This window comes from Arthrobacter sp. P1_A5 (assembly GCF_056406825.1).
On sequence record NZ_JBFTZL010000002.1, the window covers coordinates 56224 to 112120 of the forward strand.

The window sequence follows — 55897 nt, forward strand, 5'->3', positions numbered from 1 at the left end:
GTCGACGCCTTGACGGTGCCGGATACGGCTTGGACGTCAAGGACCGGCTGGGACGTTTGCGGGATAACGACGTCGGCGGTGAAGCCTCCAGAGGCACTGACCTTGAAGGCGACGAAACTGGCCCCGGCGCTCACAGTTCCGGAGCCCTTCTTGGGAAAACCGGTGCCGGTGACGGTGACCGCGGTTCCGGCCGGGCCCTTGGCCGGGCTGAGGCTAAGGGACGGGGAGGCGGCCTGGGCGGGTACCGCCGCGAGGGACAGGCTGAACGCCATGAGGACAAGAACGCAGGCCAGGCTTAGCAGCGGCTTCATCGTGGCTCCTTGGCCGGGCCCGGCCAAGCGGGGCATCCTGACGGAACGCGGCTTGCCTACGGAAGCCACAATATCCAGTATCCGTCAGGACGGTTCCGCTCCGGGGTCAAACGAAGCAGGAGATCCCGAGGATTGTCCAAGGATTCCGCTCAGTCGCGCAGCGGGGACTTTGACAGGATCCAGGTGTTCGTCCCGTCCTGGCGCTTGAATGTCACGGTGGTAACCAGGGCGCGAATAAGGGCGAGCCCGCGCCCTGATTCAGCCTCGCCGTCGGGCATGGCGGCGTCAGTGTCAATGGGGTCGGGGCAGACGGCATTGAAGGCACTGACCCGGGCCTCCAGCCTGACGGACGTAGCGCTGATGTCGACCCCGAGTTCCACGGGCTTCGTGGATTCGGGAACGGCGTGCTGCACCACATTGCTGGCAGCTTCGATCACGGCCGTGGCGAACGTCATGCGGTCCAGGTCCGGAACGAAGGAAGCGTCATCCCACAGTTTGTCGAGCTCGGTATGCACGGCCTCGATGGCTTCCGGAAGTGCCGTCTGGCGGAGCGTCCGCCGGGCGAGAATGTCAGTCATCCCCGAAAGCTTCAGCCGCGGAGGGGTACGACGTCAGGACTTTGTCCATGCTCGTAAGGCCCAGGACCATTTGAACCTGGGGCTGGACGGCCGCGATCCGAAGGTCGCCGCCGGCTTGCCGGGCGGCCTTGAGGCACCCGATGAGCGCTCCAAGCCCGGACGAGTCCATGAACGCTGTCGCTTCGAGGTTGATCACGATCCGGGCCGAGCCCGAAGCGACAACTTCCGCCACCATTTCCCGCAGTTTCGGCGCCGACACCATGTTGAGCCGGCCGGCGGCTGTTATCTCGGCGTAGCTGTCTTTCACTTCAAAGCTCAGGTCCACGGAGGGCCCTTTCGGTGGAGGTCTCGTTGCTGGTGTCGGGGTCATCGCCGGAACCGCCGGCAGAGTATCCGCGGTACAGGACGGCCCGCACCAGGATGCTCATGACGATCAGGTCAAACACCACCCAGAATACGTTGACGAGTGTGCCGATCGGCTCGGACATTCCGGCAACGAGCCGCCCAATCCCAACAGCCGACGCGATGAACAGTACGACCGACACGGCGATCTGTGGGCGGATCAGGCTCCATCGTGGACCTCCAGACTGGCGGTCCTTCGGCGTGACGGCGAAGCCGAGGGGATGCCCGAACCAGACGTTCCGGGCCGCCGTCGTACATGCTTTGATCCAGGTGGGGAACAGGGCGAGGCTGTACTGCTGACCGCGCCAGGTGGGGATGCCTCTGCCGGCAACGGCAAAGAGGAGCTGGTTGACCACCATGAACGGAATGAATCTCAGGAAGAAGTCGGCGCTCAGGCTGGTGACGGGCAGGATCCCGAAGAGCAGGTAAATGATCGGCGCGGCGAAGTAGACGACGGCGGCGAAGCCGCTGAGGTAGGTCCACATCGTTGCGAAGTACATAAGCCGCTGGCCCAGCTTCAGCCCGCGCTGAAGGAGCGGGTTCTCCCGCAGAAACACCTGGATGGTGCCCTGGGCCCAGCGCAGGCGCTGGGTCAGCATAGTGCCGATGTCTTCCGGTGCCAGCCCGTAGGCCAGGACCTCGTGGTGGTAGACGCTTTGCCATCCCATGGCGTGCATGCGCATGGAAGTCGCCATGTCCTCCGTCACGGAGATCGTGGCCAGCGGCATGACCGGCTGGGCCTCGTCGGTCCGTTCCACCGATAACGCGTCCAGCACCGCCTGCACGGACTCGATTGCCCCAAGGGGAGACCAGTCCCGGGCCGCCATGCGCTGCACTGCATCATCGGTCACCACGGGCACTCCGGCGTCACCGACCTCCACCGGCGCCATCGCGGCAATTTCCTTCAGGTCGGCCTGAAGTGCGGACACATCGGCCAGCACCAGCGCCTGGACGGCCTGGTCCACCCGGCGTCGTGCCCGGTACGTGATTTCGCTGAGTGAGTCGCCGGCGTCGAGCCGGCGGCGGGCCTCTTCGGTTGCCGCTTCGACCTCGTCGAGGGTGTGCTGAATCAGCAAGGATTCGCCGGTTGCCGCTTTGCGTGCCTTGCGGATAGCCGCCCGGGATGCGCTGAGGGCGCGCCGGATACTCTTCTCGGTTTCCTTGACGTACCCCGACAGTCCCAGCTGCATGAGGGCCTCCCTGCGGAGGATGGCGTTGGAGCCGCAAAAAAAGGCAGCGTTCCAGCCGTCCTTGCCCTGCTGGATGGGGCCGTAGAACAAGGGCGCCTGGCTGCCCAGGGGATCGTCGGCCGGGACGTTGCTGAAATATTGGGGCGTCTGGACGAGGGCGACTTTGCGGTTGTTGAAGTAGCCCAGGGTCTTGTCCAGAATGTCCGGTTCGGGGATCTGATCCGCGTCGAGAATGAGCAGGAACTCGCCCTCGGTTTGCATCAGGGCGTTGTTCAGATTCCCCGCTTTCGCGTGCCGGGGCATCCCGCTCCATTCCGCGCTTCGGGTCACGTACCCCAGTCCGCTCGCCGCGGCCAGTTGCCGGAGCGCGGGCCTGTCACCATCGTCAAGTATCCAGGTGCTGTGCGGGTGCCGGATCTTTTGGGCGGCAAGCGCCGTCGTCATCACCAGCTCCAGAGGCTCGTTGTACGTCGTAATGAAAACGTCAACCGTGGCGTCCGCGGGGGCCGGTGCCGGCGGTGTGCGGGACTTTAGCCGCCAGACTGTCATTCCGAAGAGCAGCACGTCGATCAGGCTGTAGGTCTCGGCGGCGACCAGCGGCACGGCGATCCACCACGCGTCCCAGTTCAGTGACGCCAGCCAGCGCCAGGCCACGTAGTTGACGCCGGCCAGCAACGTCAGGAGCACGAGGAGCCGTACCCCGAAGAGCTRCACGGCGCTCCCGGAGCGTTGCTGTGGCGCGTCGGCGCCGTCCGGGTCTGGGCAGCGCGGCGTTTCGGTCACGCGAGCGTCCTTTCGCGAGGGGTGAGTGGGCATCCTGCCGGGCCTCGGTGCGGCACCCAGGGCGGGCGCACTTAGTCGGATTCTGGTTCGCGCTGGAGCAGGACCGCAGTGATGTCGTCCAGGATGCCGTGTTTTCCCCGCCGGTCGCAGAGTTTCTTCACGGCGGTGTCCGGATGATCCTGCGCCTGGCGGCTGTCCAGGGCTGCGGCGAGACGGCCGAGGTCACCGCCGTGCAGGTCCAGGAGGCCGTCCGTCGGAACCAGGAGGGCATCGCCCGGGGCGAGCCGGAAGGTGTGCGTTTCCCAGCTTTGCCCGGGTATCAGGCCCAGAGGCGGCCCCGTCGGGGACAGGCGTTCAATCGTGAAGTCGGAACGGAGGATATAGCTCAGTCCCTGGCCGGCGTCCGCATAGTGGCCTGTGCCGGTTGCAGGGTCGATCAGCGCGTGGAACACCGTGGCATAGGAGCCCACACGGGCCAAGGTATCGTCGAGGCTCCCCGACACGTCCTCGAAGATGCGGGACGGCCCGGCTTCCCAGCCGGTGTGGGCGAAGGCGGACCGGACGGTGCCGGCCACGATTCCCGGACCGATGCCTTTGCCCATGGCGTCGCCGACGGTAATGCGGAACTGGCCGGCCGCGGTCATGCCGAGCTCGTAGAAGTCACCGCTAAGCCCGGAGGCAGGGTAAAAGCAGGTGCCCAGCGAGTAGCCGGCCGGTGCAGGGGGAGTGGGCGCAAGCAGGGCCCGTTGCACCCGGGCTCCGTTGTCGATGTCCCACGAAAGGTTCATTTCGCGCTGGATGATCTCAGTGAGGTCCTCGAGGATCTTCTGCTGCTCTGCGCTGAATACCCGGGGCGCCTGGTCGATGATGCAGAACGTTCCGACATGCGTGCCGCCGGGCCCGGTGAGGGGATGGCCCGCGTAGAACTGGATATGGGGATTGCCGGTCACGAGCGGGCTCTGCCGGAAGCGTTCGTCGGTGAGGGCGTTCTCCACGATCATGGTTCCCGAGGACTTGATCGCCTCGGTGCAGAACGTGTCACGCCGCTCCGACTCGCGGGCGAGCGGACCGACGAAAGATTTCAGGAATTGCCGGTCCTCGGCGATCAAGGAAATGCTGGCCGCACTGACACCGAAAAGCCCCTGAGCGAGCCGCGTGATCCGGTCGAAGCGCTCCTCCGAGGGTGTGTCCAGAAGGCGGGTTCTGGAAAGGTCCTCCAGCCGCGCCCACTCCGGGGCTTCAGCCCCGCTGAGGCGCGATTCGGATTGGTAGCCCGTGCTTGTCATACGTCCTTCACACATCTGAGGCGATTGAGCCCAACGAGGCCTGTACGGCCGTTCGACGTGGGCGTCCGCTGTCCTCGCGGCGGGCTCCCACCCTTCGATCGAGCTTCCCGCCAGCCAGCGGGACCCGGTCACGGCAACCCTACCGTCGATCCGTGTTCAGGGCGTTGTCACGTCTTAAACGAGCCCGTATAAGGCAGTCTCCGGCCGGACAACCTCCACAACGGGAACGGCCGGGCACGCTGGGGAGCGTGCCCGGCCGTGTGTCCGGTGTTTGTGGTTGTTGCCCGGTCAGGTCCGTGACTCTGAGAGGGCCGGAGCGGCCTGGACCTGGTGGGCGGGTGGCTGGGCGCGGCGGTTGAGCCACATTTCGAAGACGTCGCTGGTGTGCCACTCGAAGGAGGCGAGCACCGGGGTGCCGTTGATGTCGTAGTCGACCTCGTCGAAGTAGAGCAGCGGGACGCCTTCGTTGACCTGGAGCTGTGCGGCCTCAGGGGGTCCGGCGAGGACGGGGAGCAGCTTGGCCCGCCCGTTCCGGACGCCGTAGTTGAGGGTCTCGAGCAGGTCGAACAGGGACGGGCCGAGGTTGGACCGGGCCGCTTGGGGCACGAGGGCCAGAGGGACGCGGTCGAGGCTGTAGACGACGGGCCGGGCATCGGCGAACCGGACCCGTTCGACGATGACGACCTCGGCCCCGCGGTCCAGGCGGAGCCGGGCCCGGTCGCCGTCATCGGCGGGTACCACGCGCTGGGAGATGATCCGGATGCTGGGGGTGAACCCGGCGGCCTGAATCATCGCGGTGTAGCTGACGTTCAGGTCCAGCGCATGGCGCTGCGGCACCCTGGTGACGTAGGTGCCTTTGCCATGGAGGCGGGAAAGGTACCCGGCGTCGATCAATGCCCGGTAGCCTTCGCGGACAGTGGCGCGGCTGACCGCGAACTTCACCGACATTTCGTCCTCGTTGGGGAGCCGGTCGCCGACGTTATACGTGCCATTGCTGATGAGCTCGGTGAGTTCATCTCGAACCTGTTCTGCAAGATTTGGCCGGCGACCTGACATGGTGTCCTCCCTGGGGCAATAAATCCAGTGTACTGGCGGTGAGGGTTCTGGTTAGACGCGGGCGCCGGCGGCGGCGTCGGCGTAGGACAGGGCGGTGCGGACCTGGGACACGACGTCCTTTTCACCGGGGAGCTTGCCGTCGAAGATGGCCGCGCCGATGGTGAAGCCCCAGACGCCGGCTTCGGCGAGACCGCGGATCTGGTCCTCGTTGACGACCGAGCCGGCAGCGATGGTGGGCCCATCGACAACGCGGGCGACGGCGGCGGTGAGTTCCAGCGGATCGACGGTGGCGTGGCGGTAGGCGAGCAGGTCCACGCCGTGGACGCCCTCGAGCTTGGAGAGTTCGGCGGCGTGCGCGGTGATCTCCTCGATGGTGCCGAGCAGTGCGCTGGGGTGCCCGGCGACGCGGCCGGGGAAGGGGGCGAACTTGATTCCGGTGCCGGCGAGCTTCTCGACGGCCTCGGCGGCGAACTTGCCGCCCACGATCCAGTCCACGCCGGCGGCGATGGCGGCGTCGATGGAGTCCATCTCATCAGCCTTGTCGACCGAGACCACCTCGAGGTAGACCACCAGGTCCGCGGCGTGCGCGGCGGCGGTCAGCTCACGTGCCTTCTCGGCGGTGGCGCCGACGTCCTTGAAGCCTATGTGGCGCAGCCCGGTGTCCTTGACCTGCTCGAGGACCTCCAGGGCGTTGTCGACGGTGCGGTCGTTGTGGGTGAGCATGAAGATGAATTCAGACATTGTTCTTGTTCTTTCGCTTGTGGTGGGTGGTGCCAGGTGGGTGCTGCTGCTGGTGGGGTGGTGCGTGTGCGGGTCAGGCGGGGAGGAGTCCGCGGACGTCGTCCAGGACGTGGGTGGGCAGGATGCCGGAGGCGGCGAGGTGGTCATCGGTGGTCGCCCCGGACATCACCAGGGCCGAGGCCATGCCGGCATTCAGGCCCATGGCGACGTCGGTCAGGAGCCGGTCCCCGACCATCACGGCCTCGTGGGCCGGGACGCCGAGGCGGTGCAGGAAGGCGTTGGCCATGTGGACGCTGGGTTTGCCGACGATCGCTTCGGCGCGTCCGCCGGTGCAGGCCTCGATGGCCGCAAGCATCGCGGCACAGTCGGGCAGGCCGCCGTCGGGGGTGGGGCAGTACGGGTCGGGATTGGTGGCCACGATCACGGCGCCGGCCTTCACGGCCTGGTAGGCGCGGGTGAGTTTGTCGTAGTCGAAGGTCCGGTCGAAGGAGACCACCACGACGTCGGTCTGGGCCGGGTCCTCGGTCAGGGTGAACCCGGCGCCGCGCAGCGATTCGATCAGGACCGGTTCGCCCACGGCCAGGACACGGGCCCCGGGGTGGCGGCCGGCGAGGTACAGGGTGAGCGCGTCGAGTGCGGAGATTACGTCCTGGGCCTGGGCCGGGATGCCGAGCCGGGTCAGCTTCGCGGCGTAGGCCTCGGCGGTCTCGAGCGGCTTGTTGGTCACGAAGACCACCCGGGCCCCGGAGTCGCGCAGCGCCGCCACGACGGTGTCCGCGCCCTCGATCAGGTCATCGCCCAGATACAGCGTGCCATCCAGGTCGAAGGCGTAGCCCCGGTAGAGCGGGGCCGCTTCGCGGCGGCCGGTTTCTTTGGCCAGTAGTTCAACGGGCATCGTTGCCCTCCTTTCGGCCCCTTGCGGGGCACAATACAAGTCTAACGTTAGACGTCTAACGACTCAAGTCGATGATGGAATCTTTGGAAGAAAGTTTCGCGGTGTGGTGCTGGTGCCGGGCGGGGGCTGCCGGGTCGCGGCGCCCCCGCCGGGCGGTCGGCCAGATCAGCCTGGCGGGCTGGCCGGGCTGTCGGGCTTTTTGGTGGGGCTGGGTTGGTCAGGCGTCCGCGGTGAGGGCCTGGTCGGTGAGGGCGAGTTCTTCTTCGGCGGTGTAGTTGCCGACGCGCTTGCGGCCGACGGCGAAGTAGTAGGCCATGAACAGGGCCACCATGATCACGGCGATGACGAACGCGAGGGGGAAGCTGACCAGGGCTGCGGGGATCAGGATCCCGGCCAGGATCAGTGCGATCCACATCGTGACGCGTCCACCGCGTGCCTTGTAGGGGCGGTGCAGGTCGGGGCGCTTCTTCCGCAGCACCAGGGCTRCAGCCATCATCAGCATGTAGGACACGGCCGCGACGAGCACGGAGAGAGTGACCAGGACCGGGATGGCGTCCGGGAGGATGGTGGCGCCCAGGATGACGAAGACGAAGCCGATGACGCCGGGGACGATCAGCGAGCCGACCGGTGCGTGATGCTTGTTGAGCTTGGACAGTGATGCCGGCAGGTAGCCTGCGCGGGACAGGGCGAAGGTCTGGCGTGAGTAGGCGATCACGATCGCGTGGAACGAGGCGACCAGGGCGGCGAGGCTGAAGATCGCGATCACCGGGACGATCCAGGTCTGGGATCCCACGACGTTGGACAGGGCCACGGTCAGCGGGGCCGCTGCGCCGGGGAAGTCGGACCCGCCGACGCCGGCGGCGACGGTGAGGGTGCCGAGGCCGATCACGGCGAGGGTGATGAAGGCCATGATCAGGGCCTTGGGGATGTCCTTGGCCGGGTTCTTGGTCTCTTCGGCAGCCATGGGGAGGCTTTCGATGGCGAAGAAGAACCATGCGGCGAGCGGCAGGGTGGCCCAGAGGCCGCCGATGCCGTTGGGCAGGATGGCTCCGCCCGAGTAGGCGTTCAGGTTATCCAGTGACATCTTCGGCGCACCGATCACCATGAAGACAATGAGGCCGACGACCGCGACGGCGGTGAACACGAATTCGATCTTCATCGAGTTGCCGGCGCCCAGGAGATGGACCACGGTCGAGCCGATGTAGAGGACTGCGGCGCTGACCAGGACCGGCACGTCGGGGAAGAGGACCTGCACGTAGGCGCCGACGGTCAGCGCCACCGCCACCGGGGCAAACACGAATTCCAGAAGGACGCTGACTCCGGCGAGGTAGCCCCAGACCCGGCCCAGTGCTGTGCGGACGTAGGCGTAGGCTCCGCCGGCGTGGGGTACTGCTGCGGACAGTTCGCCGATCACGGTTGAGAGGCCGGCGTAGAGCAGGCCCATGATCGCGATTGCGATTAGGTAACCCCAGTAGCCAGTGAGGCCCAGGCCCGCGTTCCAGCCGTAGTAATCACCGGAGATCACGGCGCCGACGCCGATGCCCCAGAGCAGGACGGGCCCTGCAACCTTGTGAAGATTCTTCTTCTTGTGCTCCGCCTGCACTGGCGAAATTGTGGCTTGTGACACTGACCTGCTCCTTTGCGGGTTGTATCCATCATCGGCGCCACGGGAGGTGGGCCGTCTGATGTTTGACGAGGAAGCCGCGGGATTGCTCCGGTGGCTGGGTGCCGGGCTGAAATCAGCGCTCCGGGACCGGGTGTTACGAAGGGGTGTTACGAACGGCCGCCGCGGGGGCGGCGGGCCTGGCTTTTCTCTGGCGTCATCGGCAGGGAAAATGTCCGGAAGGGGCTTTCGCGACCTTGTTCATCAAGCATACCAAGTCGTTAGACGTCTGACAAGAGTAAGTTTGTGTTGTTTTCCGGGACGGTTAGGCGTGCAGGCCGGCCGCCGCGCGGGCGGCAGGAACTGCCCTTTTCATGACAGCATCTGCAGAGGCGTCATCGGGTACGGAGATCGCTTCCCGCTGGAGGCGCACGAATTCCTGATAGCGCTCCAGTTCGTCGTCGACGTCTTGCGCAGTCCAGTCCAGGGCCGGGGCCACGGCCCTGGCAACCTCGGACGCGGCTTCTTCCCCGAAGTCCTTGGATTCAATGGAAATACGCAGGCGGCGCTCAAGGACGTCCTCCAAATGCAGGGCCCCCTCGTGCGTCACCGCGTACAGCGCTTCAGCCAGAAGGGCGCCGCCGCCGCCGCAGATCTCCAGCCCGAGCACCCTGTTCTCGGCCACAGGCTTCAAGACTTCAGTGGCCATGTTTCCGTATCGACCGACCAGGCGGGCTGCGTGGCTGGACGGCAGTCCGAGGGTTTCGAGCATGTAGGCGCAGACGCTTTCAATCTCGGCGGCAACGAAGTTTTCGCCACCGAGGAGGGGCAGGTCCAGTGTTTGTGAGGGGCGGGCAGTGCTTCGCCCCCGTGTCGCGGCGTCCACAGCGTCCTTTGCCATGACCCTGTAGGTGGTGAGTTTGCCGCCGGCGATCACCGCGATGCCCTCGTGGGGCACGTCAACGACGTGTTCCCTGCTCAGCTGCGCGGTCGAGCCTGCCTTGCCTTTCACGAGCGGGCGGAGTCCGGCGTAGACACCGAGGATATCGTCGTGGAGGATCGGGACCTCGAGCACCTTGTTGACGTGATCGAGCAGGTACTGGACGTCCGCGGAGGTGGCGGAGGGATTCGTTTTTCCCAGGTCCCATGGCGTGTCGGTGGTGCCGATGATCCAGTAGTTGCCCCAGGGGATGACGAAAAGGACACTTGCCCCTGCCCGCAGGATCAATCCCATGGTGGACGGGAAGCGATCACGGTCGACGAGGATATGAACCCCCTTGGACATGGTGACTTCGACTGCCGAGTCGACGCCGATCATGGTTTGCGATTCTGCGGTCCACACACCCGTTGCGTTGATGATGGAGCGGGCCCGCACCTCGAACCGCTCATCCGTCTCTTCATCCGAGACGAGTACTGTGTGGTCCGCGCTGCCGGTGCCGGGCATGATCTCCACTGCGCCGGCGCGATTCATCGCATGGACGCCCCGTGACACCGCAGTGCGCACGATCGTTGCGACCAGCCTGGCGTCATCGACCTGGGCATCAAAGTAGCTGATGCCCCCACGGCATGCAGCACGGTTCAGGCCGGGCAGTTCAGCCCTGACGCGCTTGCGGCTGAGGTGGCGGTGCAGTCCGACGCCCGGGTGGCGGCCGCCGGCATAGCTGAACAGGTCATACAGGGCCATCCCGGCCCCCACATAAAACCGCTCAGCCAGCGGCGCGGTGACGGGGTAGAGGAACGAGACAGGCCTGACGAGATGGGGTGCGATTGTGCGCAGGAGAAGGCCGCGCTCCACAAGGGCCTCCTTGACCAGCTTGAAGTTGAGCTGCTCAAGGTAGCGGATTCCGCCGTGCACCAGCTTGGAGGACCGGCTGGAAGTGCCGCTGGCCCAGTCGCTCTTCTCGATAATGCCAACCGTAAGTCCCCGCGATGCCGCATCGAGGGCAGYGCCGGCGCCGACAACGCCGCCGCCAATAACAAGCACGTCGAGTACTTGCGACTTCATCGCAGCGCGGGCTGCTTCGCGTTGCGCAGTGTTGAGTCGCCCGGTTCCGGGGGAAGTGGCGGTCTTGCTCATTGTGGCCTCCATGGGTCTGCCTGCCTTTCGTGGCCAGGCTTCATCAGCATCAAAGGTCATTAGACGTCTGACGAATAAAAGTTGGTGTTGTTTGTTTGGGAATTGGTTTCGCGTGCGGTGAGGCCCGGCTTTTACAGTCCGGCGCCGATCCGTTCCGCTTCGGCGAGGGCGGCCAGGACGTCGGTCTTCGTCCACGCTCCGGTGAGGTAGGCGAGGTCGGCGATGTTGAAGCGGTTGCGCATGAGGTGGCAGTTCGTGAGCGCCCAGATGACGTCGTCTTCCTTGCTGGGGTTTTCCAGTTCGGAGAAACGGGTGGGCGCGCCGGCGGCGCGGAGCGCCGCGACGATTGCTTCCGGTTCGCCCAGCAGGCCCGAGAGCACCTCGGCGTGCGCCGGCCAGGTTGCGGCGGCGTCGCGGATTTTGGCGCCGGCGTCGACGGTACGGAGGTGTTCGAGTTTCTTGGAGTAGTCGGACCAGCACTCGTTGCTCGTGGAGCCGGCCTCGTCCATCCAGTCGAAGGCCTCCCGGACGGTGCGTTCGGCGTCGTCCGGCTCGGGGAGCCGGACGGTGCCGAGGCTTCCGGTGCGGAGCTTCTCGTTCATGTTCCGCCAGAGGATCGCGACGACGACGGTCGCGACGCCGACCTGGGCGCCGTGGTGGGCGGTTGCGGTGCCGCGGGCGGTGTTGGCCATGTCCAGCAGGTGGCTGATGACGTGTTCCATGCCGGAGGACGGGGAGGTTTGTCCCGCGACGCCCATCGAAATGCCCGACAAGGTCACGAACTTGGCCAGCGTCGACAAGGACTCCGGGTCGGAGGTCCCCACGCCGGGGGCAAGGCCCAGGAGTTCGGCGCCGTGGCGGCGGGTCATGGTCGCGGCCTCGGCGGAGTAGCCGCGGTCCATCTCGACGAGGGAGGACAGGTACCAGTCCGCGGGGGCGGTGAACATCGAGATCATGTCGCCGAGTCCGGAGCGGTTCAGCAGTGCCGGCGCCCCTTCCAGGACGTTGCTGTCGACCACGAGTGCGCTGGGCCAGCCGGAGTGGGCGGTGCGCTTGACGCCGTTGATCAGCAGCACGGACTGGTCATCGGCGAAGCCGTTGACGGAGGCGGCGCTTTGCACGACGACGTGCGGCCGGGTCCCGGCGGCGACCTTGCCGATGTCGCACAGGGTGCCGGAGCCGATGGTGACGATGACGTCCGCGCCGGCACAGCCGGCGGTCGTAGCGCTCACGGTGGTCTCGTCGGCGTGGACGTGGCCCGGGAGGGCCACGGTGGTGACCGTGCCGAGGGTTTCCAGGAGGGCCGTGACGGCGGGCTTGAGGTAGGTACCCGAGCCGGTGGTGTAGACGTCCTCGTCGGTCAGGACGGCGATGCTGTTATGGGCCGGGAGGGCGGCGACGATGTCGTGGACGGAGTCCAGCACGTCGGCGCCGATGACGACCTGGTCGAGGCCGACCAGGGGGTGGGAGAGGTAGCGGTCGAGGTCAGACGAGAGCGTCATGGCGTGTCACTTTCTGCGGGATGGATTCGACGGCGTCGAAGAGGGAGCGGTAGTCCTGGTAGGCCATTTCAAGGGCCTCGGCATGGGCAGGGTCGGGGTCGATACTGACCGGGTCGAGTTCGACCACGGCATCGACGGCGGATTCGAGGCTGGCGAAGGTGCCGGCGGCGACGGCGGCGAGCAGTGCCCCGCCGGTGGCGCTGGTCTCCTCGGTGAGCACCTTCTGGATCGGGGTATTGCAGAGCGTGGCCTTCGCCGAGAGCCACAGCGCGGAGCGGGCCCCGCCGCCGACGACGCGGACCGACTGGGCCAGGCCCATCGCATCAATCCGGTCGTAGATGTCACGGAACGCGAAGCAGTTCGCCTCGATGATCGCCCGGGCCATGTCGGTGGAGTCGTGGTTCATCGACAGCCCGGCGAACGTCCCGCGCAGGGAGTCGTTCCACCGGGGCGCCATGGAGCCGGTCAGTGCCGGGATGAAGCGGACCCCGCGGGCGCCGGGCTCCGAGCGGGCGGCGCGGTCGAAGAACTCCTGCTGGCTGACGCCGAGGACGTTCTGGGCAAACCACAGCGTGTTGCCGCCCGAGACGAAGCCGGGGTTCTCGATCAGGTAGGTGCCGTCCACGGCGTGCGCGTGGGTCTCGACGAGTTTGGTCTCGTCGAAGACCGGGACGGCGCTGGAGACGCCGACCGGTTCGGCCGTGCCGAGGATATCGACGACCACCCCGGGCCGGACCCCGCCGGCGCCCAGGCATGCGGCGTGGTCATCGCCGGTGCTGACCACAACGGCGCAGCCCGTGGTCAGCCCCAGCGCCGCAGCCGCCTCCGCGGTCAGGGTCCCGGCGACGTCGGTGGCGCGGCCGATCTCCGGAAGCTTGGCCCGGTCCAGCCCGGCGGCGTCGATGAGTTCATCGCTCCAGTCCCGGGTCACTACGTCATAGAGCAGCGAGGACGAGGAATTCGCGTGGTCCTGGATCGAACGGCCGGTCATCCATGCGACAGCGTAGCCCCCGACCGAGGGCAGCGACGCGGCCCGCCGGTACACCTCGGGCTCGTTGTCGGCCAGCCACATCAGCTTTGGTCCGGTGTGGCTGGCGTCCAGGTTCAGCCCCGTCCGGGCGAACAGCCAGTCCGGATCGATCGCGTTCCCGAGCCGGGCAACCTGCTCGGTGGCGCGCCGGTCCAGCCAGATAATGGCCGGCCGCAGCGGACGCATGTCGGCGTCCACCGGCACGACGCCGTCCACCTGGCTCGAGAGCCCGATATGGGTCACCTCGGCCGGCTTCACGCCGGTCCGGGCCAGCACGGCCCGGACGCTGGAGGCAATCCCGTGCCGGTAGTGCGCCGGATCCTGCTCTGCCCAGCCGCTGTGCGGGTGCGCCATCGCATACCCGCTGCTTGCGGTCGCGACGATCACGCCCTMCGGCGACATCAGTACCGCCTTCGCGCTCTGCGAGCCAAGATCACAGCCAATTACATATCCCAATGAAATACTCCTTTGTATCCCAGTGGCCTTCCCCCGAAGCCATCACCATCTGCGTAAGTCGTCAGACGTCTAATAACTAGATTACGGGTGCGGCTCCCGGCCGTCAACCCCCGCCGATGTCCTTCCGGCACGAGCACCCMCGTCGAGGTCCCCGGCCTCACTGGCGTCACGAGCCGCTGGCCCTGGGTGAAGCCGCCACGGACGTTGTCAAGGGCCGGCCGCGGTCTGGTCGCCGATTGGCGCAGAGCCTAGAATCGGGCTAGGCGCACCGGGCCAAGGCACCGGCCGGACACGCCCGCCGGAGATCACGTCCATGTTCCAGCGGTGCCGATAGGGGAGGCCCGCCATGGCGTTCATCAACAGGCCCAACAGTTCGCTGCCGCGGGAGCGCGCGTCCGGTGGGGAGTCCTGACCGCCATGGGCACCACGGGAAAACTTGAAACGGAACAAAAGTACGACGCCGGGACCTCTGCGGCGCTGCCGGATCTGCAGGAAATCGAAGGTGTGGACCACGTCGCGGAGCCTGTGACTGATCAGCTTGAGGCTGTGTACTTCGATACCCCGGCCCTGGTCCTCGCGGCACGGCGCATTACCCTTCGGCGCCGCACGGGCGGGGCGGACGAGGGCTGGCACCTCAAGCTTCCCGCCGGGGCCGACCAACGGGAGGAGATCCATGCGCCGCTGGGGCAGCCGGAGACCGTTCCGGAAGAACTGTCCGACCATCTGCAGGTCCTCATCCGGGGCGACGAACTCGAGCCCGTCGCCCGGCTCAGTACGCGGCGCACCACCTACCGGCTATACGGGCCGGGCGGTGAGCATTTGGCCGACTTCGCCGACGACCACGTTCATGCCGAGGCCCTGCGGCCGCCGGGGCCGGCCGTCGACTGGCGTGAATGGGAGCTCGAACTCGTCCACGGCACAGCGGAGCTCTTTGAGGCTGCCGCCGCAACTCTGACGTCTACCGGAGCCGGCCACTCCGCTTATCCTTCCAAGATCGCCCGTGCCCTGGGCGATGCCTGGCCGGCCGAGTTCAGTCCCCGGACTCCAAAACCCCGGAAGAAGGGACCGGCAGTCGACGTCGTGACCGCCTATTTAGACGCGCGGATTGGTGACTTCATCGCCAATGATCCGGGTGTGCGGATGGGCACACCGGATTCCGTCCACAAGATGCGGTCCGCGACCCGCCGGGCGCGCTCCGCCCTGGCCACGTACCGCAAACTCTTCAACCGCTCAGCGGTGCGGGAACTCCAGGCTGAACTGAAGTGGCTGGGCCAGATCCTGGGCCCGGCCCGCGATGCCGAAGTCATGCTGGAGCGGCTTCGCCAGCACATCCTGGAGCTCCCGGAAGAACAGAGGTCCGGCCTCTTGGCCCAGATGATCGATCAGGAGCTGGTCGCAGCCCACGACGCGGGCTACAGAAACGTCCTGGAGACCCTCCGGACCGGCCGCTACTTCCGTCTCCTGGGCTCCCTGGAGGACTTCCGGGACAACCCGCCTGCCAAGCCACGCGCCTTCCGGCCCGCGCGCAGCGTGACGGCCAAGCTGGTCAACAAAGCCGCGAAGCGGGTGGAGCGTGCCCGGAAGGCCGTCAAAGGCTCGGCCGACAGGGCCGCGCGCGACACAGCGCTGCACGAGGTCCGAAAAGACGCCAAGCGCCTCCGCCACGCGGGTGAGTCGGTCCTGGAGATCCACGGCAAGCGCGCCGCCAAACTCACCAAAGCGGCCGGACGGCTCCAGACAGTACTCGGCGACCATCAGGACAGCGTCATGGCGACCGACCTCCTGCGCAGACTCGCGGCCACCCCGGACCGGCCCGCCGATGCCGACCTCGGCTTCGAGGGTTTGCTGGAGATGGAAGAACGCATTGCCCGGAAGACGGAGAACAAAGCCCGCAAGGCAGGGAAGAAGCTTCGCCGCTTGCGGCTGCGACCCTGATCCTGGACGCGTCGAGCGTCGGGTTAATGGCCGGACAGGCTGCCGGCCATTGCGGAAACTCTGCCGCGATCCCTGCGGTACATGGCGGAGTGCTCGAGGAAATCCTCCCGTCCGGTGGCCGCAGCGCGGCCGTCCGTCAGCTCTGCCAGTTCGTCCAGCCTGGCCGCGAGGGTTTGGAACACTTGCACGTGTCCGAAGCTGACACCGTACGCGTCAATGAGGGCATCCAGGCGGGACAGCCGCTGCTGCTCTTCGGGAGCCCCGGGGCCGCCGTTTTCCCCCAGCGGCACGAGCCGGTACGCGAGGTAGGCAAAGTCCCAGATTCGTGGTCCCGGCGAGGCCGTGTCGAAGTCGATGAGCGCGGTTAGCCGCCCATCGGCAAACACCATGTTGTACGGCGCGGCGTCGTTGTGGCACACGACTTCTGCGGGTTGGTGAGTGGGCAGTTGCCACGAGAGATCCGCCCGGGCCAGTCCGACGCTGGCGTCGTGAATGCGGCGGAGCAGGGCTCCGGCGTCGCGCAGAACGGAAGGATCCCAAATCCAGTCGGGCAACGGGTATTGTGCTGCATCGCCGTCGATGAAGCTGAGGACCTCGCGGCCATGGTCGTCCATGCCCAGTGCCTGGGGGACCTCAGTGACGCCAGCATGCCGAAGGGCTTCGAGGAGCGAATGGACGGCCGGCGTCCACGGCCCCGCGGTCCGGCGCACCGTTCGGCCGACCCGCGTGACGAGAGTCGAATTACCTCCGGTCAGAACTTCTTCTTCGTCCATCCGCCCAAATCTACCCCCGTCGACCTTTGCCCAGGACCGGGGGAGCGGAAGACCCGTCCGGTCTCCAACGGCCTGGACGGTGGCGTCGACTGCGTCACTTTGTGCCCCTCCGAAGTTGGACCGTGACGTTCCACCGCCAGCGGGCGCATCCGTGTCAGGATCAGTCATGACCGACCGCCTGATGCTCCTCGACACCGCGTCGCTGTACTTTCGCGCGTTCTACGGCGTGCCCGACACGATCCGCCGCGCCGACGGCACCCCGGTGAACGCTGTTCGCGGGCTGCTCGACATGATCGCACGGCTCACCACCGACTACGGTGCGACGCATCTCGTCGCGTGCTGGGACGACGATTGGCGCCCGCAGTGGCGGGTAGACCTCATCCCGAGCTACAAATCGCATCGGGTCGCCGAGGAGGTGGCAGGCGCCCCCGATGTGGAGGTGGTGCCGGACGCGCTCGAGGCGCAGATTCCGATGATCCGCCGCGTGCTCGAGCTCGCCGGAATCGCCGTCGTCGGGGCTGCCGACCACGAGGCCGACGACGTCATCGGCACCTACGCCAGCCACGCCGACCTTCCGGTCGACGTGGTGACGGGCGACCGCGACCTCTTCCAGATTGTCGACGACGCCCGTCAGGTGCGGGTGGTCTACACCGCGCGCGGCATGAGGAACCTCGAAGTCCTGACCGACGCCGACGTCGTCGGCAAGTACCGTGTGCTGCCCATGCAGTATGCCGACTACGCGACCCTGCGCGGCGACACCTCCGACGGGCTGCCAGGCGTCGCCGGCATCGGCGAGAAGACTGCCGCGTCGCTGCTCGGTGAGTACGGCACGCTCGATGCGCTGCTCGCGGCTGCCGCGGATGCAGGGAGCGGGCTGTCCACCGCAGTGCGGTCGAAACTCGCCGCGGCGGCGGATTACCTCACGGTCGCGCCCACCGTCGTGAAGATCGTGAGGGACCTGGAACTGCCGACGCTCGAGGAGGCCGGCGCGCGGCTGCACCCTGTCTCCGGCGGTTCGCGGGCCGAGCTTGAGCGTCTCGCCACAGAATGGAACCTCGGCGGTTCGGTCGGCCGGCTCCTTGAGGCATTCGACCTGCGTCGTTAGGGAAGTCCCCGGGGCGTGTGGGCAAATGCCGGGGCGGAGGTGCGATCCGGACCGCACCTCCGCCCGCCGGCGGCCTGTTTTCAGTGTTTCTTGAAGGCGTCCTTGACCTTTTCGCCGGCCTGCTTCAGGTCTGCCTTGACCTGATGGCTTTTGCCCTCGGCCTTCATCTTGTCGTCGCCGGTGGCTTTGCCGGCCGCCTCTTTGCCTTTGCCGTGGAGTTTCTCGGCGGCATTGTGGATCTTGTCACCCAGGCCCATGATGAACCTCCTTAGTTATGTCGCCCCCGCGACGTGAATGCCATGGAGGCCACACTTAATTGTAGGGACGGAACCGTGGAAAGCGGGGGCCATTTGGTGCGGTCCGGGCCATTCCCGGCTCCGGGACAACAATCCAGGTCAGGCGGTCACGTTCCAGAATACAAATGCCGCCAGCCGGAGTATTCGGGCAGGGACCATTGGCAGCGGTGGCAGTGCGCCGGCAGAGCGGCGGTGTTAGTCGGCAAGAATGCGGTAGAGCGCGCGGCGGGTGTCATCGATTACCGTCATTGCGGCATTGCGTTGTTCCTCGGTTGCCGAGAAGCGGAATTGGTGGATGACTCCCATGAGTTTTCCGACGCTTTGGTGGAACGCCGGCCCGGATCCCTCCGGGTCGGTGTTCCAGGCGTTCCCCAGCTCCTCGGCGTGATCGGCCACGTAGGCCTTGCCCGCATCGGTGAGGGTGAACTCGGTGCGCCGGCCATCACCTACGGGCGCAATGAGCTCTTCATCAACGAGCTGCTGGAGCGTCGGGTAGACGGACCCCGGGCTCGGACGCCAGGCGCCCGAGGTTTTTTCCGCAATGGTCTTGATCAGCCCGTAGCCGTTGGACGGTGATTCGGCCAAGAGGGAGAGAATCGCCGAACGAACATCGCCCCTGCTGGCCCGCCGCGACCCGCCGGGGCCAAAACCCGGTCCGAAGCCCGGTCCGAAGCCCGGTCCAAACCCGCGGCCCGGGCCGAAACCACCGTGTCCGTGGGGTCCGCGGCGGCTCCTGCCGCGCCCGAAACGTGCCTGGGCGGGTCCGCCGTCCGTGAATTTGTCGTCATGCATGCCTTTCATAGCGGCATCGACCTTTCTCAATCAGTTGTGATCAATGATGGTCGCCGATTGTTCGGCGATAATTAACGATATATCGGTGAGTATCGGCGGTCAAGAGTCGATTTACCCCGGCATCCGCTGACTCGCGGACGCTGCCAGCCGCTGCCGTACAGGTCACGGATACAGCAGGTCATCGAGCAGCCGTTGCACATGCTCCGGCCGCTCGATGTTCGCGAAGTGGCCGCAATGCGGGAGTGTCACCGTCTGGACGCGTGGGATTATCTCGGCCAGTCGGAGCAGGTCAGAGGGTGGTGTGAACACATCGCTGTCCCCGCGGATCGCCAGCACCGGACACAGAATGCCCCGCCACAGGCCAAAATTGTAGTGCGCCGCGGCCCGGGCTGCCGCGGAGAAACAGGCCGGCCGGGCGTCCTCGCCAAGCCCTCGAAGCACCCCCGCGGAGATGGATGCGGGTTCTGCAAAAAACGGGAACAACAGCGGCCGCATCACGGCGGTGGACCCGATTGCACGGACCAGCGCGGGCCCTGCCGGGCCGAGGGCTGCCGCGGCGCGCATGGCCAGCAGCATGCCCAGAAACATCGGGAACCGGAACAGGCTGCGCAGTGGCTTGTCGGCCGCTTCGGACACGCCGAAGGTGGTCGCCGAAATCGCGGTCACGCTGGCGGTCCGCCCGGGCCACGCCGCGGCGATGTGCAATGCCAGGAAGCCTCCCATGGAGTGGCCCACCAGGTTCCACCGCCGGTAGCCGAGCGAGGTCAAAGTACCGGTGACGGCGCGTGCCATCGCTTCGATGCTCAAATTCGCCATCCGGGCGTCCTGAGTGGACTAGCCCCAGCCCGGCAGGTCTATCAGCACCCGGTCATGTGCCGCTGCCGGGTGAAGAAGCTCCCGGAAGGACGTCCAGGAGCCCGCGGCGCCGTGGAGGTAGACATCCGCCGTCCCGGATACGGCGTGCGGGCCCCCGGTGCCTTCCTGGACATGCACCGTGCAGGGGCCCAGCTCCGTGGCAAGGGTGCGCCGCCGCAGCGTGGCAGCCCCCGTACTTGCGGTTTCCTGCTGAACACCCATGGTCACCTTCTGTTCGTGGTCTTTGAAGGTGATTCGGAGCGGCGGGGGTGCAGGACCGGACGCGAGGCTCGAGGCGGTGGAGGCCGGTGCGGATCAGGGCCTCCGAGGGCGCCGTTATCCGCGGCTCGGGGGAGGCGGTGGTCCGGCCGTCGCGGCCGGGCCGAACGTGGGGACTGTTGTCACGGAGCCCACGTTCGGGAGTGCGTGGCGGGTGGCGTGGTCGATTTCGTCGTGGATTGTGGCAAGTTCGCCCACGTCGGTGATCGTGGTCAGGGGGATGGAGACCTCGACGTGAAGCCGGTGGCCGGACCAGCGCAGCCGGGATGTTGCGCCCGCGGGGGCGTGGGCAGTGACAACCGCCGCCAGGCGTTCCGTAAGGTTCGGGTCCACGCCGTCCATCAGCCTGCGCCCGATGTCGCGAATGGTTCCCCAGAGGAGCACGGCGATGGCTGCGGAGATGAGCAGGCCCACGATCGGATCTGCAAGCGGAAATCCGAGCCATATGCCGATGACTCCGGCGACGACGGCCAGCGAGGTGAAGCCGTCGGTGCGGGCATGAATACCATCGGCGACGAGCGCGGCGGACCCGATCCGCCGTCCCACRCGGATCCTGTAGATCGCGACTAGTTCGTTGCCGGCAAAGCCCACGAGCCCGGCGGCGAGCACCCAGCCCAGGTTCTGGACGGGTTGGGGTTCAAAGAAACGCCGGATGGATTCGACGGCGGCCACCACGGCGGAGAGCGCGATCATCGCCACGATGAACAGCCCTGCGAGGTCCTCGGCGCGGCCGAATCCGTAGGTGTACGTCCGGGTCGCGCGGCGGCGTCCGAGCAGAAAGGCGATCCACAGCGGAACGGCGGTCAGGGCATCGGAAAAATTGTGGACCGTGTCCGCCAGCAGTGCCACGGAGCCGCTGATGAGGACGATGACCAGCTGGAACAGCGACGTGGCCCCCAGTCCGAGCAGGGAGACCTTGACGGCGCGAATGCCTTGGGAACTTGTCTCCAGGACGGAGTCGATTGAGTCGGCCGAGTCATGGGAGTGGGGCACGAAGAGCTCCTGCAGCCAGCCCTTGAACCCGGTCGCATGGACATGGCCGTGCGGGCCGTGGTCGTGGTGATGGGCGTCGTCGTTAGCATGTCCGTGCGGGTGCGGGTGGACATCGTGGCCGGGATGCATTGGCCGGTTCATGCGCCGGCCTCCCTTGTGAGGCTGTGCGGGGCTGTGCTGTGATGCGGGGCCGTGCCGAGGGTGTGTTCGGCCTGGTGGATGGCGTCGGCCACGAGCTGCCAGGCGTGCCCGTCCTGCAGGCGGTAGTAGACCTTAGTGCCTTCCTGGCGGGTGGCGACCATGCGCGCCAGCCGCATCTTGGCCAAATGCTGGGAGACCGCGGCCGCCGATTTCCCGGCCTTTTCGGCCAGTACGTTGACGGGCAGTTCACCGTGGCGCAGGGCCAGGATGAGCCTGACCCGGGTGGCGTCAGCCAGCATGGCAAACACCTCCACGGCCAGCTCGACGTACTGGCTGTCCGCGGTGAGCGTGCAAGCCTTGTTATCTGCATTCATACGCAGATACTTACATATAACCACGCTCCACTCAAGACGGCCGACTCAACGGGATACCGTTAGTGGCCATCAGGACGATTCCGGTGCGTCCGGATTCCGAAGGCTCAGCTGCTTGGCGTGGAAGTCGAAATGAAGCGTGGGGTAGGCGTAGACATCGTTGAGTGTCATCAGCGGCGTGAAGAAGGGGTCCCACCTGTCAGGAAACGGCATTGACCTGGCAAGGGACTGCGGGTTCTCGTGTTCGAGCCGGCGGGAGAGCGCGGCGATGGTTCTATCCAGTTTCCGGCTCATCCTGCGCCTGTTGTAGACGCGGGCGGCGGCCCGGGAACCCCAGTAGTTCACCACATCAAAAGGACCGGTGCCCGCGTTGAGGACAGCAGCGAATGCCCGGCCCGCCGGGCGGGGGAGCCGGCTGACGACGTGGACCAGCGGAAGCAGGGCGCGGACCACCATGTAGCCGAAGACCATGTGGAAGAGCAGTTCCTCGTTGGTCCAGCGGGTGCCCGTACTTTTGCGGCCGAGGTCATTGGGCGCCGCGTCCTGCAGCAGGGCGTCGAGGTGGCGGCGGGCGCGGCTGTACCCGGCCAGGATTTCGTCCATCGTCGGCTCCACAATGTGCCCTTCGCCGTCTCACGCCTTCAGTCGTGCCCTTATTATGTCCCGTGTCTATCAGCCTCAGGGGCAGCGGGTCTCTTAGCTGGTTCTGGAGGGCCTGAGCTGCCGCACGCCTCCGGCAGCGGCGAGAATGGCGGCCGTGGCGGCTGCAGCGGTCATGGCGTACGCCATGACCGTGTATGTCCCGAGCCAGGCGGCCAGCACGGGTCCCGCCGCCGGGGCGACGGCCGTGACAGCTGTGAGCGGTGCCGCGAACAGTCCCTGCAAAGTGCCAAGATTCTGGGTTCCCCAGCGGTCAGCCATGATGGTGGCCTGCAGCAGTGTCTGGCACCCGCGGACCGCGCCGGCGAGCATACCCGCCGCGATCAGCGCCGGCATCGGGCCGGGCAGTGCCGCGAGCAGGAAGACGGCGCAGGCCGCCGTGCCGGCGATGACCTGCAGCCGGGCGCCGGACGGGATGGCTGCGAACAGCAGCCGGCCGCCGACCTGACCGGCGCCCACAAGACCGAGCCCGAGCGCGGCCGTGGCATAGTCGGCGCCTTTCTCTACGAGCAGCGGAATGATGTTCAGCGTCACGGTGTAGAGCCCGAGGCAGAGCAGGACCATCAGCGCCTGCAGACCCAGGAATTCCGGGCTTCGCCGCACGGCCCGCACCATCACCTGGTGGTCCGGGGCCGGGATTCCGGGGGCAGCCGGGGCCCAGTTCCGGTTCAGGTACCGGGCGTGCAGCGGCACAGAGATGATTCCCATGATCCCGGCGAGGATGAGGAAGGCGCCGCGCCAGCCGAACGCGGATATCAGGGCTGCGGTGAGCGGGGCGAAAATGGTGGATGCGAACCCGGCGACAAGGGTCAGGACGGTCAGGGGCCGTACCCGGGCGCGTCCGTACCAGCGGCTAATCACCGTGAAGGCCGGCTGGTACAGCACCGTGGCCTGCGCGGTCCCGGCGACGAGCCAGGCCGCAAAGAACGCCGGCAGATTAGGGGCCAGTCCCACCGCGACCAGGGCCAGCACTCCGAGCAGGGATCCGCCGATCATCAGCGCACGCGGCCCGGTCCTGTCCAGCCTCCTGCCGACGGCGATCCCGGCCGCAGCGGAGACCAGCAGGCCGGCGGAAAAGGCTCCCGTCACTAGCGCCGGGTCCCAGCCGGTGTCCTCGCTGATGGGCCGGACCGCCGCGATCAACGAGTAGTAGAGCACGCCCCACCCGGTCGTCTGGGTGATACACAGCGCGGCCAGGCCGCCGCGCGGTGCACCCTCCGCGACCACTGTCCGGGACAACGCCGGGGCGGGCATGGCCTAGTCCCCGGTCAGCTCCGCATGCAGTTTCCGGACCCGGGCCTTGATGTCGTCCCGGACCAGGCGCATGCGTTCCATGCCTTCGATGCCGCGTTCGGAGGGCTCGTCCGTATCCCAGAACTCGAGCCGCTGGCCCTCGCGGGGCTCGACCTTAGCCTGGTTGCCCAAGACGATGACGACGTCGGCCGTGTCCAGGGCCTCGTCGGTGACGGGCTTGGGGTATTCGCCGGTGATGCCGATGCCGAGTTCATTCAGAGACTCCACGGCCTGGGGGTTCAGCGACTGACCGGGCTTGGTCCCGGCGGAGTGCACCGTGACGCTCCCATCGGCGAGATGGTTCATCAAACCTGCGGCGAGCTGGGACTTTCCGCCATTCTTGCTGCAGACGAACAGGACGCTGGGCGTTTTCGTGGTCTCGGTCATGCGTTTGATTCTTCCTTCTCTGGGCTGGGTTCGTGGAGCAGTGATACTGCCGGTTGATCTTCGCCGGAGCGTCCGTGGGACAGTCCGGTGGGGAAGCCGACGAGCACCGGCTCGGGAGCGGCGCAGCACGAGGACTCTGATGCGACGGCGACGGCCGCCGGAACGTCGCAGCTGCTGCCAGCGTCGGAGGAGCAGACACCGGTTTCGGGGAGTTCGAGCTGGACGGTGTCCGCGGCCTCGCGGTCGCCGGCCAGGGCGGCGGCGACGGAGCGGACCTGTTCGTAGCCGGTGGCGAGCAGGAAGGTTGGCGCACGGCCGTAGGACTTCATGCCGACGATGTAGAAGTCCTTGTCCGGGTGGGCCAGGAGCTTGGCGCCGTGCGGTGCAACAGTGCCGCAGGAGTGGAACTCCGGGTCGATGAGCGGGCCGAGCTCCACGGGTGCTTCGACGGCCGGGTCAAGGTTCAGGCGGAGCTCACGCAGGATGTCCAGGTCCGGGCGGAAGCCCGTGCAGGGGACGACGACGTCGGCCTCGAGGGTGCGTCCGTCAACGGATTCCACAGTCACGCCGGAATCCAAGGCTTTGAGGGAAGCAATGCCGAAGCCGGTATGCAGTTCGATGGTCCCGGCCTCGACGAGGCGGCGCAGGCGGGCACCGAGCTGGCCGCGTGCGGGCAGCCCGTCGGCGTCGCCGCCGCCGTAGACTTTCTCGGCGGACGCGCCGCGGACCGCCCAGAGGATCCGGGTGCCCGGTTCGTCCTTGGCCAGGTCCGCGAGACTGATCAGGGTGTTGGCGGCGGAGTGGCCGGCGCCGACGACCAGGACACGGCGTCCGGCGAAAGCGCCACGGTCACGGCCCGTGACGTCAGGGAGCGGCGAGGAGATCCGGTCTGCGGCGGAGTCCTCGCCGATGGCGGGAAGCCCGGAGGTCCCCAGCGGGTTGCGGGTGGACCAGGTACCGGAGGCGTCAATGACCCCGGCCACGGTGTGGTCGCGGGTTTCCCCGTCCTGGTGCTCGACGCGGACGACGAACGGTGTGATCTCGCGGTTACGGGTGTGGGTCTTGTCCATGCCTGTGCGGGTGACGGCGATGGCTCTGGCGCCGGTCTGCAGCCGGGAGCTGATGGCCGGGAGCGCGGCCAGCGGGGCCAGGTACCGATCGATGAGTTCCCCGCCGCAGGGCAGCGCGGTGGGCCGGGGCGCCTCCCAGCCGGCGGCTCCGAGCAGGCGAACGGCGGCGGCATCGATGTTGAACCGCCACGGGGAGAACAGCCGGATGTGGCGCCACTGCTCGATCGCGGCGCCGGCGGAGGGGCCGGCTTCGAAGATCAGCGGTTCGAGTCCGCGTTCGATCAGGTGGGCCGCGGCGGCCAGGCCCACGGGGCCGGCGCCGATCACGGCAACGGGAAGGTTCTTCGCTGAATCCATTGGTGTCCTCTTTCATCCGTTGTGGTGTTGCGGTTGTTTTCGGTTGGCCCTGCCGGCCGGGGTTGGGCCGGCAGGCGCCGGGGTTGGGTTAGCAGCAGTCCTGATCCTCGTCGTCGCAGCATCCGTCGCTGCAGCATCCGGTGTTCATTCAGCTCACCCCCTCTCCGTCCTCTGTCAGACGTGTGGTGCTGCCCCTTACTTGGCGGCAGGGGTCAGGGACTCGATCAGGTCCTCGATGCGGCCCTTGATCTCGTCGCGGATCGGGCGTACGGCTTCCACACCCTGGCCTGCCGGATCCTCCAGGACCCAGTCTTCGTAGCGCTTGCCGGGGAAGTAGGGGCATTCGTCGCCGCAGCCCATCGTGATCACGACGTCGGATTCCTGCACGGCCTCGGTGGTGAGGATCTTGGGGATTTCGGCGGACATGTCGATGCCGAGTTCGGCCATGGCCTCGACCGCGGCCGGGTTGACCTTGTCGGCGGGCTGGGAGCCGGCGGAACGGACCTCGATCCGCCCCTCACCGAGGGTGGTCAGGAAGGCTGCGGCCATCTGGGAACGGCCGGCGTTGTGGACGCAAACGAACAGGACGGACGGCTTCTTTGCGGTTTCGGTGCTCACGGGGTTTCTCCTGGAATCAATGAGGTGAGTGGGCGATACAGTCTGGAGTCTTGCGCCCGGCTTGAACCTCTCAACCGAACATTGATGATGATCGATATAGAGAGTATCGGGCTATAGATTGATGAATGTCAATATTGGCTGTCGGTGGATTTCTGCGACGGACCTAGACGGCGGTTACGCGGGGTGCAAGGTCATTGATGCGGCGGGTGATGTCGTTGAACGCCATGTCGAAAGCTTCTTTGGTGCCCGGGCGCAGCGGGTCCGGCACGGACCAGTGGATTCCACCCAGTCCGGGCAGTTCCTCGTGGGCCTTGTCGCAGACGGTCACGATGAAGTCGCCCTGGTCTGCCACCTGGATCAGGGTGCGCGGGGGAAGGTCCGCAAGGTCCAGGCCATGACGGCGGGCGACGTCGATAGCGCCTTGGGCGATGCGGTCTGCGGGGTGCGTTCCCGCCGACGTCGAGGGAATTTCACTGACCTGCTGCCAGAGAGCGGCGGCCAGCTGGGACCTGGCGCTGTTCCGTGTGCAGACAAACAGGACGCGGCTCGCCCCGTGTTCGGCCCCCGGCACCAGGCCCTCCAGGGCGCCGGCAGCAAGCCGGATATAGCTGCGGCGCCTGTCGGCTTCGGAGCGGTGCCGGGTTGCCAGCCCGGCATCTTCCAGCGTGCGCAGATGGTGGGACAGCAGATTCGACGGCATCCCCAGCTCGGCCTGCAGCTCCGTCGGGGAGAAGTCCCCGAGGGTCAGCAGATCAACGATGCGCAGCCGCGCAGGATCGCCGAGGGCTGCGTGCTTGGCTACCCGCACCCGAAAGCCTTCTGCTGCCTCAATATTCATTGGTTCAATTTTGACTGACGTAGTTCTTTGGATCAAGCTGTTGCCATGACTTCCAACCAGCCGCCGCTGTGGCGCCGCGCCATCGCCGAACTGCTCGGTACCAGCCTGCTCGTGGCCATCGTCGTCGGCTCCGGGATCGCCGCGCAGCAGCTCTCACCCAGTGACGTTGGCCTGCAGCTGCTGCAGAACAGCACCGCCACAGTGCTGGGCCTGACGGTGCTGATCCTGATGCTCGGGCCTGTGAGCGGCGCGCATTTCAACCCCGTGGTCTCCCTCGCCGACTGGATCCTGGGCCGACGCGCCGGTACCGGCTTGACCCTGCCGGAGCTGGGCACCTATGTGGTTGCCCAGACCGTGGGTGCGGTCAGCGGCAGTATGGTCGCGAACGCCATGTTTGAGGTGGGCACCTCCATCTCGTCCAAGGAGCGCGCAACGCCGGGGCATCTCCTGGGTGAAGTTGTCGCCACTGCGGGGCTGGTCCTGCTGATCTTCGCCTTGGCTGCCACCTCCCGCGGCGTCCTTGCCGCGCCGGCGGTGGGCGCCTACATCGGAGCCGCGTACTGGTTCACGTCCTCGACCTCGTTCGCGAATCCGGCAGTGACGGTGGGCCGCATCTTCAGCGACACCTTCGCCGGCATCGCACCGGCCTCAGTTCCCGGCTACGTTCTGGCGCAGCTGATCGGCGCAGCAATAGGAATTGGCCTTCTCCTCATCCTGTTCCCCTCCGCGGCCCGCACCGCGGACGGCGTCGTCCTGGCGCACAGTGCCGAAACCGCCCGCTCCTAGCCTTGGCCGGCGGCCGAACAATGCCGCCCCCACCCAAAACAGATCTGCGCCAGGTCGCCCGACCCGAGCTCTTGCGCCCATACATTGATGTCTATCAATATCAGGGCATAATGGGTACATGAAATTGTTGCCTGTACTCGAGCCGGCCACGGATGAATCCTGCTGCACCCCGGCAGGGCCCCCTGCCCTGGGTCCCGAGGAAGCCCAGCAGAGGGCCCTGGTTTTCAAGGCGCTGGCCGACCCGAACCGGCTCCGGCTGCTCTCCATCGTCAAGGCCGGCGAGTCAGGGGAGGCATGCGTCTGCGACCTCACCGAGCCGCTGGACCTGGGCCAGCCCACGGTCTCCCACCACCTGAAGGTCCTGGTCGAGGCCGGGCTGCTGCACCGTGAAAAGCGCGGCACGTGGGCCTACTACTCCCTGGTGCCCGGGGCGCTCGAGCAGACGGCCGGGCTCCTGGCGACGCTGTGACCGCGCAACAGTCCGCGGTGACGATCCGCTCCATGCGCGAGGACGACTGGCCGGCCGTCCGGGGAATCTACCGTGAAGGAATCGCCACCGGCCACGCCACCTTTGAGGCGGAAGTGCCGGACTGGGAACGCTTCACCAGTTCCCGGCTTCCCGCGCACCGCCTCGTCGCCGAGGCTCCCGAGGGCGGGATCCTTGGCTGGGCGGCTGTCTCCGCGGTGTCGGCGCGGCCCGTTTATGCCGGCGTGGTCGAACACTCCGTCTACGTCGCCGCGGAAGCCCGCGGCAAGGGAGTCGGGGCCGCGCTGCTTCAGGCCTTGGCCGCATCGACCGAACGGTGCGGGATCTGGACGATCCAGGCCAGTGTCTTCCCCGAAAACGAAGCAAGCCTGAAGCTCCACCTCGCGAACGGATTTGCCGTCGTCGGCCGGCGGAACCGCATTGCCCGCATGAGCTACGGCCCCAGCGAGGGGCAATGGCGGGATACGGTGCTGATCGAGCGGCGCTCCCCGGTCGTCTAGGACTCCGCCTCGCCAAACCGCTGGAAGGATGCGCTTTGCTGGGCAAGCCGGCGCATGGCCAGGAGTACCGGTTCCATCAGGAGTGTCCCAAGAACCACGTGCCTCATGGCGGCCTCGGCCGAATCCGTGGGGACACTTTCGACGTCGGCCGCCGCGATGTCCCGCATTGCCGCGGCGTAGCGGTCCAAGAGTGCGGCCGGCGCATCGAACCCGGCATCTGAGAGCCCGTGCAGGGCGTCCACCAGGGCGGCCTGAGCATCGCGGTCGCATGTCTCTGCGCCCCATCCCCAGCGGTCCAGGAGCCGCTGTGCCGGGGAGAGATCGACGTCGTCCGGTGCGGTCCGAGTGACCGCGTGGTGCGCAATTCCGAGCAGGTCGTGGCCTGACTCCGGCGGGTTCTCCAGGCCAAGCAGTACCTGGCGGGTGGCGCTGATGCTGAGCCCGGCGGTCCCAATGAGTGCCCGGATGAGCTTCAGCCGCCGAACATGCGAGTCGTCGTAGCGGGCCTGCGTCGCGGACGTCAGCACGCCCTCATGAAGCAATTTCTCCCGAAGGTAGTACTTGATGGTGGCCACCGGAATCTCAGTAGCAGCGGCCAGCTGTGAGATGCGCAAAGTTTCTCCTTGACTTGGATAGTCGCACTCGCCAATATTGGGGAGTAGCGGTATCCAGTTAGGAGAAAAGTATGGCACGCATCAATGCTGGGCGTTTCGCTCACCGCCATTCCGGTGATTTGGTGGTCTTCCTCATCGGCATGCGCATCAACAGGCCCTGGCGTCCGGATCTCTGGCTGCCGGTGTTCCTTGCGATGCCCCGGATGCTGACCGAACTCTTCCGGGAGCCGGGTTCCGGGCTCCTTGGTTGCCGGTTTGCCCTCGGAGCCGGCGGGCCGGTCATTGTGCAGTACTGGGACTCGGTGGACAAGCTGTATGCCTACGCCAGCGCGCCCCAGTCCGAGCACAGACCCGCCTGGGCTGCCTTCAACCGCCAGGCAAGGAAGGCCCCAAAAGCTGTCGGCATCTGGCATGAGACCTTCCAGGTAAGCAGGGCCGAGAGCATGTATGTCTCTATGCCTACCGAAGGTCTCGCGCAGGCCACAGAGCTTCTGCCCGTGGGGCCCGGAAGGCATCAGGCCAAGGACCGGCTGTCCAGCCCGGGCTGAGATGGCCGGTGCCTTTCCAGGGGAAATTCCGGATCAGGGTTCGGTCGGGGAGTCCGGCAGCGGGAGGCGCGCCGCGAGCCCCGAGAGCAGGATGGTTATCCCCTCATCCAGTTCGGCCATCCCGTCGTAGTCGGCGAGGACCGGGGCGAGGGCGCGGAGTCGGGGGAAGTCTTTCGGCGGCAGGCGGTGCAGGCCCAGCCGGAGAAGGGCCTCGTTTTCCTCGGGGTCGACGACGAATTCCTGCAGTTCGTTGAGGATGTGCCCGTAGAGGTATCCGTAGTAGGCGCGGTAGACGTGCAATGCGTCAACGGGGGCGAATCCGGCGTCGATCAGCAGGGACAGGATCTGCTCCAGCGGACGCAATGTTCCCAGCGGCCGCAGGCCCAGGGGCGTGGACAGGGGGCGGGTCACGAGGAGGGGCACGACGTTGGGGTGCCGGAGCGCCAGGAGCCGCAGCTCGTGGGCAATGCGCCGGAGCTGCGACTGCCAGTCGGGATCATCGGGAATGATGGCCAGTTCATCCAGCACGAGTTCTGAGACGCCGTCCAGCAGGGCTGCGCGGTTGGCGGCGTAGCGGTACAGGCTCATGGGGTCCCGGCCGAGCTCCTGCCCGAGCCTGCGCATGGTGAGGGCGTCGAGTCCTTCGGCGTCCACCAGTGCCAGTGCCGTCGACAGGACAATCTCCCGGCTGAGGCGAGCTTTCTTGCCGGGAGCCGCAGGGGGCGCCGGGTGCTCTTCGGGCGACATGGTTTTCCGTTCGGGTCGATACAGAGTGGGTGCATTTCCGGGATGAAAAGCCGGTTGCTTAATGTGTAGTCTACGCCTACAGTCTACATTGTAGAGAAGTTGCATTGGCTGGTTTCCGCAGGATGTGGACCGCCAGCCCAGTAACGCTTTATCCCCGGATCTGCGGTGACGCAGCAGTGCGGGATCTTGCTTCATCGCCCCGTGCATGGCCTTGACGCTCAGCTGCTGTAGCCACACGGCGGCACAAAATGCACCGCGAAGAAACGAGCCACTCATGGCAACTTCCCAATACGACCAATTCCTGCAGGAAGCCACCACCCGGGACCCTGCATCCGACCACGCCCTGGGCCGGGACTGCCTTTACGGGCTCTACACCAGCTGGTGCTTCCTGCGCCAGACCGCGCCCCGCACCGAAGATGCCTTCTGGGCGGCAATGAAAGAAAAGCAGATCCATCCCAAGCGCAACGGCCTCCGCATGAAAGGACCAGCCGCGGCGGACTACATCCTGGCCAGCTACCCCGGCCTGGTCTGACCCGGATGACAATCACGTCCAGCACGTACTTGCCCCGGGATGCCCACCAGCCCCGAGGGCGCCGGCCTTGGTGTGCGACATGTGAGACCGACCGGCACCTGCTCCTGGACTCTGTCGCCACCTTGAATCCGCAGCAGGAAACCCTCGCGGCCGCCATCAGCTGCACCAACTGCGGCAGCTCGCACGTGGTAGCAACGACTGCGGCGTTTCTCGCAATCATCCCGGCGCGGAACGGGAACAGCGGCGGCGCCATGCACCGGGAGGACGCCTACCGCCACTGCCAGGAGCCGATGTCCGCAGTGGACCCCGAGCGGCGAAGTGCCCACCGGGCGGTTTCCACACACGCCGGGAGCCCGGATGTTCTGGGCGACTATCTCCGGACGCGCGTTCTCCGGTGCCGGTGCGGGTTCCAGATGGAAATACCCCGCCCGTGACAGGCAGCACCCTCCGGGGCCTGTATCCAACAAAGTATTAGGGGCACACCGTTTCCAACCACAGCACTGCCACCACCGGAGCCTCCGCGGCCCACAATCAACGACCCGCGCTGATGGACATGGATCTGTCCCCTCAGGGACTCGCGGATGCCCCGGCGAACGAAGTCGACCCGGACAGCCTCGTCTACACCGGCAACAGCTAACCAAGTCAGATGTGGCCCGCACCGGCGGGGATCCGGACGGCCCTGCCGCTGACCACTATTCCGCCGGCCGCGGGAATGTCCACTGTGAGTAGGCTCGGGCGGCCGACGTGCCGTCCCTGGTGGATCAAGACTCTCGACGGGGGCTCGACCAGGCCCAGGATGCGCAGGTATGCGCCGACCGCCGCCGCGGCGGCCCCTGTTGCGGGGTCCTCCGTGATTGCTCCCACCGGGAACAGGTTCCGGGCTTCGAATTCGCCGTCTGCAATCCGGTGCAGGACGGCTACCGTTGCGGCCCAGCCCTGTGCGTCCATGAGCTGGCGCACCGTCTCCGGATCGAAGGCAAAGGAGTCGAAAAGGGTGCTGTCGGCGAAGACCAGCACCGGATGCCAGTTCCCTGAATACGCGATCCGCGGCGGATAAGCGGGATCGAGATCGGTCAGCCCGACGCCGAGCAAGCCCAGAAGGTCAGCCAGGATGTCGTCGTCGAAGACGGCCAGCTGTGGCTCAACACCCGTGAACGATGCGGTGATGTCGTCGCCGTCGCCCGCTGTTTCGATGAGGACGGGGCCGACGGGGGTGTCGAAGGTGAAGGATCCTGCCCCGTCGCGTGCGCTCAGCGCAACGGCCAGCGCAATGGTCGCATGGCCACAGAATGGCACCTCGGCGATCGGCGAGAAGTATCGAACCCGGCTCCGGCGCGGGTCCCCGCCGAGACCCGGCTCCGTCACGAAGGCAGTTTCGGCGTACCCGACGGCGGCCGCCACCGCCAGCATCCCGGCATCGTCGAGATGGCGGGCATCCAGGACCAGACCGGCAGGATTACCGCCGTCTGGCGTCGTGGAAAAAGCCGTATAACGGAGGACCTCGGGGGTGTTTTCCATACCCCGATCCTCCCACCTCCAGCCACCGCCTCAGCGTTGATCCACCCATGCGGGCGGTCTATGACAGGGCATCACGGAGAGGTAAAAAGCGGTGGCGCGTCGCGGCAAATCCTGGCGATGCGGCTCAGGCCAGGTTTTCCTTGAGCAGGGCGCGGTGCTCGATGGCGGCTTCGCGGTGGAGTGCGCGGCCGGCGTCGGTGAGTTCCAGAAAGAGTGAACGCCGGTCATCTTCGCAGGAGTGGCGGGAAATGAGCCCGGCCTTGTCGAGCCGATCCACCACCTTGGACATGGCGCTCTGGGTCATGGGGGTGCGCTCACCCAGCTGTTTCATCCGGCATGCTGAGTCTGCGCTTTCGGCCACGAGATCCAGGATTTCAAACTCAGTCAGGCCGATGTTGAACCGCGACTCCAGGGCGCGGTCGATCGCCCCCGCGGTGCGAAAGTACGTGGTCTGGATGCTGCGCCATTGCTCTACCAGCTGGCGGTCCTGCGGTCTTGCCATGCCGAAATTCTAGTTCATGACGAAATAAAAGTCCACGTCATAATATTCCTTGTCATTCAATGACGCGTCATATAAATTGGTGCCATGACCTCAACTTCCACTCTTGAAAGACCTGCCGGAGAACGGCTTGCTCCCGTCCGCTGGAGCCGTGCGCAGTGGATGCTTCTCCTGGTCCTGTGCACCGTTTTGGCGCTCGATGCGCTGGACGTATCCATGGTCGGTGTGGCACTGCCTTCAATCGGAACCGAACTTCACCTTGGAACCGAGTCCCTCCAGTGGATCGTCTCTGCCTACGTGCTCGGTTACGGAAGTCTTCTTCTGCTCGGCGGCCGGATGGCCGATCTGCTCGGCCGGCGGCGCATCTTCCTGATCGCGCTCAGCGTCTTTGCCGCAGCTTCCTTGCTCGGCGGCCTGGTGGATGACCCAGCCCTGCTGATCGGCACCCGCTTCCTCAAGGGCCTTGCCGCCGCATTCACCGCTCCTGCCGGTTTCTCGATCATCACCACCAACTTCGCGGAAGGTCGCGAACGCAACCGGGCTGTGTCTATCTTCACCACTTTCGGTGCGAGCGGTTTCTCACTCGGCCTGGTCGTCGGAGGCCTGATGACCGCGATGAGCTGGCGCTGGACGTTCCTGGTCTCGGTGCCGGTGGCGGTCGCCGTCGTGATTCTTGGCCTGAAATACATCCCCCGGGACAACGCCGCCGGCAGGGCCGAAGGCAGTAATCAGGACAGCGGGCATGACCTCTGGGGCGCCGTCACACTCGCCGCCGGCATGCTGGGGCTCGTTTACACGCTCGTTGCGGCACCCGGGAACGGTTGGGGATCTGTGGCAACTATCGCCGGATTCGTGGCCTCCGCAGCGGTGCTGGCGGCCTTCGCCCTGATCGAGAACCGGGTCAGGCACCCCTTGATCAGGTTCAGCATCCTCAGGGAAGGTTGGGTGGCGCGGGCGAACCTCAGCGCCGTGGGATTGTTCGGCTCATATTTGAGTTTCCAGTTCATCCTCACGCTGTACCTGCAGTCCGTGCTGGGATGGAGCCCCCTCGGCATGGCCCTGGCGCTTCTTCCCACGGGCCTGCTGGTGGCCTCGAGCGCACCTTTCGCGGACCGGCTCATCGACAAGTTTGGCGCCCCGTGGCTGATCCGGACCGGTTTGGCCTCGCTGGCGCTCGGCTATCTCCTGTTCCTGCGCGTGGGCACCTCGCCGAACTACGTGACGGACATTCTGCCCTCAGTTCTGCTGCTGGGCGTCGGCTTCGCCCTGGCGTTCCCGTCAATCAACGTCCAGGCCACCGCGGGCATCCGGAATTCTGAACAGGGCCTGGCAGCCGGCCTGATCCAGACCAGCACCCAGGTGGGGGCCGCCCTGGTTCTCGCCGTCACCACCGCCATGGTCAGCGGTCACGGCAACGCGTCCGACGGCGGCGCTGGCCTGGATGCGGCGGCCATGCTGGAACTGTATCGCCCCGGCCTGATCCTGAGCGCAGCTGTGGCGGTTGCAGCCCTGCTGATCGCAGCGGCGCCCTCCCGGAGCCGGAAACGGGTGGCAGTAGAACACTGACCGGCTGGACGTGACTTCCAGCCAGAGCCCTCGGCTTAGGCCGAGGGCTCTGGTTCGCGATGGCCAATCCGGCGTGGTGGACTGAATGGCGGACGACTACGGAGCAACAAACGGGCAACGGCCGGCAACTTGCAAAATAAAACATATTTATTTGACACATTTGACTCAAAATTTGAGTCGTGGCACGCGCGCGGAGAGATTGTGCAAGCGCTTACATCGACCGGGGTGTGAGCCGTTTTGGTGTCTGAAATGTGGTTTTGAATCCTCGCCAGCACTGTCTACGGTGATGAACGTCCAGGAGGTCAGCACCCTCCCGGGCCACCGATGGGGCCCTACCGAGGTCCCGTCCCCTCGACACGATGGCGTCCTCGATGACGCCTGCGGTGTCATCGGGGCTGCCGGAGTTTCGGGGAATGAGGGCATATGCCCGTCTTCCACGAATGGCCTCAACTCCGCGAGAAGAGCAAAAATGCACGAGCACCCCAATACACACCGGAAGCTGCGGTGGCGTTCTGTCGCCGCGGCACTGGCGGCGGCCGTGGCGGCCTCCGTCTTCCTTGCCGTTCCGTCAGCCCAGGCAAACACGCCCTCGGATCCGCCGAGCGGCGGCCAGATGCCGGCTCCGACCCCCGGCTTCCCCCTGCCCACGAAGCACACCCAGCAGGCGTTCGATCCGGCCGCGGCCTTCACCTCCAAGTGGACGCGTGCCGATGCCAAGCAGATTATGGCCCAAAGCAGCACAAGCGTAACCCCGGGCCAGAACTCCATGAGCCCGAACGTCACCATGCCGGAAATCCCCCAGGACTTCCCGGCCATGAACGACGACGTCTGGGTTTGGGACACTTGGTCCCTGACCGATGAGAACGCAAACCAGATCAGCTACAAGGGCTGGGACGTGATCTTCTCACTCGTTGCCGACCGCCACGCCGGCTACGGCTTCGACCAGCGGCACTGGAACGCCCGGATCGGCTATTTCTTCCGCAAGACCAACGCCGATCCGGCCAAGGACAAGTGGAACTACGGCGGACACCTGTTCCTGGACAACACCTCCGTCGGCAACACCGAATGGTCCGGTTCGACCCGCCTCATGCAGGGGAACCACGTCAACGTCTTCTACACCGCAACGACGTTCTACGACGTTGCCGAGCGCAACGCCGGCGGCGGCGGAATCGCCCCGGATGCCGTGATTGCCAAGGCGCTGGGCAACATCCACGCTGACAAGAACGGCGTGAGCTTCGACGGCTTCGAGCACACCAAACTCCTTGAGCCGGACGGCGTCATGTACCAGAACAAGGCCCAGAACCCAGGGTTCGCCTTCCGGGACCCCTACACGTTCGCAGACCCGGCGCACCCGGGCAAGACCTTCATGGTCTTCGAAGGCAACACCGGTGGCCAGCGGGGCGATTACAAGTGCACGGACCAGGACCTGGGCTACCAGCCCGGGGACCCCCGCGCCGAATCCGCGAACACCGTCAACGCCACCACCGGTGCATGGTTCCAGACCGCCAACGTGGGCCTGGCCGTGGCGGACAACAAAGACCTGACCAAGTGGCACTTCCTGCCGCCGGTCCTGTCCGCCAACTGCGTCAACGACCAGACCGAGCGTCCGCAGATCTTCATCCAGAACGAGGGCGGCAAGAACAAGTACTACCTGTTCACCATCAGCCACCAGTTCACCTATGCGGATGGAATGCGCGGCCCCGACGGCGTGTACGGCTTTGTTGGCGACGGCGTCCGTTCCGACTACCAGCCCATGAACAACAGCGGCCTGACGCTGGCATCCCCCACGGACCTGAACATGCCGGCCAATGCCCCCGAAGGACCGGACCCCCGCCAGAACGGCCGCCAGTTCCAGGCCTACTCGCACTACGTTCAGCCGGGCGGGCTGGTGCAGTCCTTTATCGACAACGTGAACGGTGTACGCGGCGGTTCCCTCTCGCCCACCGTGAAGATCAACTTCCGCAACGGAGTTTCGGCCGTTGACCGCACTTTCGGCCAGAACGGTCTGGGCCCGTTCGGGTACCTGCCCACGAACCTCAACGTCGGCGGTGCCGGCCTCTACAAGTAGTGCAGTAAGCAGTCATGAGGCGGAAGCGCCCGGAATCCCGGGTGCTTCCGTCCCACTGCAGGCCCCAGGCCGACGGGCCATAGATGGGCGGGATGGCTTCCACCAAGATCAGGAATGTTGAATCATGAAAAACCATTGGACGATCTGGATAGTGGCCGCCGCGGCCGCGGCCGTTCTGATCGCAGTGGCGCTGGTCCCATCGCCGGGATCCCGCCCGGGCTCCCAGAGCCACGCCGGGCAGGCGCAGTCAGCCTTCGACCGGCCCGAGGGGGCATCCGAGTTCCGGCCGAGCTATCACATAACGCCCGGGAAGAACTGGATGAATGATCCGCAGCGTCCCATCCTGCTCGACGGCGTGTGGCACTACTACTACCTCTACAACGCCGGGTACCCGAAGGAGAACGGCACCGAGTGGTACCACCTAACCAGCACGGACCTGGTGCACTGGAAGGAGGAGGGAGTGGCGATCACCAAGTACAAAAACGGGCTGGGCGACATCGAGACCGGAAGCGCCGTGGTGGACCACGACAATTCGGCCGGCTTCGGCAAGGGAGCCGTCATCGCGGTCATGACGCAGCAGGACCAGGGCATCCAGCGCCAATCCTTGTTCTACTCCACCGACCACGGATACTCATTCACCGCCTATGCGGAGAATCCGGTCATGGAAAATCCTGGCGAACCGGACTGGCGGGACCCTAAGATCATCCGCGATGAAGCCCACGGCCAATGGGTGATGGCCCTGGCCGAAGGCAGCAAAATCGGCATGTATACCTCGCCGGACCTGAAGAATTGGCACTACGCCTCGGGCATCGAACGCAAAGGTCTGGGCGTCCTGGAATGCCCGGACCTCTTCCAGCTGGATCTCGACGGTGATCCAGCCAAACGGACCTGGGTCCTTGCCGCCAGCGCCAACGGGAGCGAAGAGGGCTTCACCACGGGCGTCGCCTACTGGACTGGCGAATGGGACGGAACCCGATTCACCCCGTCTGACGGGCCGCACCAGTGGCTCGACGCCGGCTCCGACTTCTACGCCGCCGTGACGTGGGATGATCCCAGGCTCACCGAAAGCCAGCGGATGTCCTCGCGGCACGCCATCGGGTGGATGAACAACTGGCAATACGCCCGGCAGTTGCCCACTCAGGACTGGCACGGCGGAGCCGACTCCATAGTGAGGGACATACGACTGGAGACAATCGCCGGAAAGCCAACGCTGGTGTCGAGCCCCACGACCGCCATGAAGGCCCTTGAAGGCCCGGCGGCAACCACCGGGGAACGTCGACTGACACCGGATGGCGCAGGACAACTGCCGGTCCCGGAAGGCGGGGCGTACCGGCTCGATGTGACTCTTGAGCGGACAGCGCAGGACGACGGTTCCGTTGCCAGGATCGAACTCGAAAGCGACGGCGGAACGTTCGCCACCGTCGGATACGACTTCGCCACCGAGTCAGCATTCATCTCCCGGGAGTCCGACGCTGCCGCCACCGGCAAGGCCGAACTCAGTCCGGACTACCGGGCATCGCGGCGGGCAGTCAGCCCAGCGCGAGACGGGAAAGTGGAGCTGTCGATTTTCGTCGACTACAGCTCGGTGGAGGTTTTCATCAACGGCGGAGAAAAGACCATGACGTCACTGGTCTTCCCCACCGCGGGGACGCCGAACATCAAGGCCGTCACGGCGGGGGGCACGCTGACGCTGAAGTCCTTCAGCTCCAGGCAGCTGGCCGCCACACACTGACCAGCACCCGTTTGGAGGATCACAGAGATCCACGTCGATGAGATGAAATCCCGCTCCATCGCTACCGGCAAGAGGCCTGGGCCTCGTTCCATGGGAACGAGGCTACGAGTTTTTAGTTTTGTCATGTTGACGGACGGTTCATTCGAACCTGGAACACGTAGGGTTGTCAGCATCGGCGGTCAATATCCAGTCAGCCCGATGGCATCGCACGTATTCCCCTGTCAGCAAAAGCCCGACAGGTTTGTCGTTGAACCGATGCCTGAGAGGCAGCAGTGACTAACATGCACATCAAGGAACAATGGAACCGGCTCGATCCGACCACCCAGCAGTGGCTGATGGACAACCCTGGATGCATGGTGCTGCCCCGCACCCTGACGGCAATTTTCAACAAGGAAACGGGCGAAAACGCCGACATCGACACCCATGGCGAAGCCGTGCTTAGCGACGAGGACAGGGAGTTCATCCAGGGCAAGGCACGCGAAGCCGCCGGCGGCCTTTCGGATGACCGCTTTCTTTGATTCCGCCCAACCCTAACCCCGTCTCCGGGGGGTCCTGCGTGGGCGAGCTGTCCTTGGCGCCCAATCGGCCGCGACGGGAAAGAGAACCCTCTATTGGAGATAATCGGGCGCCGCTTCCAGACCGAAGTACTTCTCAAGGGTGGCAATCCCGGTGCTTTGCATATCCTCGGCGATAACCTTTCCCACATAGCGCAGATGCCATGGCTCGTAGGTGTAGCCGGTAGTGGCCTCGGCCCCGGCCGGATATCGGATGATGAATCCGTACTCCCAGCCGTGCTCGGCCGCCCACCGCCCTGCCGGGGTATTGGCGAAGCAGGCTTGCAGGGCGCAGGTTCCGCTGGCATTGCCGATGTCCATCGACAGGCCGGTCTGGTGTTCGCTGTAGCCGGGCCGGGCAGCAAGGGTGTCCGCCGTCGCCTGTCCGTACTGGCGCACGTAGCTGTCATAGAGGCTGGCCTGCTCGCTGAACGAACGGTAGCCGCTGATCGGCATGACGTTCACGCCGGCCGCCTTGGCGGCTTTGGCAAACTGCTTGTAGGCGTCCGCGGCCGGCGCCCGCAACCGTTCCGCTTGGACCCTGACCAGCTGCCCCGGTACATAAGCGGCCGGGTTCAGCTGCCGGTGCTTGTTGACCACCACCTGCAGGCTGGAGGCAGAATCAAAGTCGTAGCCCGCCGCGGCCACTGCCGTCACGGACGGTGCGATCATGCCGAGCGAAAGCACCAGCCCTGCCACAGCACCCGTCATCCTGCTGATTCCTCTAAGCACGGTGGCCTCCTAGAAGTGTCCGGAACAGATTCGGGAACTCTACCGGCCTGCAGGGTCCGTGGTCGAGAGGGATCCGGAACAACTACGCGCCCACGGCGGTCCGCACGGGACCGTCAGCACTTGACCTCGGTCCTGAGGTCCCGGATCGCGGCCTCGACGTTGGAGGCTTCGTCCCGGAGGGAATCAGCTGCTTGAGTCAACGTGGCGTTGTCAGGCACCGCGGCGACGGCGGCATTGAACTTGGCTTCGGCGGCCATCACCGCCTCCGCCCGTTGCTGGGCGAGGTTCTCGCTTGCCTTGGCCAGCTCTTCATAGGTCTTGGAGACTTGGTCTTGGGCCGCGCGCACCTGCTCGATTGTGGCGTCCGGCTTGAGCGTGGCCTTGAAATTCGCCAGGGCCGCGGCATGGGCATCGGCAGCAGCGCAGATTTCCGACACGCTCGCAGGCGGGCTCGAGATGGCCGCGGTGGGGCTTGGGGTGGCAGCCGGCGGACTCGTGGGGCTGCATCCGGTGAGCAGTACGAAGGCGGTCGCAAGCGCGATGGATCCCACGGTGATTGCGTGCGGTCTTGACATTTGAGGGCTCCTCTCCCAGCTGGGATCGCCCCCGAGCAGTGGGGCATCGAAGGGCATATCCATCGTCTGCCCGGACGCGGGTGCGGACCTCATCCGCCGGGGGTGAAATGGGCGGTAGTGCCCTGCCGACCCGCACGGGCCCAAAGGCCCTTTTGGGACCGGCGGAACGCGGGTATTAATGGTTGTGCCACGGCGGGACGGGTCCTCCGCGACTGGTGTTGAAGCCGGGGCGGGCGGTCCAGGGCGGATGTTGAATGCCTCCCTGGGCCGCCGCGGCGCTGAAGCGGATTTCCCGCTGTCACGGGAACAGCTCAGCGGAACAGCTGCCGGAACAGCTGAGGAACAGTTCATCGAAACAGGTCGCCGGGACAGCCCGGAACCATACCAATGCGACAGAGGCCCTGGCTCTGACAAATGGGAGGCGCGGCGGTGTCCGCCCGGACGTATGCTGTTTTCATCGGTTCAGCAGTGAGCTGCGTGCTTTGATCTCGAGCGTGGAACATGACCCAAGGAATTGCAAGAGACGGCCGGCAGGATCGTTATGCCTCCTTCTGGGAGCTGCACTTCAACGACCCGGATGTCGGTGCCTTCCTCAGCGAAGCCGTGAGTGAGTTTGTCGACGACATCGGTGGTCCCGGCCGTGGGATCAGCTGGGCAGTGACACTGGTCGGGTCCGCGGAGGCACTCACGCTGACCGCGGGCAGCGCACCGGCACGGGCCGCCGACGAGGCGCAGCGTTCCTTCGACGACGGGCCCGCCCGCACGGCGGTCCGAACCGGCGAATATGTGTTCGTGGGCGACACTTCCCTGGAGCGGCGCTGGCCCGGATACGCCAGCGCCGCCGCAGCCTTCGGGGTCCGGTCCCTCGTATCCGTTCCACTGGCACCACAAGCGGTCTTCCATGCCGCCGTGAACCTGTACGCCGCGTGGCCGCACGTCTTCACCAGCGCAGACATCATCGCAGCGGCTCGGCTGGCCCGCTACATCTCCCGTGCACTGCGATTGGTCCAGGAGTTGGCGCTGAGGTCCGGCGGCGGCGCAGACCTCTCCTCGGCGCAGCTCTCCCGGGCACTGGCCGGGCTGGCGCTGCGGACGCTGGTGCGGGAGTACGGGTTCAGCGAAGAAGGCGCCCTTGACTACCTGCGCAGCGTCGCAGGCGGAGCCGCGCGGGAATCATCCGGCGGCACGGTCCACGTCCTGGTGCCCGATTCCGTTCCGGGCCAGAACGTGCCCCAGCCCAGTCCCTATGCCGYGGCGCCACACGGCGGAGACACGCCCCCCGTCCGTCGGCGGCGGCGCAGGACGGGGACTCCGGCGTAGGCGGACACCGGCATGCGCCGGGACGGCAATCCGGGCTCAGCCTGGGCAGCGGTCACGCCGCGCTGGCGTCTTCTGTTCCGTGGGCATGGCCTGGCCGGAGGACCTTCAGCGCGCCGGACCACGCGATCACCTGGTCAAACAGGATCTGCAGGCTCTTTTCCGCGGCCGCCGTCGGGATGAAAGTGCGGTAATTCGCGAATTCCGTGGCCAGGGGCAGCGCCACCTGGGCCCGGACGTCGGCCATCTGCAGCTCCGCGGACACTCCGCGGAAGTGTTCGACGGCGCGGATGCCGCCGCTGCTTCCGTAGCTGACAAACCCGGCCGCCTTGTTGTTCCACTCCTTGTAGAGGTAGTCCACAGCGTTTTTCAGTGCGCCGGGAATCGAATGGTTGTACTCGCCCGTGACGAAGATGTAGCCGTCGAATCCGTCGACAGCTTCGGACCAGGCCTTGGTGTAGGGCTGGCTGTACCGGCCGAGGGAGGGTGGCAGCGGCTCGTCCAGCAGCGGAAGATCAAAATCGGCGACGTCGAGGACGTCAAAGGTGGCATCGCCGCGTTCTGATGCCCGGGCACTTACCCAGTCGGCGACGGCCTTTCCGAGGCGACCGGGCCGGGTGCTCCCGAGCACGATAGCGATGCGGATCATGGCGGGCTCCTTTCCGGAAGTAATGTTTGCCCACACTCAGAACAACAAAACGAGGGGCTCGAAACTTCCGCGCCGCCRTGGGCCCCGCGGGTTCAGGGGCTAACGCTCGGCACGTCGATGGTCCGGCAGGATCCGTCCGCCGCGCAGCACGGCCACGAGGTCGAAACCCGGGTCGACGGCGATGATATCCGCGCGCATTCCCGCCCGGAGGGCGCCGATCTCGGCCTCCAGGCCCAGGACACGGGCCGGGACCAGGGTGGCCGCCGCTACGGCGTCGGCCGGACTCACTCCCGCCGCGATGGTGGCGCGGACAACCTCCAACAGGGTCGCCGTTCCCCCGGCAAGGGCGCCGTTGCTCCGCAGGGTGGCCACGCCGTCGTGCACCACCACATCCGCGGGGCCGAGTTCGTAGTCGCCGTCGGGCAGCCCGGTCGCCGCCATGGAGTCCGTCACCAGCGCGATGCCCCCGGCTCCGACCAGGTCAAAGACCATCCGGACCGTCTCCGGGTCGAGGTGGACGCCGTCGCCGACGAGCTCGACGACGACCGTGCCGGCGGCCGCCAGCCGCAGGCACGCGGCCGCCGGTCCGGGACTCCTGTGGTGCAGGGGAGGCATGCCGTTGAACAGATGGGTCACCGTGGGCCGGGCGCGCGGCCCGAAGGCCCCGGAAGCCGCGCCCCCGCGGATGAGGTCCGCGGCCTCCGCCAGTGAGGCCGCGGCCACGGGGGCAGCGGCATCGGTATGGCCCAGCGAGGGGATCACCCCGTGGTCAGTGAGGATCCGGAGGAGCTCACCCGCGCCGGGCAGTTCGGGGGCGTACGTCATGGTCCGCAGGGCTCCGCCGGCCGCCGCCACCAGCCGCCGGAGCAGCGCAGGGTCGGGGGCGCGGAGCCAGTGCGGGTCCTGCGCGCCGGAGCGGGCGGCGGAGAGGAAGGGTCCCTCGCAGTGCACGCCGGCGATCAGTCCCTCGGCCGCCAGGACCTTGAGTACGCCGAGCGACCCCACCAGCTCATCTTCCGGGGCCGTGACGAGGCTGGCCAGGAGGCTGGTGGTCCCGTTGCGGTGCAGGAAGTCCACGGCGGCCCGGCAGGCCCGGTCGTTGCCGGCCGGGAATCCGCCGCCCGCGGCGCCGTGGCAATGGAGGTCGACAAGCCCGGGAAGCAGGGAGCTGCCGGGCGGCAGCGGGAGCTCCTCCGCACCCGGGAAATGTGCGGCGTCAAAGCCGTCGCCGGGTCCCGCGTAGGCGATCAGGCCGCCGTTCACCGCCACCACGCAGCCCGGTGTGCAGTCGCCGTCCGTGATGAGGGCACCCCGCAGGATGTAGGCAGGGGCGGCGGCTTCGCGGTCCTCGAGGGGCAGGATCATGCTGCCAAACCTAGCGCAGCACGACCGTCCTGTTGCCCTGGAGGATGACGCGTCCCTCGCAGTGCCAGCGGACGGCGTTGGAGAGCGCCTTGCACTCGGTGTCGCGTCCGGCGGCCACGAGGTCCTCGGGCCCGAAGGTGTGGTCTACTTCCACCACCTGCTGGGCGATGATCGGCCCCTCGTCCAGTTCGGCGTTGACATAGTGGGCTGTGGCGCCGACCGTCTTCACGCCCCGGGCGTGCGCCTGGTGGTAGGGCTTCGCGCCCTTGAAGCTGGGCAGGAAGGAGTGGTGGATGTTGATGGCGCGGCCATCCAGCTGGCGGGTGAGGTTGTCGCTGAGGACCTGCATGTAGCGGGCCAGGACCACCAGTTCAACGTCCATCCGGTCGATCAGTTCCAGGAGCCGCTGCTCGGCCGCGGGCTTGGTGTCCGGGGTGATGGGCACATGGAAGAACGGGATTCCGTGCCATTCGACGGTCCGCCGGTGATCGGGATGGTTCGAGACGACGCCGACGATCTCGATGGGCAGTTCACCGGTGCGGGCCCGGTACAGCAGATCGTTGAGGCAGTGCTCGAACTTCGAGACCATGATCAGGACCCGCCGTTTGCTGCCGTGCCGCCGCAGGTCCCAGCGCATGCCGAATTTGTCGGCGACCGGAACGAAGGCTTCCCGAAGCGTGTCCAGGGTTGTTTGGTCCCCGGTCGAGGCGAAGTGGAGCCGCATGAAGAAATGGCCGTCCAGTTGTGAGTCGAACTGTTTGCTTTCCAGGATGTCGCAGCCCTGGTCCAGCAGGAAGCCGGAAACGGCGTGGACGATCCCGCGCGTTTCCGGGCAGTCCAGGGTCAGGATGTGCTCCACGGTTTCGGTGCTCTGGTTCTCGGCCATGGTCAGCACTCCACGACATTCACGGCGAGGCCTCCGCGGGAGGTTTCCTTGTACTTGGTTTTCATGTCTGCTCCTGTTTCGCGCATGGTCTTAATGGCCTTGTCCAGCGAGACTTTATGGCTGCCGTCCCCGTGCAGGCACAGGCGGGCGGCGTTGATGGCTTTGACGCTGGCAATGGCGTTGCGTTCGATGCAGGGGATCTGCACCAGCCCGCCGACGGGGTCGCAGGTCAGACCGAGGTTGTGTTCGATCCCGACTTCGGCAGCGTTTTCCACCTGTTCCGGGGTGCCGCCCAGCACTTCGCAGAGCCCCGCCGCCGCCATGGAGCACGCCGATCCGACTTCACCCTGGCAGCCGACCTCTGCCCCGGAGATGGAGGCATTGATCTTGAACAGTATCCCGACGGCGGCCGCGGCCAGCAGGAAGCGCACCACGCCGTCGTCGTTGGCGCCGGGGACGAACTTGACGTAATAGTGCAGCACGGCCGGCACAATGCCCGCGGCACCGTTGGTGGGCGCCGTGACGATCCGGCCCCCCGCGGCGTTTTCCTCGTTGACGGCCAGCGCGAAGAGGTTTACCCATTCCATGGCGAGCAGCGGGTCGGCAGGGACCTGGACCGGCGATGGGTTCCGGGCGTCCGCCTCGGCGCTGACGGCGGATGCTGCCAGCGTCCGAAACAACGACGGGGCGCGCCGTTTGACGTTCAGCCCACCGGGCAGGATTCCCTCGGCAGCGCAGCCGTTTTCCACGCACTGGCGCATGACCGCCCACAGGGCCAAGAGCTTCTCCCGGAGGTCGGCTTCGGTGCGCCAGACGAGTTCGTTGGCCAGCATGACGTCGGAGACGGACTTATTCTCTCGATGGCATATTTCGAGGAGTCCGTCAGCTGTTGTGAACGGGTAGGGCAGCACCGTGTCGTCGGCCACCACGTGGTCGGCGCCTTGTGCATTGCCATCGACGACAAAGCCGCCCCCAATCGAATAGAAGCTCCGTTCGCTGAGGACGTCGCCGGCGCGGTCAAGGGCCCGGAAGGTCATGCCGTTCGGATGGGCGGGCAGCGACTTGCGGCGGTGCAGGACCACGTCCTCATCCCAGTTGAAATCCACCCGGTGATGGCCGGCGAGCTGCAGTTCCGCATCCAGGGCAGCGGCTGCCACCTGGTCATCCGCCGTAGCGGTGTCCACTGTCTCGGGGTCCTGGCCCTGGAGGCCCAGGACGACAGCCTTGTCCGAACCGTGGCCCCGGCCGGTGGCGCCGAGGGAACCGAACAGCTCGGCCTGCACCCTCGCCGTGGAACTCAGTTGCCCGTCGCTCTTGAGCCCGTCGGCGAACCGCTTGGCCGCCCGCATCGGGCCGACCGTGTGGGAGGAGGACGGCCCGATGCCAACAGAAAACAGGTCGAGGACGCTGAGCGCCATCAGGGGACCTCGGTGGAGGCATATTCGCGCATGGCGTCGAGGAGCCAGCGGCCGAGGAACTCCGCGAAGGATGCCCGCGGGAAGATCCGGTAGGTCTCGTCCCCGGTCTTCCACAGAACGACGGGGATGCCGCCGATTTCCGTGGACAGGGCCGTTCCGGGCTGGAAGACGCGGGGGTGCAGGTCCAGGGCGCAGCCCTTCTCCAGCACGGCACTGGCCCGGGGTCCGGAGAGCTCGAGCGTGGTGCGGTTGGCGGAGAGATCGACCACCTGGCCCTGGCCGTCACCCAGTGCTGCGATGAGCGTCCGGGGGAGCTCACCGCCCAGGCTTTCGTGGGATTCGGCGGGGGCCACGAGCAGGAATTCTGCCGGGCCCAGCCACAGCACTGCGGTGTCGCCGCTGCCGCGGACTTCCCCGGAAGCGGAGGGCAGGCCACCTGTGAGGGCGCCCAGCCGCTGCCCTGCGTCGCCGGCAGGATCGACCCGGAGCCCTGCCATGGTCAGGAACGGCACCTCGCGCAGCTCCACGGTGCCCGCAACGGATCCCGCTTCAAAAGCCGTTCTCAGGAGCGACGCCGGACTCTTCCTGAGGGTCTGGATCTTCTTGGAATTTTCGAGTGCTGCAGTGTCAGCCATCTTTGCGGGCCCCTTCAGAGTCAAATAGTACGGTTTCTGCGACGATTACGTCCACGAGTTGGTCGCCGGCGGCGGCCACCAGGGTCTCGCCAATGCGGTTGCGGCCGTTCTTGATCAGGGCCAGGGCAAACGACCTGCCCAGCGCCGCACTGTGGTAGCTCGAGGTCACGAATCCCTGCATGGGCACGGGGCCGTAGGCGGGGTTGACGGTGATGCCCTGTTCCACCAGTTGGGTGCCTTCGGGGAGCCGGATGGTGCCGTCCACGGGGAGGACGCTGACCAGGTGTTTCCGGTCGGTGCGGCCGGCGTCCTTGCGGGTGTAGGAGCGTTTGCCGATGAAGTCCTTGACCTTGGACACGACCCATTCCATGCCGGCGTCCTGCGGTGTCACGGTCCCGTCAGTGTCCTGGCCGACGATCGGGTACCCCTTCTCCGCGCGCAGCACGTGCATGGTCTCGGTGCCGTACGGGGTGATGTTGAACTCCGCGCCGGCCGCCGCCACGGCTTCCCAGGTGCTCAGCCCGTACCAGGACGGGATGTTGATTTCGTAGGCCAGTTCGCCGGAGAACGAGATCCGGCAGACCCGGGCCTGGACACCGGAGGCCAGGGTGGTCTCCCGGAATGTCATGAACGGGAAGGCCTCGGCGTCCAGGCCGCCGTCGGCTGCCAGTTCCGGAGCCACTTTGGCGAGAACGGCGCGGGATTTCGGACCGACGACGGCGATCGTGGACCACTGCTCCGTGACGGAGGTGCAGTGCACATCCAGTTCCGGCCATTCGGTCTGCAGCCATTCCTCCAGCCAGTCCAGCACCTTGGCCGCGCCGCCGGTGGTGGTGGTCATGAAGAAGCGGTCCTCGTCCAGGCGCAGGGTGACGCCATCGTCGAAGATCATCCCGTCCGGGGTGCACATGACGCCGTAGCGGGCCGAACCCGGAGCCAGCTTCTTGAACGCGTTGGTGTAGATGCGGTTCAGGAACTCGCCGGCGTCCTTGCCGCGGATCTCGATCTTGCCCAGGGTGGTGGCGTCCATGAACCCCACGGATTCCCGGACGGCGGCGCATTCACGGAGCACCGCGGCGTCCATGTCCTCGCCGTCCTGCGGGTAGTACCACGGCCGCTTCCACTGCCCGACGTCTTCGAAGAGGGCTCCCTGGGCGACATGCCAGGGGTGGATGGAAGTGAGGCGGGCGGCGTCGAAGAGTTCGCCACGCTGGCGTCCGGCCAGGGCGGCAAACGCCACGGGGGTGAAGGGAGCACGGTAGGTGGTGGTGCCAATGTCGCCGATCCCACGGGACGCTTCGCCGGCTGTCCGGAGCGCGGCGGCGATGACGCCGATCGCGTTCACCCCGGAGGTCTTGCCCTGGTCGTTCGCGGTGCTGATCGAGGTGTAGCGCTTGATGTGCTCCACGGACCGCATGCCGGCACCGGTGGAGCGGAGGACATCGGCCACGGACTGGTCGCGCTGGAAATCCACGAAGTGGTGGTGCCAGTCATCCGGGCCGCCGTCCTGCCCGGGTACCAGCCAGAGCTGGCGGGTGGGGGCGGCGGCCTTCGGCTCGCCAAGTACTGACGGTTCGACGGCGGACTCGAAGCCCGCGGCGATGACCGCCGCGGCCCCGGCGGAGATGCCTTCGGCCACGCAGTCGTCGAGGTCGAAGCTGCCGCGTCCGGATCCGGCCACCTGCTGGTTGGGGACCACGCTGTTGGGGACGAAGGCGGCGAGGTCTTCGTCCCAGCGGAGCCTGCCCTGGCGCTGGGAGTGCAGGTGCACCACCGGTGACCAGCCGCCGGAGACGGCCAGCAGGTCGCAGGCGAGGTGTTCGATGCCCGAGGTGAGTTCGCCGGCGTCGTTGATGCTCCGGACGGTGACGCCGAGGAGCCGGCCGTCGCCGGAGTCAGCAGCGGTGGTGTTGGCGACGGCGCTGCCGATCAGCACCCGCGTTCCCGCGGCCGCAGCTGCGGAAGCGGTTTCGCTTAGCTGTGCACGGGCGTCTACGACGGCTTCGACCCGGATGCCCGCGGCGCGGAGGTCGGCGGCCAGGGCGTAGGCGCTGTCGTTCGTGGTGCTGATGACCACCCGGGAACCTGCGGCGACGGCGTAGCGGTTGAGGTAGGTGCGGACTGCGGACGCGAGCATGATGCCGGGGCGGTCGTTGTTTTCGAAGACCAGCGGGCGTTCGTGGGCGCCCGGGGCCAGGATGACCTGGGCGGCCCGGATGTGCCAGATCCGCTGGCGGGAAACACCGGGGGCGGCCGGGGTCAGGAGGTGGTCGGTCCGGTTCTGGGCCGCAATGACGTAGTTGGAGTCGTAGGAGCCGAAGGCGCTGGTGCGGTTCAGCACCGTGCATTCGGCCGCGGAGATCAGTTCGGCTTCAACATTGGCCACCCATTCCAGGGCGGGCTGCCCTTCGATGCTCTCGACGAGGGCCGGATCCGTGGAGCCGGACAACAGCGAGCCGCCCAGTTCGGGCTGGTCGTCGATAAGGATGACCCGGGCGCCGGAGCGGACGGCCTCGCGGGCCGCGGCCAGGCCTGCCGGGCCGCCACCGACCACCAGGACGTCGGTGTGGACATACTTCTTGTCGTATTCGGCGTGGTCCTCGGCCGGGTCCAGCTTGCCCAGCCCGCTGAGCACTTCGGCGCTGAGGCCGTCCACCAGGGACACCGTGGTGGCGGGGAGCATGGATTCGGCCACGTGGCCCGGGAACCGGGCCGCGACCTTGACCAGGGCGTTGGATTCCTCGACGCCGGCGGACATGATGCCGCGGGGCCGGCTCTCATACAGGGAGTCACCCGCGCGGAGCCGGCCGTTGGCCAGCAGGGCGGAGGCGAGGGTGTCGCCGGGGTGGCCAGTGTATTCACGGCCGTCCAGGGTGAAGCGCCACGTGACGCTGCGGTCGATGCGTCCGCCGGTGCTAAGACGCGCGGGCTGCGGCTGAGCGGTCATTTGACTGCTCCTTCCGGGGAGACGGGGCTGGTGACGGTGGGGGCTGTGGGGCCTGTGGCGGGCCGGAGCTGACCCATCGGGTAGACGGCCTGGATGTCGTAGGTGACGGTGTCGCGGAGCATGTTGAACCATTGCCGGCAGCCGGTGCTGTGCAGCCAGCGTTCGGCGAAGGCACCCTTGGTGTTGTCGCGGTAGAACAGGTACTCGGCCCATTCGCGGTCCGTGAGCTCTGCCGGGTTTTCGGGGTAGGCCACGTGGGCCTGTCCGCCGTAGTGGAATTCGGTCTCGTCGCGGGGACCGCAGTTGGGGCAGGGAATCAGGAGCATGTCCTTACCTCTTTCTAGTGGGCCACGGCGGCGGCGCCGTGTTCGTCGATCAGGGCGCCGGTTTCGAAGCGCTCGAGTGCAAAGGGCTTGTTGAGTTTGTGCGGTTCTCCGGTGGCGATCGTGTGGGCGAACGTCAGCCCGGCCGCCGGTGTGCCCTTGAATCCGCCGGTGCCCCAGCCGCAGTTGACGAACATGTTTTCCACCGGGGTGGTGCCTACGATCGGGGAGGCATCCAGGGTGGTGTCAACGATCCCGCCCCAGGTCCGGAGCACGTGGGCCCGGGCGAAGATCGGGAAGAGTTCGACGGCGGCTGCCATCTGGTGCTCGATCACGTGGAAGGATCCGCGCTGGCCGTAGCCGTTGTAGGAGTCCACGCCGGCGCCCATGACCAGTTCGCCCTTGTGCGCCTGGGAGACGTAGACGTGGACGTGGTTGGACATGACGACGGTGGGGTGGACGGGCTCGTGGAGCTCGGACACGAGTGCCTGGAGGGGGTGGGACTGGATGGGGAGCCGGAATCCGGCCATTTCGGCAAGCACCGAGCTGTGCCCGGCGGCGCAGAGTCCGACCTTTTCGGTGTTGATGGTGCCGCGGGTGGTCTTGACCCCGGTGACGCGGTTGCCGTCCTTGATGAAGCCGGTGACCTCGCAGTTCTGGATGATGTCCACGCCGAGCTCGTCGCATTTGCGGGCGAACGCCCAGGCGACGTGGTCGTGCTTGGCGATGCCGGCGCGCGGCTGGTAGGTGGCGCCCATGACCGGGTAGCGGATGTTGTCGTTGATGTTCAGGATGGGGCAGAGTTCCTTGACCTGCTGCGGGTCCAGCCACTCGGCGTCGACGCCGTTGAGTTTGTTGGCCCCGACGCGGCGGACGCTTTCGCGGACGTCGCCCAGGGTGTGGGCCAGGTTCATGACCCCGCGCTGGCTGAACAGGAAGTCGTATTCGAGTTCTTCGGGCAGGATCTCCCAGAGTTTCAGGGCGTGCTCGTAGATCGCCGCACTCTCGTCCCAGAGGTAGTTGGAGCGGATGATGGTGGTGTTCCGGGCCATGTTCCCGCCGGCCAGCCAGCCTTTTTCCAGGATGGCGATGTTGGTCATCCCGTGGTTCTTGGCCAGGTAATACGCCGTCGCCAGTCCATGTCCGCCGCCGCCCACAATCACGGCGTCGTAGCTCTTCTTGGGGTCCGGGTTGCGCCAGAGGAAGTCCGGGTGCTCCGGCAGGTGTTCGGTGGTCATTGTGCTGCTCCAATCAGTTCTGCCTCAAGCCCGGTCGCCGGCGTGCCGGTGCCGAGATGCGGGTAAAGGGGGAACCGGTCCGCGAGGGCGCTGACGCGTCCACGCAGTTCAGCGGCGGTTTGGTCGCTGAGTTCGTCCCCGGGCGCCTGCGAGATGAGGGCGGAGGCGATGATGTCCGCCACCTCGGTGAACTCCGCGGCACCGAAGCCGCGGGTGGCCAGGGCGGGGGTGCCGATCCGCAGCCCGGAGGACACCATGGGCGGGCGGGGATCGAAGGGGACGGCGTTGCGGTTGACGGTGATGCCGATCCGGTGGAGCCGGTCTTCGGCCTGCTGCCCGTCCAGTTCCGAGTCCCGCAGGTCCACCAGGACCAGGTGCACATCGGTGCCGCCGTTGACCACGGAGATCCCGGCCGCCGCGACGTCGTCCTTCAGGAGCCGGGACGCGAGGATCCCGGCGCCTTCGAGCGTGCGCTCCTGGCGTTCCTTGAACTCCGGTGACGCCGCGATCTTGAAGGCCACGGCCTTGGCCGCGATCACGTGTTCCAGCGGGCCGCCCTGCTGGCCGGGGAACACAGCGCTGTTGATCTTGCGTGCGTACTCCTCCTTGGCCAGGATCACGCCGCCGCGCGGTCCGCCGAGGGTCTTGTGCGTGGTGGTGGTGACGACGTCGGCGTAGGGGACCGGGTTCGGGTGAAGCCCGGCGGCCACGAGGCCGGCGAAGTGTGCCATGTCCACCATGAGGTAGGCGCCCACGAGATCGGCGATGCGCCGGAACTCGGCGAAGTCCAGCTGCCGGGAGTAGGCGGACCAGCCGGCCACGATCATCTTGGGCCGGTGTTCAAGGGCCAGGGCCTCCACTTCGGCCATGTCCACCAGGTGGTTGTGCTCGCTCACGTGGTACGGGACCACGTTGTAGAGCTTGCCGGAGAAGTTGATCTTCATCCCGTGGGTGAGGTGGCCGCCGTGGGCCAGGGCCAGTCCCATGATGGTGTCGCCCGGTTCCAGGAGGGCAAACATGGCGGCGGCGTTGGCCTGCGCGCCGGAGTGCGGCTGGACGTTGGCGTACTCGGCGCCGAACAGGGCCTTGACCCGGTCGATCGCGAGCTGTTCGATCACGTCGACGTGCTCGCAGCCGCCGTAGTAGCGCTTGCCCGGGTAGCCCTCGGCGTACTTGTTGGTCAGCACCGAACCCTGTGCCTCCATGACCCCGGCGGGGGCGAAGTTCTCGGACGCAATCATTTCCAGGGTGGACTGCTGGCGCTTCAGTTCGTGCGCCACGGCCTCTTCGACCTCGGGATCGACTACGGAAAGTCGCTCGTTCAACTGCTCAACCACGGTTGCTCCTTTGAAATACCACTATTGCTATGACTGATATATCAGTGTGAGAACAATGGTATGATTGAGATCACACCAGAGTCAATAGCTGGAAGCCAAGTGGAACCAGGCTTCCGGTTGAAATCCAGAAACGTTGAAATCCAGAAACGGAGCCGAGCTGTGAATGCACTCACCGTCCTGCCGCCCGCAGAGGACGAAGCCATCTCCCAGGCGGAGGCCGCGTACAGGCAGTTGCGCGACAAGCTGATCATGCTCGAAATCCGGCCGGGCGAACCCATCAATGACGGGCAGCTCGCCGCCGAGCTCGGGTTCGGCCGCACTCCCGTGCGCGAGGCGATCAAGCGGCTGGAAGTGGACCACCTGGTGGTTTCCTACCCGCGAAGGGGAACCTTTGCCACCACCGTGGACTTCACGGAACTGGCCGACGTCTCGGAAATCCGGGAACTGCTGGAACCCCTGGCGGCGCGGCGGGCGGCAACGCGGGCCAACGCCGCCATGCGACGCGAGCTGCTGGATGTCGCCAAGACCATTGCAGAACTGGCCCCGAGCCCTGCAGAGTCCCGGGAGCTGATGCGCTACGACCTGACAGTGCACCGCCTGATCTACCGGGCCGCGGCCAACCCGCACCTGGAGGATACGCTGATCCGCTACGACAACCTGGCCACGCGCATCTGGTGCCTGGTCCTGGACAAGGTCCCCTCGGTCAGCGGCCACATCACCGAGCACGTGGAGCTGCTCAAGGCGGTGGCCGACGGCGACGCGGACAGGGCCGGCGAACTCGCCCTGCACCACGTCACCAGCTTCGAGGAGACCATCCGCAAGGTCCTCTAGGTCCGGACGGGGGACCCTCCCGCCGAGGTCGCCGGAAGCGTGCGGGCTCGCCTTAAGCTTCCGGCGAGCCCGCACGTGACCGGCGACTTCGACCACGACGGGCGCCCGAGTCGCCGCCGCAGTGGATTAGAGTTCCGGAACTTCAGCCGTTTTTCTTCCAGCGCTTCGGCCACTTCACGTTCATCAGGAGCAGCCCCAGCAGGAGCGAATCAACGGTCATGATTGCGGCCATGAGATAGGCCCACCCGGCCATCATGGCTCGACCGCCGACCGGCGGCCTGAAGTGCGCGTACGTACCAGAATGCCCATGACGATCTCCTGACGTGGATCCCCCCAGTCACTCGATAGTCCACTTAGTGTGCCACCGCGCCGGACTGGGCGGAACCGCGGCGCCGCCCGGCTCAAGCTTTCCCCAAGTTGACGGACACATCGCTCAACTTATGCAACACCGTTTCGTTCATTGCAACTATTGTTGTGCGGTCCGACTGGTGCCCGCGGCGCTGTCTTGGTGCCTCGTCCAGATTGATCCGCGTAAGAGAAATCACAAAAAGCATTGACTGTGTCATGCGTCACGCCTAATCTGGTGCAACAGCGTTGCACTGATTGCAACTCCTAAAACTCTTTGGTGGACACATGAGTAACGAAAATTTCTCCCCGTCGACACTTGCGGGGTCGAGCAGCCCAGAGTCCAATAGCGGGCATGGCAGTACTTCCTCCGGACAGGCCACGATGAGCGGCCGGGCGGCCCCAGGCGGGCACGATCCCGCAGTCAGCAAGGAAACCCGACGGCGGGTGGTCGCCGCAAGTTTCATCGGAAACTTCGTCGAATGGTTCGACTACGCCGTCTACGGCTACCTGGCCGCAACCATCGCCGCGGTCTTCTTCCCCGAGTCCAATCCCCAGACCGCGCTTCTGCTGACTTTCGCCCTCTTCGCCATCTCGTTCCTGGTGCGGCCGCTCGGCGGCTTTGTTTGGGGCCACATCGGTGACCGGGTGGGGCGCCGGACCGCGCTTTCCCTGTCAATCCTGATCATGTCCGGAGCGACCTTCTGCATCGCCCTCATCCCGGGGTACAACTCCATCGGCATCTGGGCGCCGATCCTTCTCCTGGTGGTGCGCGTCGTCCAGGGCTTCTCCGCCTCGGGCGAATACGCCGGCGCGTCCGCCTTCCTGGTGGAGTATGCCCCGGCCAACAAGCGCGGCCTCTACGCAGCGGTGGTTCCGGCCAGCACGGCCGCGGGCCTGCTGCTGGGCTCCCTGCTCGCGGGCCTTTTGACCATCCTGCTCACCGCCGAGGCGATGCAGAGCTGGGGGTGGCGCCTGCCGTTCCTGCTCGCCGCCCCGATGGGCCTGATCGGACGCTACATCCGCACCAAGCTCGAAGACACCCCGGTGTTCCGCGAACTGGCAGAGGAGGATCATGCCATCAAGGCCCCGGTATCCAGCCTCTTCCGGAACCACTGGCGGTTGCTGCTGAAGGCCGTCGGAGCAGTGCTGCTCAACGCCGTCGGGTTCTACGTGATCCTCAGTTACATGCCGACCTACCTGTCCTCGGAACTGGGACTCGGCGCTGCCGAATCTTTCCTGGCCACCACCATCGCACTCGTGACGTACATCGGGTTCATCTTCCTGACCGGAATGCTCTCGGACCGCTACGGCCGCAAAAAGGTCCTCATTGCCGCCTCCTTGAGCTTCATCGTGCTGACCGTGCCGGCCTTCGCCCTGCTGGGCACCGGGAACTTCCTGGTGATCGTCCTGGTCCAGATCCTGCTGGGCGCCATGCTCACGCTCAATGACGGCACGCTTCCGAGCTTCCTGGCGGAAATGTTCCCCACCCGCGTCCGCTACAGCGGCTTCGCCGTCAGTTTCAATCTCTCCAACGCGCTCTTCGGCGGCACCGCGCCGTTCATGGCGACCCTCCTGATCGCCGCGACGGCCAATGCCCTGGCTCCTGCCTGGTACCTCGCCGGCGCCGCGGTCATCTCCCTGATCGCCGTAGCGCTCTCCCGGGAAACCAGTAAAGAACCGCTGCGCCACGAGTAGTCCCGGCCGACGCCCACATTTTCCCTCCTAAGAAATCAAACCGCAGAAAGGCACCACCATCATGACCATCGCAACGTCCAACAACGCTTCGTCCATCGCCGAACTGGAGCGACTGAAAGTCCTGCACAACGGGCAGAAGGAAGAGCTGACCTTTTCCAACGCCGAATTTGAGCGCCGGCTCGGCGGACTGCGCCGCATCATGGCCGATAAGGACCTGGACGCCGTCGTCCTGACCAGCTACCACTCCATTAAGTACTACTCCGACTTCCTCTTTACCTACTTCGGCCGGTCCTACGCCATGGTGGTCACCAAGGACGACACCGTGACCGTCACGGCCAACATCGACGCCGGCATGCCGTGGCGGCGCAGCTATGGCGACAACGTGGTGTACACGGACTGGCGCCGGGACAACTACATCTTCGCCATCCAGGAGGCGCTGCGCACCCGCGGCATCAACCCCCGCCGGCTCGGCGTCGAAGACGATTCGCTCCCGCTGGATAACCGCAACAAGATCCAGGCGGCCTTCGCGGGAGCCACCCTGGTGGACGTCGCCCAGGCGGCGATGCGCCAACGGATGATCAAGTCGGCCGAAGAGATCGAGGTGATCAAGCACGGGGCCCGCATCGGTGACCTGGGCGGCGAAGCCATCCGCAACGCCATCACCGCCGGCATCACCGAATATGAGGTCGCCCTGATCGGCACCGAAGCCATGGTCCACGAAATCGCGCGGACGTTCCCGGACTCGGAAATCCGTGACACCTGGGTGTGGTTCCAGTC

The 55897-nt window shown here is 66.3% G+C and carries 55 protein-coding genes (2 of these 55 running past the window's edge); 15 read left to right on the plus strand and 40 right to left on the minus strand.

Annotated elements, in window-relative coordinates; translation table 11 throughout:
- The 12 genes from AC1D1S_RS01155 to AC1D1S_RS01210 all read right to left on the minus strand — a co-directional run.
- Nucleotides 1–311, minus strand: the 5' portion of a protein-coding gene (locus tag AC1D1S_RS01155) for a glycosyl hydrolase (protein WP_476993535.1). It extends 916 nt beyond the left edge of the window; the window shows 311 of its 1227 coding nt (coding positions 1–311); its start codon is at nucleotides 309–311; its stop codon lies off the left edge, out of view.
- A 149-nt stretch (nucleotides 312–460) separates the two neighbouring features.
- The gene (locus AC1D1S_RS01160) at nucleotides 461–889 is read right to left on the minus strand and encodes an ATP-binding protein (RefSeq protein WP_243178209.1); all 429 of its coding nucleotides are present in this window, start codon (nucleotides 887–889) and stop codon (nucleotides 461–463) included.
- The gene (locus tag AC1D1S_RS01165) at nucleotides 882–1214 is read right to left on the minus strand and encodes an STAS domain-containing protein (protein ID WP_476993536.1); all 333 of its coding nucleotides are present in this window, start codon (nucleotides 1212–1214) and stop codon (nucleotides 882–884) included. Before AC1D1S_RS01165 ends, AC1D1S_RS01160 begins: the two co-directional genes overlap by 8 nt.
- The gene (locus AC1D1S_RS01170) at nucleotides 1198–3195 is read right to left on the minus strand and encodes a glycosyltransferase family 2 protein (protein WP_476993564.1); all 1998 of its coding nucleotides are present in this window, start codon (nucleotides 3193–3195) and stop codon (nucleotides 1198–1200) included. The genes AC1D1S_RS01165 and AC1D1S_RS01170 overlap by 17 nt, the downstream gene beginning before the upstream one ends.
- A 140-nt stretch (nucleotides 3196–3335) precedes the next feature.
- Entirely contained in the window at nucleotides 3336–4550 is a 1215-nt protein-coding gene (locus tag AC1D1S_RS01175) for a PP2C family protein-serine/threonine phosphatase (RefSeq protein ID WP_476993537.1), read from the minus strand.
- 288 nt (nucleotides 4551–4838) lie between these two features.
- Nucleotides 4839–5606 (minus strand): GntR family transcriptional regulator, encoded by a 768-nt coding sequence (locus tag AC1D1S_RS01180; protein WP_243178212.1) that lies wholly within the window; start codon nucleotides 5604–5606, stop codon nucleotides 4839–4841.
- Nucleotides 5607–5657: 51 nt separating this feature from the next.
- Entirely contained in the window at nucleotides 5658–6347 is a 690-nt protein-coding gene (locus AC1D1S_RS01185) for a hypothetical protein (RefSeq protein WP_230012466.1), read from the minus strand.
- 73 nt (nucleotides 6348–6420) lie between these two features.
- The gene (locus AC1D1S_RS01190) at nucleotides 6421–7242 is read right to left on the minus strand and encodes an HAD-IIA family hydrolase (protein WP_043436900.1); all 822 of its coding nucleotides are present in this window, start codon (nucleotides 7240–7242) and stop codon (nucleotides 6421–6423) included.
- Between the two features lie 217 nt (nucleotides 7243–7459).
- Nucleotides 7460–8869: an ethanolamine permease gene (gene eat / locus AC1D1S_RS01195; RefSeq protein ID WP_476993538.1), complete on the minus strand. Its 1410-nt coding sequence runs from the start codon at nucleotides 8867–8869 to the stop codon at nucleotides 7460–7462.
- A 301-nt stretch (nucleotides 8870–9170) separates the two neighbouring features.
- Nucleotides 9171–10922 carry a glycerol-3-phosphate dehydrogenase/oxidase gene (locus tag AC1D1S_RS01200; protein WP_476993539.1) on the minus strand — a complete coding sequence of 584 codons (1752 nt, stop codon included), beginning with the start codon at nucleotides 10920–10922 and terminating at the stop codon, nucleotides 9171–9173.
- A 131-nt stretch (nucleotides 10923–11053) separates the two neighbouring features.
- Entirely contained in the window at nucleotides 11054–12424 is a 1371-nt protein-coding gene (locus tag AC1D1S_RS01205; RefSeq protein ID WP_476993540.1) for an iron-containing alcohol dehydrogenase, read from the minus strand.
- Complete coding sequence (locus AC1D1S_RS01210) at nucleotides 12408–13910, minus strand: xylulokinase (RefSeq protein WP_476993541.1); 1503 nt, start codon at nucleotides 13908–13910, stop codon at nucleotides 12408–12410. Before AC1D1S_RS01210 ends, AC1D1S_RS01205 begins: the two co-directional genes overlap by 17 nt.
- A 417-nt stretch (nucleotides 13911–14327) precedes the next feature.
- On the opposite strand from AC1D1S_RS01210, the gene AC1D1S_RS01215 reads away from it, so the two are divergent.
- A complete protein-coding gene (locus AC1D1S_RS01215; RefSeq protein ID WP_476993542.1) occupies nucleotides 14328–15845 on the plus strand; it encodes a CYTH and CHAD domain-containing protein in 1518 nt (505 codons plus the stop codon).
- 23 nt (nucleotides 15846–15868) lie between these two features.
- Here AC1D1S_RS01215 and AC1D1S_RS01220 read toward each other — a convergent pair whose 3' ends face one another.
- Nucleotides 15869–16618 (minus strand): phosphotransferase enzyme family protein, encoded by a 750-nt coding sequence (locus tag AC1D1S_RS01220; RefSeq protein ID WP_243178217.1) that lies wholly within the window; start codon nucleotides 16616–16618, stop codon nucleotides 15869–15871.
- 166 nt (nucleotides 16619–16784) lie between these two features.
- Between AC1D1S_RS01220 and AC1D1S_RS01225 the strand changes: the two genes are divergently transcribed.
- Complete coding sequence (locus AC1D1S_RS01225) at nucleotides 16785–17723, plus strand: 5'-3' exonuclease (protein WP_243178218.1); 939 nt, start codon at nucleotides 16785–16787, stop codon at nucleotides 17721–17723.
- An 80-nt stretch (nucleotides 17724–17803) separates the two neighbouring features.
- On the opposite strand, the gene AC1D1S_RS01230 is transcribed toward AC1D1S_RS01225, so the two are convergent.
- The 12 genes from AC1D1S_RS01230 to AC1D1S_RS01285 form a co-directional block, all read right to left on the minus strand.
- Nucleotides 17804–17980 (minus strand): CsbD family protein, encoded by a 177-nt coding sequence (locus AC1D1S_RS01230; RefSeq protein ID WP_243178219.1) that lies wholly within the window; start codon nucleotides 17978–17980, stop codon nucleotides 17804–17806.
- Nucleotides 17981–18214: 234 nt separating this feature from the next.
- Entirely contained in the window at nucleotides 18215–18820 is a 606-nt protein-coding gene (locus AC1D1S_RS01235; protein ID WP_243178220.1) for a PadR family transcriptional regulator, read from the minus strand.
- 153 nt (nucleotides 18821–18973) lie between these two features.
- Nucleotides 18974–19627, minus strand: a complete 654-nt coding sequence (locus AC1D1S_RS01240; protein ID WP_476993543.1) for an alpha/beta fold hydrolase — start codon at nucleotides 19625–19627, stop codon at nucleotides 18974–18976.
- An 18-nt stretch (nucleotides 19628–19645) separates the two neighbouring features.
- On the minus strand, nucleotides 19646–19888 hold the full coding sequence (locus tag AC1D1S_RS01245; protein WP_476993544.1) for a hypothetical protein: 243 nt from the start codon (nucleotides 19886–19888) through the stop codon (nucleotides 19646–19648).
- Nucleotides 19889–20002: 114 nt separating this feature from the next.
- Nucleotides 20003–21079, minus strand: coding sequence for a cation diffusion facilitator family transporter (locus tag AC1D1S_RS01250; RefSeq protein WP_476993545.1), 1077 nt, complete (start codon nucleotides 21077–21079; stop codon nucleotides 20003–20005).
- Nucleotides 21076–21453, minus strand: a complete 378-nt coding sequence (locus AC1D1S_RS01255; RefSeq protein ID WP_243178223.1) for an ArsR/SmtB family transcription factor — start codon at nucleotides 21451–21453, stop codon at nucleotides 21076–21078. Before AC1D1S_RS01255 ends, AC1D1S_RS01250 begins: the two co-directional genes overlap by 4 nt.
- Before the next feature lie 69 nt (nucleotides 21454–21522).
- Complete coding sequence (locus AC1D1S_RS01260) at nucleotides 21523–22065, minus strand: DinB family protein (protein ID WP_476993546.1); 543 nt, start codon at nucleotides 22063–22065, stop codon at nucleotides 21523–21525.
- An 81-nt stretch (nucleotides 22066–22146) separates the two neighbouring features.
- A complete protein-coding gene (locus AC1D1S_RS01265; RefSeq protein WP_476993547.1) occupies nucleotides 22147–23364 on the minus strand; it encodes an MFS transporter in 1218 nt (405 codons plus the stop codon).
- 3 nt (nucleotides 23365–23367) lie between these two features.
- Nucleotides 23368–23790 carry an arsenate-mycothiol transferase ArsC gene (locus AC1D1S_RS01270; RefSeq protein WP_243178226.1) on the minus strand — a complete coding sequence of 141 codons (423 nt, stop codon included), beginning with the start codon at nucleotides 23788–23790 and terminating at the stop codon, nucleotides 23368–23370.
- Nucleotides 23787–25217 carry an FAD-dependent oxidoreductase gene (locus AC1D1S_RS01275; protein ID WP_476993548.1) on the minus strand — a complete coding sequence of 477 codons (1431 nt, stop codon included), beginning with the start codon at nucleotides 25215–25217 and terminating at the stop codon, nucleotides 23787–23789. The genes AC1D1S_RS01270 and AC1D1S_RS01275 overlap by 4 nt, the downstream gene beginning before the upstream one ends.
- A 195-nt stretch (nucleotides 25218–25412) precedes the next feature.
- A complete protein-coding gene (locus tag AC1D1S_RS01280) occupies nucleotides 25413–25835 on the minus strand; it encodes an arsenate reductase ArsC (RefSeq protein ID WP_028278157.1) in 423 nt (140 codons plus the stop codon).
- 163 nt (nucleotides 25836–25998) lie between these two features.
- A complete protein-coding gene (locus AC1D1S_RS01285; RefSeq protein ID WP_476993549.1) occupies nucleotides 25999–26673 on the minus strand; it encodes an arsenate reductase/protein-tyrosine-phosphatase family protein in 675 nt (224 codons plus the stop codon).
- A 45-nt stretch (nucleotides 26674–26718) separates the two neighbouring features.
- Here AC1D1S_RS01285 and AC1D1S_RS01290 point away from each other — a divergent pair, with 45 nt between their 5' ends.
- The 3 genes from AC1D1S_RS01290 (at nucleotide 26719) to AC1D1S_RS01300 (ending at nucleotide 28446) form a co-directional block, all read left to right on the plus strand.
- Nucleotides 26719–27459, plus strand: a complete 741-nt coding sequence (locus AC1D1S_RS01290) for an aquaporin (RefSeq protein WP_243178230.1) — start codon at nucleotides 26719–26721, stop codon at nucleotides 27457–27459.
- Between the two features lie 118 nt (nucleotides 27460–27577).
- Complete coding sequence (locus tag AC1D1S_RS01295) at nucleotides 27578–27928, plus strand: ArsR/SmtB family transcription factor (protein WP_243178231.1); 351 nt, start codon at nucleotides 27578–27580, stop codon at nucleotides 27926–27928.
- Nucleotides 27929–27960: 32 nt separating this feature from the next.
- A complete protein-coding gene (locus AC1D1S_RS01300) occupies nucleotides 27961–28446 on the plus strand; it encodes a GNAT family N-acetyltransferase (RefSeq protein WP_043436934.1) in 486 nt (161 codons plus the stop codon).
- Here the strand turns inward: AC1D1S_RS01300 and AC1D1S_RS01305 are convergent.
- Nucleotides 28443–29060: a MerR family transcriptional regulator gene (locus AC1D1S_RS01305; RefSeq protein ID WP_476993550.1), complete on the minus strand. Its 618-nt coding sequence runs from the start codon at nucleotides 29058–29060 to the stop codon at nucleotides 28443–28445. The genes AC1D1S_RS01300 and AC1D1S_RS01305 overlap by 4 nt on opposite strands.
- Nucleotides 29061–29131: 71 nt before the next feature.
- Here AC1D1S_RS01305 and AC1D1S_RS01310 point away from each other — a divergent pair, with 71 nt between their 5' ends.
- Nucleotides 29132–29608, plus strand: coding sequence for a DUF4188 domain-containing protein (locus AC1D1S_RS01310; RefSeq protein ID WP_243178233.1), 477 nt, complete (start codon nucleotides 29132–29134; stop codon nucleotides 29606–29608).
- 33 nt (nucleotides 29609–29641) lie between these two features.
- Here AC1D1S_RS01310 and AC1D1S_RS01315 read toward each other — a convergent pair whose 3' ends face one another.
- Nucleotides 29642–30355: a TetR/AcrR family transcriptional regulator C-terminal domain-containing protein gene (locus AC1D1S_RS01315; protein WP_476993551.1), complete on the minus strand. Its 714-nt coding sequence runs from the start codon at nucleotides 30353–30355 to the stop codon at nucleotides 29642–29644.
- Nucleotides 30356–30629: 274 nt separating this feature from the next.
- Between AC1D1S_RS01315 and AC1D1S_RS01320 the strand changes: the two genes are divergently transcribed.
- Entirely contained in the window at nucleotides 30630–30887 is a 258-nt protein-coding gene (locus AC1D1S_RS01320; protein WP_243178235.1) for a hypothetical protein, read from the plus strand.
- Between the two features lie 642 nt (nucleotides 30888–31529).
- On the opposite strand, the gene AC1D1S_RS01325 is transcribed toward AC1D1S_RS01320, so the two are convergent.
- Both AC1D1S_RS01325 and AC1D1S_RS01330 read right to left on the minus strand, forming a co-directional pair.
- A complete protein-coding gene (locus AC1D1S_RS01325; RefSeq protein ID WP_459383546.1) occupies nucleotides 31530–32405 on the minus strand; it encodes a PhzF family phenazine biosynthesis protein in 876 nt (291 codons plus the stop codon).
- A gap of 124 nt (nucleotides 32406–32529) precedes the next feature.
- Nucleotides 32530–32907, minus strand: a complete 378-nt coding sequence (locus AC1D1S_RS01330) for a MarR family winged helix-turn-helix transcriptional regulator (RefSeq protein ID WP_459383547.1) — start codon at nucleotides 32905–32907, stop codon at nucleotides 32530–32532.
- Nucleotides 32908–32991: 84 nt separating this feature from the next.
- On the opposite strand from AC1D1S_RS01330, the gene AC1D1S_RS01335 reads away from it, so the two are divergent.
- The 4 genes from AC1D1S_RS01335 (at nucleotide 32992) to AC1D1S_RS01350 (ending at nucleotide 38788) form a co-directional block, all read left to right on the plus strand.
- Complete coding sequence (locus tag AC1D1S_RS01335) at nucleotides 32992–34470, plus strand: MFS transporter (protein ID WP_459383548.1); 1479 nt, start codon at nucleotides 32992–32994, stop codon at nucleotides 34468–34470.
- Nucleotides 34471–34939: 469 nt separating this feature from the next.
- Nucleotides 34940–36538, plus strand: a complete 1599-nt coding sequence (locus tag AC1D1S_RS01340) for a glycoside hydrolase family 68 protein (protein ID WP_476993552.1) — start codon at nucleotides 34940–34942, stop codon at nucleotides 36536–36538.
- A gap of 124 nt (nucleotides 36539–36662) precedes the next feature.
- Nucleotides 36663–38270, plus strand: a complete 1608-nt coding sequence (locus AC1D1S_RS01345; protein WP_476942742.1) for a glycoside hydrolase family 32 protein — start codon at nucleotides 36663–36665, stop codon at nucleotides 38268–38270.
- 281 nt (nucleotides 38271–38551) lie between these two features.
- The gene (locus AC1D1S_RS01350; protein ID WP_028278144.1) at nucleotides 38552–38788 is read left to right on the plus strand and encodes a hypothetical protein; all 237 of its coding nucleotides are present in this window, start codon (nucleotides 38552–38554) and stop codon (nucleotides 38786–38788) included.
- 90 nt (nucleotides 38789–38878) lie between these two features.
- Here AC1D1S_RS01350 and AC1D1S_RS01355 read toward each other — a convergent pair whose 3' ends face one another.
- Both AC1D1S_RS01355 and AC1D1S_RS01360 read right to left on the minus strand, forming a co-directional pair.
- Nucleotides 38879–39535, minus strand: a complete 657-nt coding sequence (locus AC1D1S_RS01355; RefSeq protein ID WP_243178240.1) for a M15 family metallopeptidase — start codon at nucleotides 39533–39535, stop codon at nucleotides 38879–38881.
- Nucleotides 39536–39669: 134 nt separating this feature from the next.
- Entirely contained in the window at nucleotides 39670–40131 is a 462-nt protein-coding gene (locus AC1D1S_RS01360) for a tektin family protein (protein ID WP_243178241.1), read from the minus strand.
- Nucleotides 40132–40632: 501 nt separating this feature from the next.
- Between AC1D1S_RS01360 and AC1D1S_RS01365 the strand changes: the two genes are divergently transcribed.
- A complete protein-coding gene (locus AC1D1S_RS01365) occupies nucleotides 40633–41451 on the plus strand; it encodes a GAF domain-containing protein (RefSeq protein WP_476993553.1) in 819 nt (272 codons plus the stop codon).
- A 52-nt stretch (nucleotides 41452–41503) separates the two neighbouring features.
- On the opposite strand, the gene AC1D1S_RS01370 is transcribed toward AC1D1S_RS01365, so the two are convergent.
- The 9 genes from AC1D1S_RS01370 to glyA all read right to left on the minus strand — a co-directional run bounded on the left by AC1D1S_RS01370 (nucleotide 41504) and on the right by glyA (nucleotide 52246).
- On the minus strand, nucleotides 41504–42097 hold the full coding sequence (locus AC1D1S_RS01370) for an NADPH-dependent FMN reductase (RefSeq protein WP_243178243.1): 594 nt from the start codon (nucleotides 42095–42097) through the stop codon (nucleotides 41504–41506).
- Between the two features lie 99 nt (nucleotides 42098–42196).
- Nucleotides 42197–43462 (minus strand): N-acetylglucosamine-6-phosphate deacetylase, encoded by a 1266-nt coding sequence (locus tag AC1D1S_RS01375; RefSeq protein ID WP_476942738.1) that lies wholly within the window; start codon nucleotides 43460–43462, stop codon nucleotides 42197–42199.
- A 10-nt stretch (nucleotides 43463–43472) separates the two neighbouring features.
- Entirely contained in the window at nucleotides 43473–44348 is an 876-nt protein-coding gene (gene purU, locus AC1D1S_RS01380; protein WP_243178245.1) for a formyltetrahydrofolate deformylase, read from the minus strand.
- A 2-nt stretch (nucleotides 44349–44350) separates the two neighbouring features.
- Nucleotides 44351–45766 carry an L-serine ammonia-lyase gene (locus AC1D1S_RS01385; protein ID WP_476945497.1) on the minus strand — a complete coding sequence of 472 codons (1416 nt, stop codon included), beginning with the start codon at nucleotides 45764–45766 and terminating at the stop codon, nucleotides 44351–44353.
- Nucleotides 45766–46401: a sarcosine oxidase subunit gamma gene (locus AC1D1S_RS01390; RefSeq protein WP_243178247.1), complete on the minus strand. Its 636-nt coding sequence runs from the start codon at nucleotides 46399–46401 to the stop codon at nucleotides 45766–45768. The genes AC1D1S_RS01385 and AC1D1S_RS01390 overlap by 1 nt, the downstream gene beginning before the upstream one ends.
- Nucleotides 46394–49348 carry a 2Fe-2S iron-sulfur cluster-binding protein gene (locus AC1D1S_RS01395; RefSeq protein WP_476993554.1) on the minus strand — a complete coding sequence of 985 codons (2955 nt, stop codon included), beginning with the start codon at nucleotides 49346–49348 and terminating at the stop codon, nucleotides 46394–46396. Before AC1D1S_RS01395 ends, AC1D1S_RS01390 begins: the two co-directional genes overlap by 8 nt.
- Nucleotides 49345–49674 carry a sarcosine oxidase subunit delta gene (locus AC1D1S_RS01400; RefSeq protein WP_028278136.1) on the minus strand — a complete coding sequence of 110 codons (330 nt, stop codon included), beginning with the start codon at nucleotides 49672–49674 and terminating at the stop codon, nucleotides 49345–49347. The genes AC1D1S_RS01395 and AC1D1S_RS01400 overlap by 4 nt, the downstream gene beginning before the upstream one ends.
- A 14-nt stretch (nucleotides 49675–49688) precedes the next feature.
- Nucleotides 49689–50909 (minus strand): sarcosine oxidase subunit beta family protein, encoded by a 1221-nt coding sequence (locus AC1D1S_RS01405; RefSeq protein ID WP_243178249.1) that lies wholly within the window; start codon nucleotides 50907–50909, stop codon nucleotides 49689–49691.
- Nucleotides 50906–52246 carry a serine hydroxymethyltransferase gene (gene glyA / locus AC1D1S_RS01410; RefSeq protein ID WP_308197223.1) on the minus strand — a complete coding sequence of 447 codons (1341 nt, stop codon included), beginning with the start codon at nucleotides 52244–52246 and terminating at the stop codon, nucleotides 50906–50908. Before glyA ends, AC1D1S_RS01405 begins: the two co-directional genes overlap by 4 nt.
- A 159-nt stretch (nucleotides 52247–52405) precedes the next feature.
- Between glyA and AC1D1S_RS01415 the strand changes: the two genes are divergently transcribed.
- The 3 genes from AC1D1S_RS01415 to AC1D1S_RS01425 form a co-directional block, all read left to right on the plus strand.
- A complete protein-coding gene (locus AC1D1S_RS01415; protein WP_476873351.1) occupies nucleotides 52406–53077 on the plus strand; it encodes a GntR family transcriptional regulator in 672 nt (223 codons plus the stop codon).
- Between the two features lie 729 nt (nucleotides 53078–53806).
- A complete protein-coding gene (locus tag AC1D1S_RS01420) occupies nucleotides 53807–55120 on the plus strand; it encodes an MFS transporter (RefSeq protein WP_476993565.1) in 1314 nt (437 codons plus the stop codon).
- A gap of 61 nt (nucleotides 55121–55181) precedes the next feature.
- Nucleotides 55182–55897 carry the 5' portion of an aminopeptidase P family protein gene (locus tag AC1D1S_RS01425; protein ID WP_243178251.1) on the plus strand. The gene runs 541 nt beyond the window's last position, so only the first 716 of its 1257 coding nucleotides appear in the window; it begins with the start codon at nucleotides 55182–55184; the stop codon falls past the right edge of the window.

Bases quoted from the DNA above. Each gene is read 5' to 3' on its own strand.
- AC1D1S_RS01310 (WP_243178233.1), top strand. From the start codon at position 29,132: ATGGCACGCATCAATGCTGGGCGTTTCGCTCACCGCCATTCCGGTGAT.
- AC1D1S_RS01375 (WP_476942738.1), bottom strand. From the start codon at position 43,462: ATGATCCTGCCCCTCGAGGACCGCGAAGCCGCCGCCCCTGCCTACATC.
- AC1D1S_RS01325 (WP_459383546.1), bottom strand. From the start codon at position 32,405: ATGGAAAACACCCCCGAGGTCCTCCGTTATACGGCTTTTTCCACGACG.
- AC1D1S_RS01185 (WP_230012466.1), bottom strand. From the start codon at position 6,347: ATGTCTGAATTCATCTTCATGCTCACCCACAACGACCGCACCGTCGAC.
- AC1D1S_RS01385 (WP_476945497.1), bottom strand. From the start codon at position 45,766: ATGGCGCTCAGCGTCCTCGACCTGTTTTCTGTTGGCATCGGGCCGTCC.
- AC1D1S_RS01225 (WP_243178218.1), top strand. From the start codon at position 16,785: ATGACCGACCGCCTGATGCTCCTCGACACCGCGTCGCTGTACTTTCGC.
- AC1D1S_RS01400 (WP_028278136.1), bottom strand. From the start codon at position 49,674: ATGCTCCTGATTCCCTGCCCCAACTGCGGTCCCCGCGACGAGACCGAA.
- AC1D1S_RS01175 (WP_476993537.1), bottom strand. From the start codon at position 4,550: ATGACAAGCACGGGCTACCAATCCGAATCGCGCCTCAGCGGGGCTGAA.
- AC1D1S_RS01240 (WP_476993543.1), bottom strand. From the start codon at position 19,627: ATGGCGAATTTGAGCATCGAAGCGATGGCACGCGCCGTCACCGGTACT.
- AC1D1S_RS01160 (WP_243178209.1), bottom strand. From the start codon at position 889: ATGACTGACATTCTCGCCCGGCGGACGCTCCGCCAGACGGCACTTCCG.
- AC1D1S_RS01255 (WP_243178223.1), bottom strand. From the start codon at position 21,453: ATGAATGCAGATAACAAGGCTTGCACGCTCACCGCGGACAGCCAGTAC.
- AC1D1S_RS01315 (WP_476993551.1), bottom strand. From the start codon at position 30,355: ATGTCGCCCGAAGAGCACCCGGCGCCCCCTGCGGCTCCCGGCAAGAAA.
- AC1D1S_RS01295 (WP_243178231.1), top strand. From the start codon at position 27,578: ATGAAATTGTTGCCTGTACTCGAGCCGGCCACGGATGAATCCTGCTGC.
- AC1D1S_RS01395 (WP_476993554.1), bottom strand. From the start codon at position 49,348: ATGACCGCTCAGCCGCAGCCCGCGCGTCTTAGCACCGGCGGACGCATC.
- AC1D1S_RS01360 (WP_243178241.1), bottom strand. From the start codon at position 40,131: ATGTCAAGACCGCACGCAATCACCGTGGGATCCATCGCGCTTGCGACC.
- AC1D1S_RS01245 (WP_476993544.1), bottom strand. From the start codon at position 19,888: ATGGGTGTTCAGCAGGAAACCGCAAGTACGGGGGCTGCCACGCTGCGG.
- AC1D1S_RS01355 (WP_243178240.1), bottom strand. From the start codon at position 39,535: ATGACGGGTGCTGTGGCAGGGCTGGTGCTTTCGCTCGGCATGATCGCA.
- AC1D1S_RS01230 (WP_243178219.1), bottom strand. From the start codon at position 17,980: ATGGGCCTGGGTGACAAGATCCACAATGCCGCCGAGAAACTCCACGGC.
- AC1D1S_RS01220 (WP_243178217.1), bottom strand. From the start codon at position 16,618: ATGGACGAAGAAGAAGTTCTGACCGGAGGTAATTCGACTCTCGTCACG.
- AC1D1S_RS01320 (WP_243178235.1), top strand. From the start codon at position 30,630: ATGGCAACTTCCCAATACGACCAATTCCTGCAGGAAGCCACCACCCGG.
- AC1D1S_RS01345 (WP_476942742.1), top strand. From the start codon at position 36,663: ATGAAAAACCATTGGACGATCTGGATAGTGGCCGCCGCGGCCGCGGCC.
- AC1D1S_RS01290 (WP_243178230.1), top strand. From the start codon at position 26,719: ATGACTTCCAACCAGCCGCCGCTGTGGCGCCGCGCCATCGCCGAACTG.
- AC1D1S_RS01370 (WP_243178243.1), bottom strand. From the start codon at position 42,097: ATGATCCGCATCGCTATCGTGCTCGGGAGCACCCGGCCCGGTCGCCTC.
- AC1D1S_RS01330 (WP_459383547.1), bottom strand. From the start codon at position 32,907: ATGGCAAGACCGCAGGACCGCCAGCTGGTAGAGCAATGGCGCAGCATC.
- AC1D1S_RS01405 (WP_243178249.1), bottom strand. From the start codon at position 50,909: ATGACCACCGAACACCTGCCGGAGCACCCGGACTTCCTCTGGCGCAAC.
- AC1D1S_RS01340 (WP_476993552.1), top strand. From the start codon at position 34,940: ATGCACGAGCACCCCAATACACACCGGAAGCTGCGGTGGCGTTCTGTC.
- AC1D1S_RS01350 (WP_028278144.1), top strand. From the start codon at position 38,552: ATGCACATCAAGGAACAATGGAACCGGCTCGATCCGACCACCCAGCAG.
- AC1D1S_RS01285 (WP_476993549.1), bottom strand. From the start codon at position 26,673: ATGAATATTGAGGCAGCAGAAGGCTTTCGGGTGCGGGTAGCCAAGCAC.
- AC1D1S_RS01420 (WP_476993565.1), top strand. From the start codon at position 53,807: ATGAGCGGCCGGGCGGCCCCAGGCGGGCACGATCCCGCAGTCAGCAAG.
- AC1D1S_RS01270 (WP_243178226.1), bottom strand. From the start codon at position 23,790: ATGACCGAGACCACGAAAACGCCCAGCGTCCTGTTCGTCTGCAGCAAG.
- AC1D1S_RS01390 (WP_243178247.1), bottom strand. From the start codon at position 46,401: ATGGCTGACACTGCAGCACTCGAAAATTCCAAGAAGATCCAGACCCTC.
- AC1D1S_RS01300 (WP_043436934.1), top strand. From the start codon at position 27,961: ATGCGCGAGGACGACTGGCCGGCCGTCCGGGGAATCTACCGTGAAGGA.
- AC1D1S_RS01335 (WP_459383548.1), top strand. From the start codon at position 32,992: ATGACCTCAACTTCCACTCTTGAAAGACCTGCCGGAGAACGGCTTGCT.
- AC1D1S_RS01265 (WP_476993547.1), bottom strand. From the start codon at position 23,364: ATGCCCGCCCCGGCGTTGTCCCGGACAGTGGTCGCGGAGGGTGCACCG.
- AC1D1S_RS01190 (WP_043436900.1), bottom strand. From the start codon at position 7,242: ATGCCCGTTGAACTACTGGCCAAAGAAACCGGCCGCCGCGAAGCGGCC.
- AC1D1S_RS01180 (WP_243178212.1), bottom strand. From the start codon at position 5,606: ATGTCAGGTCGCCGGCCAAATCTTGCAGAACAGGTTCGAGATGAACTC.
- AC1D1S_RS01205 (WP_476993540.1), bottom strand. From the start codon at position 12,424: ATGACGCTCTCGTCTGACCTCGACCGCTACCTCTCCCACCCCCTGGTC.
- purU (WP_243178245.1), bottom strand. From the start codon at position 44,348: ATGGCCGAGAACCAGAGCACCGAAACCGTGGAGCACATCCTGACCCTG.
- AC1D1S_RS01215 (WP_476993542.1), top strand. From the start codon at position 14,328: ATGGGCACCACGGGAAAACTTGAAACGGAACAAAAGTACGACGCCGGG.
- AC1D1S_RS01235 (WP_243178220.1), bottom strand. From the start codon at position 18,820: ATGAAAGGCATGCATGACGACAAATTCACGGACGGCGGACCCGCCCAG.
- AC1D1S_RS01275 (WP_476993548.1), bottom strand. From the start codon at position 25,217: ATGGATTCAGCGAAGAACCTTCCCGTTGCCGTGATCGGCGCCGGCCCC.